Source organism: Nocardioides sp. NPDC006273 (assembly GCF_040613495.1).
Taxonomy (GTDB): domain Bacteria; phylum Actinomycetota; class Actinomycetes; order Propionibacteriales; family Nocardioidaceae; genus Nocardioides.
The window spans coordinates 1-44622 of record NZ_JBEXSD010000053.1 but is presented as its reverse complement, the minus strand read 5'-3'; the positions used below and the strand labels follow the sequence as shown (position 1 = coordinate 44622).

Here is a 44622-nt window from a genome sequence, read left to right as displayed (position 1 = left end):
CCGGCGAAGCCGGCGCCCGAAGGGCGTCCTTGAGGCGGCGGCTGATCGAGAAACACTCGAGGAAGGGTCGGCGGCGAACCCTGAAACGAAGAAACCGTCGCTTAGCGAGGTTTCCCCGACGAGAACCGTGTTGGTCTCGACACGCCTCCGCCTAGCGGCTCCAGCGGCTCGACCAGCAGGGAACCAGCCCACCGAACAAGAAGTTGAGCCGAACTCGTTGTGACCCGCGCCACGTTGGGTCACGATGTGCAACATGCAAGGACTGATCCAGGACGCACCGCTGACCATCGAGACGATCATCCGGCGCGCCGAGCGCGTCTTCCCGACGCGGGAGATCGTCACCAAGACCGCCACAGGTCTGGAGCGCAACACGTTCAAGGACCTCGCCGTGGAGGTACGCAAGCAGGCCGGAGTGCTCGACCGGCTGGGCGTCTCCGAGGGCGGCCGGGTGGCGAGCTTCGCGTGGAACACCCTGCGCCACCTGGCGCTCTACTACTCCGTCCCGTGCACCGGCCGGGTGCTGCACACCGGCAACATCCGCTACTTCCCCGAGCAGCTCGTCTACACGTTCAACCACGCAGAGGACGAGGCTGTCTTCGTGGACCGGTCGCTGCTCGGGCTGCTGGCCCCGCTCCTCCCCCAGCTGACCACGCTCAAGCACGTGATCGTGATGGACGACGGCGCGCCGACGCCGTTCCCCGACGACCCGCGGGTCGTCTCCTACGAGGAGCTGATGGCCGACACCGACGAGGCGGTGATCGAGGGCCGGGTGACCGACGAGCGCGCCGCCGCCGGGATCTGCTACACCTCCGGCACCACCGGCAACCCGAAGGGTGTCGTCTACTCCCACCGCTCCCAGTACCTGCACGCCCTGGCCTCCCTGGCCGGCAGCCTCTTCGGCACCAACGACCGTGACCGCGTGCTGCCGGTCGTACCGTTCTTCCACGCCAACGGCTGGGGCTTCGCCCACTCCTCGCTGCTGGCCGGCGCCAACCTGATTCTGCCCGGGCCCGACCTCTCGCCCGCCGGGATCATCAAGCTCCTCGAGGCCGAGAAGGTGACGGTCGCCGCTGGCGTACCCACGATCTGGATGGGCATGGTCCCGCTCCTGAAGGATGCCGACCTCTCCTCGCTGCGCGTGGTCGTCTGCGGCGGGTCCGCGGTGCCGAAGTCGCTCTCGGAAGCCTGGCGCGAGGCGATCGGCCTGCCGATCACCCAGGCGTGGGGAATGACCGAGATGTCGCCGCTCGGCAGCGTCTTCAACGAGCGGGCCGAGATCGCCGACCTGTCCGAGGAGGAGAAGGCGGACTACCGTACGTCGCCGGGCATCCCGGCCGTCGGCGTCGAGCTCCGCATCGTGGAGCCCGGGACCACCGACGAGCTCCCCTGGGACGGCGAGACGACCGGCGAGCTCGAGTGCCGTGGCCCGTGGATCGCGTCGGGCTACTACAAGGTCGACGCGCCGAGCTCCTTCTCCCCTGACGGCTGGCTGCGCACCGGTGACATCGCCGCGATCGACCCGCTCGGCTACGTACGCATCGTCGACCGCACCAAGGACCTGGTGAAGTCGGGTGGCGAGTGGATCTCGACCGTCGCGATCGAAAACCTGATCATGGGTCACCCGAGCGTCGCCGAGGCCGCGGTCGTCGCGGTGCCGCACCCCAAGTGGGGTGAGCGGCCGCTGGCGTTCGCGGTGGTCAAGGACGGCGAGTCGATCACCAAGGAGGAGCTGCTCGGCTACCTCGCCGAGAACCTCGGCAAGTGGCAGGTGCCGGACGACGTGGTCTTCATCGACGAGGTGCCCAAGACCTCGGTCGGCAAGTTCTCCAAGAAGACGCTGCGCGAGGAGTACGCCGACTACAAGCTGCCCACGGCCTAGCTCGAGGCACGCTCAGCCCAGCTGCGCGAGGATCGAGAAGCTCTCTTCCCTCGCGCAGCGGGCATCCTCGTGCTTGCCCAGCGCGGCACGGGTCTCGGCCAGGTGGCCGAGCGCGTCGGCGAGCCCGGGCAGGTCACCGGCGGCACGCAGCTTGGTGACCGCCTCCTCGAAGTGCCCGGCCGCCTCGTCGACCGCGCCGAGCCGCTGGTGGATCCAACCGATGGTCGCGATGACGTTGCCCTCGCTGCGATAGCCAGGCGCGACCCGGCGCAGCTCCGCGAGAGCGGTCTCGCAGTGGCTGAGCCCGGCCTCGTACGCGCCGTCGAGGGCTTCGTAGAGACCCAGCCTGCCGGTGGTCCAGGCCGCCCGGATCGGATCGCCGGCGCGAGCGAAGACCTCCGCCGCCCGAGCCGCGTACGCCGCAGCCCCAGCATGATCGCCGGAAGCCGTGGCCACGGTGGCCAGCCGGTGCAGGGTCTTGCCCTCTGCCGCCAGGTCGGTGGACCCCGTCGCCAGATCGAGGGCCCGACCGAGGTGGTCGAGGGCGTCGGCGACGCGCCCCAAGCGCCCGCAGGCCGCGCCCGCGGCGCGGTGCACGACGCCGAGTCCGGCCGGGTCGCCGCCCTGCGAGACGCTGTGGCGCACACCTGGGAGCGCGGCCTCGGCCAGCGAGGCGAGCTCGATCCAGCGCCCCTGGAGGTCGAGCAGACGCTCGAGGGCACCGATGAGCAAGACGATCCGGTCGGAGGCGATGCCTCGGGCGACGGCGCCGTCGATCACGCGCGCCAGCACGGGCAGCTGCGTGGTGATCCATGCCAGCGCCTCGCCGCTGTCGCCGACGACCTCGATCGTGACCCCGGCATGCATCGGCTCGGCGGCGACGAGATGGTTCTGATGAGGATCATAGGCGCTGTGCACGGACCGAGCGCTGAACACATAGTGGTCGATCATCCGGAGCTCGGCCTCCTCACGCAGGGAGTCCGGCTCGCCCGCGGCGAGGTCGGCGGCGTACTCCCGAAGCAGGTCGTGCAGCACGAACCGGCCGGGAGTGACCTCGATCACCAGGTTGGCCTCGGCGAGCTCGTCAAGCAGGCGCCGAGCCGGCGCTCGGGAGATCCCGGCCAGGCTGGCGGCGGCCAGGACGGTGAGCGTCGGCCCGGGATGCAGGCCGATCAGCCGGAACAGGCGGGCAGCCGGCTCGGACAGGTGCCGGACCGACCACGAGAAGGTCGCCCGGAGGTCACCGTGGCCGCCGCCGAACCCGTCCAGTCGAGACTCACCGAGCTCGTCGGCCAGGTCGGCGAGAGCGTAGGCCGGGCGAGTCGCCGCCCGCGCGGCCACGACGGACAGCGCCAGCGGCAACGAGGCGCACAGCGAGATGATCCGGTCCACGGCCTCCGACTCGGCCAGGAGCCGCTCCTTGCCGAGCCTCCCGGCCAGCAGCTCATAGGCCTCCTCGTGATCGAGCAGGCCCAGCTCGATCGGACGCGCGCCGGCCTCGGCGACCAGCCCGGAGAGCCTGTTCCGGCTGGTCACCAGGGTCATACACCCTTGACTGCCGGGGATGAGCGAGCGGACCTGCTCGCTGTCACGGGCGTTGTCGAGCACCAGCAGCACGCGCTTGCCGGCCAGCCTGCTACGCAGCAGCCCGGCGCGGCCGTCGACGCCCTGGGGCTGGCGGGACCGCTCCACACCGAACGCCTCGAGCACCACCCCGAGCGCGTCCAAGGGGTCCAGCGCGTCGTGCGGGTCGAAGCCGCGCAGGTTCACGAACACCTGTCCGTCCGGGAAGCGCGGAGCGGCCCGGTGCGCCCAGTACAGCGCCAACGTGGTCTTGCCGATCCCCGCCGTGCCCGCGATCGCAGAGATCACCACGGCGCGTCCGCCCGCGTCGATCCGCTCCGCGACCAGCTGGTCCAGCGCGGTCAGATGGTCCTCGCGCCCAGCGAAGGTCGCGACGACCGGCGGCAGCTGCCGCGGGACGACCTCCTCGTGGATCCGTGCCGGCTCGGGCTCGGGATCGTCTCCGTCGAGGATCCGCAGGTGCAGGTCGCGTACGTCCTTGGACGGCTCGACCCCGAGCTCGTCCCGGAGGACCCGGAAGAGCCACTGGTAGGCGGACAGGGCCTCGGCCGTGCGGCCCGACTGCCACAGCGCCGTCATCAGCAGCAGCCACAGGCGCTCCCGGAGCGGATTGGCCCGGACGAATGGACCCAGGTCACCCACCACCGCGGCCTGCCGACCGAGCGCCAGGTCGGCGGCGGCCCTGGACTCGACGGCGACCAGGCGCAGCTCCTCGAGCCGGGCGGCCTCGGTCGCGATCATCGGCGACTCGCCGACCGCTCCGTACGCTCCCCCGGCCCAGAGTCCCAGGGCGTCATCGAAGAGCATGCTGGCCCGCTCGTGGTCCCCGGCCTCTGCGGAGACACGGCCCTGCTCGACCAGGTCCTCGAAGCGGGCCTGGTCGATGTCCGCTCCGGCCAGCGCGTAGCCGTTCGCCCGGCGCTGCAGCCGGCGGCGATCCTCGCCGAGCGCCCGACGCAGATCACGGACACGCTGGTGGAGAAGGTTCACCCCCGTCGCCGGGGGCGAACCTCTCCACAGCTCATCGACCAGCAGGTCGGAGGAGACCGGTGCTCCACGCGCGGCGGCCAGAAGCGCAAGCAGCGTACGCCGCGTGCGCGACAGCCTCTGCGCGGTGCCGTCGTCATCGATCAGCTCGACGGCACCAAGGACCCGGACCCGCACCACACCTCCTGTTGAATGCGCAGCATTACGCCCGAGACGCACTCATCGTCTCATCACCGCACAGATGGTGACGCGTGATGCCGCCAGAAGGTTGCCTGGAGGTTGGTATTCGACCCAGATTCAGGGTCTCTGGCCTACGGGACCCGCCACAGACCGGTCTCGCCGCCCTTGTCGACCTGGAACTCGACCTCTTTGATGTTCACCCCTTCGGGGACGACGAACGGCACCAGGGCCGTTCGCTGATCCTGCGGCTGCAGCCCGAACGGCTTCGGGAACACCTCGCCGCCGTCCACCGACGCAGTGCCGGGCAGGCTCTTGTACTTCTTGCCCGCGGCATCGATGACCGTCGTACCCGCGGCCGGCGAGTCGTCGAAGACCCGCGGCCCCTCGTTGGCGATCTGGACCTCGACGGCCATCACGCGCATTCCCGCCGGGGCCGTGGTGCCGTCGGTGAACGACGTCTCGAAGACGTCCTGCACGATCACCCGCAGCAGGATTCCCGGCGCCTTGCCCTTGATCGTTCCCTCAGCCGTCAACCCGAGCTGCTGGTTCTCCTCGATTCTCTCGGTGCTGTCGACGGTGATCACCTTCTTCTCCATCGCGGGGTTCTCACCGTGATTGTTGCTGTAGAACCCGTAGTCGATGGAACTGTCCGAACCGCAGCCGACCCCGGCCGCCGCGACGGCTCCCCCGAGGACCAGCATGGCCAAGCGTCGCACACGCACTCCTTATGAAATTTGTTGCCATGGATAGGAAATTGTTCCCCCTGATTTACCATGGCAACATGCCGGAGCGCGAGCGGCCGGCCCAGAGCCCAAGGTCCTAATCTCGATTCAACTCTTCCGGCGAGCGCGCGCAAGGCCTACTCCGAGCCGACGGTCGGACGCTCGACGAGATCAGCCAGCTTCGCCGGGGCCTGGATGCAGTAGGAGTCGGTGAGGAGCTCGGCGACCTCGGCCCAGTCGGTCTCGTCGTCGAGGATCATCCCGACGACGTTGCCGCCCCAGCCGGCCTTGAAATACGGATGACCCAGGTGCTCGAAGGCCACCACCTCGTCGGGCTCACCACGGAACATGATCCGGAAGAGCTGGTCCTCACCGCCGAAGACGTGCGCGACCGTCGCCTTGCCGACCTGCCAGCGCACTCCCACCCAGGCGTCCTCCTCGATGCACTTCGGGAACGCGGTGAGGATCTCCCTCAACCGCGCCACCATCGCTCGGGGGACCTCCGGACGCTCAGCCATGCGCCTGATCCTGCCAGGGACCACCGACAGCGATAATTGATATACATGGTTATGATCAACATGTATGGTTTCGACCATGAGCAAGCACACGATCGGATACGTCGCGTGGCGCCTGGCCATGCGTCTGCGGGTGTCGATGGACAGGGCCCTCGCGCCCCTTGGCCTCACCCACGCTCAGTACTCCCTCATCGCCTCCCTCCACGGTCTCCGTGCCTCGGAGGCCCCGACCCAGAAGCAGTTGGCCGACATCACCGGACTCGAGCCGATGTACGTCTCCAAGCTCGCCCGCCAGCTCGAGACGAAGGGCTGGGTCGAGCGCGTCCGCGACACCAAGGACACCCGGGCCGTACGCCTCGCCATCACCACCGAGGGCACCGAGGTCACCCGCGAGGCCATCGCGGTGACCAGCCGGCTGCTCGACCAGCTCACCGCACCGCTCGGCGGCCGCAACAGCAGTCGCGCCACCGAGACGCAAGCAGCGCTCGAAGCGATGCTCGCCGCACCCGTCGACACCGACCCCACACCTGGAGACCGACCATGACCGCTGCCACTCCCCCTCTCACCGGCGCCAACCTGGGCGTCGCCTACTTCGCCATCCGCAAGAACCTTCTCGACGTGCTCGACGACTTCGATCTGACCTTCGAGCAGTCGCTCCTGCTCAACTACCTGCGTCAGGGCGACGCCTCACGTGCCGATCTGGTCGCGTCGACGGCCGACAACATCAAGATCTCAGCGGCCGAGGTCGAGTCACACCTCGATGCCGCGATCGCCCGCGGCCTGATCGCCGACGGACTCACCCTGACCGAGGAGGGGGACCGTCTCCAGCAGCAGATCACCGAGCGCGTCCAGCCGCTGACCAGGACGTTCTTCGCCGACATCCCGGCCGAGGACATGGTCGTGACCGCCCGCGTCCTGGCCACCCTCACCGAACGCGCCAACGCCGCCTTGTCCGCCTCTTAAGGGTCCGGCCAAGAATTTCCGCCAGACCCTAGGATCGGGGCCATGGCCCACGAGAAGTACGACGTAGTAGTAGCCGGCGGCGGACACAACGGCCTCACCGCCGCGGCCTACCTGAGCCGGGCGGGCCTCTCGGTCCTGGTGCTGGAGCGGCTCGACCACGTCGGTGGCGCGGCGATCTCAGCGCAGGCGTTCGAGGGCTTCCCGACCCGGCTCTCGCGCTATTCCTATCTGGTCTCGCTGCTCCCCGAGCAGATCCATCAGGATCTCGGCCTCGACATCGAGTTCGCGTCACGGCAGACCGCGTCGTACTCGCCCTTCCTCGACGGCTCGCGGGCCACCGGCCTGCTCGTGGAGACGCCCGAGGGCGAAGCCACCGCCGCGAGCTTCCGCGCGGCGACCGGGTCGGACGAGGAGTACGCCGCGTGGCAGTCGTTCTACGACGAGGTGGGCGAGCTCGCCCAGGTCGTCGCGCCCACCCTGACCTCGCCGCTGCCCACGGGAGATGCGATCAGGTCGCAGGTGGGTGCGCCGATCTGGCGCGACCTCGTCGAGCGTCCTCTGGGTGAGGCCATCGAGCGCCGGTTCAGCGACGACCTGGTCCGCGGCGTGGTCGCCACCGACGCCCTGATCGGCACCTTCGCCGGGCTCGGCGAGCCCAGCCTGATCCAGAACCGCTGCTTCCTCTACCACCTGATCGGCAACGGGACCGGCGAGTGGCGGGTCCCGGTCGGCGGCATGGGCGCGGTCACCGGGGCGATCGCCAAGGCGGCGTACGCAGGTGGGGCGGAGGTCCTCACAGGCGCGACCGTCACCTCGATCCGCGGCGGTGCGGTCGGCGAGAGCGCGGAGGTCACCTGGACCGACGCCTCCGGCTCTCACACGGTAGCCGCCGACTTCGTGCTCTCCGGCCTGGCCCCGTACGTCCTCGACGGCCTCCTCGGCCGCACCCCCTCTCCCACGACCAAGCCAGTGGGTGCCCAGCTCAAGATCAACATGCTCCTCGAGCGCCTCCCCCGGCTGCGCTCCGGCGAGGACTCGAAGGTCGCCTTCGCCGGCACCCTCCACCTCGGCGAGTCCTACTCGGAGCTCGAGAAGGCGTACGCCGAGGCCGCCGCCGGGTCGGTGCCGACCGAGATGCCGGGCGAGGTCTACTGCCACTCGCTGACCGACCCGTCCATTCTCGGCGACGTGCCGCCCGACACCCAGACCCTCACCTACTTCGGCCTGCACGCCCCGGCCACCCTCTTCGAGGATCCGGCCACGCGTGAGAAGCGCAAGGCCCAGGCGGTCGAGCGCGCCATCGCCTCCCTGGACCGCCACCTCCTCGACCCGATCGCCTCCGTCGTCGCGCGGACCGAGGACGGCAAGCCGTGCATCGAGGCCAAGATCCCCCAGGAGATCGAGGCCGACCTGGCCATGCCCGGCGGCCACATCTTCCACGGCGACCTCGCCTGGCCCTGGGCCCCCGATGACGCCGACCTGACCACCCCCGCCGCCCGCTGGGGCGTCGCCACCGACCTCGGCACCGTCCTCGTGTGCGGCTCGGGTGCCGTACGCGGCGGCGCCGTCTCCGGCCTCGGCGGCCACAACGCCGCCCAGGCGGTTCTCGAGCTCCGCTGACCACACCGCTGATCCGGCGCACCCTCGATTTGGGGCGCATCCGAGCCCGCTGCTAGTGTTCTTCTCGTCGCCGAGCGCGCAAGCAGCTCGCGGGACGTGCGCCATTAGCTCAATTGGTAGAGCAGCTGACTCTTAATCAGCGGGTTGTAGGTTCAAGTCCTACATGGCGTACATCGAAATCGGCCCTCACCTGGACTTTCAGGCGAGGGCCGGTTCTTTGCTATCTAACCGGCGCACACAATTGGGCACACAAAGTCCCGATTAGCTCGCTTGCTGGTCGGGGTTGCCGTCCTCCTCGCCTGCGTTTTTCGGGTCCTCGAATCAGCCTCTCGAGCATCGCCGAAACCCGGCTCAGTCGTCGAGTCTCACTGTCCCGAACTTGTCGGGAAGGTCCTGCGGGGTGACCCCCGGCGCGAGGTACAGGACGTAGGCGCCGATCGGAGAAGCCACCGCGACGTCCGGATCGAGGCCGGGGGTCCGGTTCAGCATGATCGTGCGTGCGTACGACCCACAGCGCAGGGTTCCGTCCCCGAGTTCGTTCCCGCTGACGACCTCTTCGGTTGTTGTTGCCTCCGCGTAGGCGACGCCGCCGAAGTCGACCGTCCTGAGGCACGAATCGGGTGCCTGGCGCTGATGCCAGACGACCAGCGCTACGGCAACGACGCCCAACATGACCAGTCCACTCACCCATCGCCGCACGCGGCGAGGGTAGCGGGCAACGTTGGGCATTCGCTGCCGATCCCTGTCAACCGTCAGGTCACCAGCATCGGCACATCCGCTGGTCCCATGGAGCCACGCCCGGCGACGTAGCTCCGCGCGGATCGGGAAGCCCCCCGCTCAACCAGTCCGGGGTGAGGACGAATGCGGGGATGAATGCGCCACGATCCCCTACGAACAACCATGAACACCAATATGCCCAAGACGGCCCGTTGAGCGCACGGCCGAATGACAGCCATGCAGCCCTGATCTATCAGCCAACCCGAACGAACCGCGTTCCCGCACGCCTCCTCCCACGACTCGTAGTCCAAGTCCGCACGATTCGACACCCGACCCGCCCGCTCCGGTCGGTGTCCTCGCCGCCGATACGCTGCCCTCGACCGCGCCGACACCTAGCCCCGTGGACACGATGGAGGACGAAGTTGACTCCCGCGCATCTAGCTGTCGAGCACGAGGACCTACCGGCGTTACGGGATCTGCTCGACCACGGTACTGACCTCGAGGAGGTCGACGAAGGTATGACCCTTCTCCAACACACGGTCGAGGTGGAGATCGACGGGCACATCCAATCAGGAGATCCGTTGCGTGTTGATGTGACGGCCTACCTTCTAGCAAGGGGTGCTGATCCGCTCGCCTCGGCGCTGCCCGGCATCGGGTCGGCCTTGCACATGGCTCAGGTAAACGGTCATTGGCTCGCGGTTGCTTTGATTGAGGCGCAGCTGCGGCGGACAACTAACGATCAACCCGAGTTCAGGCCGAGTGCGAGCTGCGGTCATCGCTGACTCCGCCACTCATCCGCGAACGCCCGGACCCCTCGAACGATCGCCCGGCCCCACACGAGCACGACCAACACGTAGAGCGGCACCACCAGCGGCAACAGCCACGGTTCGCGCACGCCTAGCCCCGTGACGCAGGCAATCATCAGCACCACGACCCACCACCAACGAGTCCAACGCGGCCAGACCCGATCGAGCACCGAATTCACCTTGTCAAGCACCGCGCAATAGTGGCATCCGGACTCGTCGTCCGCCGCCAGATCAGACGATCGCTCACCAAATGCCGAACCTCACCTCCGGCCTCCGCCCCGATCCCCAGCGGTCCTTCTCGACCCGACCAAGAAGCCCGTCATCGCGATCGGCGCCTGAGAGGCTCACTGCTAAAGAAGCGGATCGGATTCCTCGCTTCGCAGGAGACCACCGACCGCGCGGAGGACGAACTCCTCGACCCGCTCGGCGGGGACATGGCGCGCGCCGAGCACGACGTGGATCAGGGAGAGGGTGGCGCCGACGTCGGTGATGGCGAAGATGCCCTGCTCGACGCCCCGCTCGAGGATCTCGGCGAGGACCTGCTCGACGGCGACGACGTGCTCGCGGATCTCCTGGCGGGCCTCCGCGGGGAGCGCGCCGTAGACCTGGGGGCCGAAGCCCATGTAACCACGCTGTTTGTGGAGCGGGGTCTCGCCGAGGCTGAGATGGCTGCGTACGTAGATCCGCAGCCGCTCCGCCGGCTGATCGCTCGCGGCGAGCTGATCCTGCAGGGCCGCGACGTACTCCGAGGTCTCGTGGGTGGCGAACGCGACCATCACGGCGTCGCGGTCCTTGAAGTGGTGGTAGATCGCGGTGCGTCCGATCCCGGCGCGCTCGGCCAGCTTCGACATGCTGATGGCGTCATAGCTGCCTTCGAGCATCAGCTCCGCGAACGCGGCGAAGATCCGCTCGCGCACCAGCCTGCGGTGCTCGAGGACGTTGTCCGCTGCGATACGGGGCACGGGGCGGACCTCAGCTCACTTGCGATAGACGTCGAGGCGAGCGCCGAGCTCCTCGAAGAGGGCCTGGTTGAGACTGAAGGCGACCTGGACCTCCTCGACGATCCGGATCTTCTCCGCGGGGTCGAGATCCAGCGCGTCCAGACGCGCGCGGTAGCCGTCCTTGTAGGGCTTCGGCTTGGGGATCTCGGCGAACTCGTAGAACGCCACCCCTTCCCCGTCGAGCTCGAAGAACCGGTCGAGCAGCCGGCCGATCGCCTGGCCGCCGGAGAGGTCACCGAGGTAGCGCGTGTAGTGGTGAGCGGCGTAGAGCCCACCCCAGCTACGAGTCGCCTCGATCCGAGCCACGTACGCATCGGCGGCCGCCGACTCCACGGAGCCGTCGTCGACTCCCGGCGCCCACACGGCCAGGTCGGCATCGATCGCGACCAGGCGCTCCAGCGCCACGTCGTGGACGGCTGCGGCGACGGCGTCGGTGGCGGCCAGGTCGCGACCCACCGCCTCGAGCGCGGCATAGACCTTGCGCAGGCGCAGCAGATAGTCGGCGTACCCCTGCTCGTTGACCCTCCCGGCCAACAGCTCCTCCATGAACGAGGAGCTCTCGGCTGCGGTGTGCTGGGCTCGGGAGCCCTCACGCATCAGTGCGGAGAGCGGGGCGCTGGAGATCTCGTCGACGAGTTGGGCAGACATAGGTGCTCCAGTGAGGTCGGGGCGTCAAGTGAACGGCGTTCCGAGAAAGATACTGACACATTGTCAGAAAGCCCTCAAGCCTCTACTTAGGTCAGCCTAACTGGTGGCTCACCATGATTGAGGCCGAATTTTTGACATCTGGCCCCAGTGGAACATTCCAGGCACAGGATCCATACGACAGATCCATATCGAGGACCACGCCATGGACCCAGGGGCATTTCCTCGTCGAGGTCGACCTCCAGCACGACGTGTTACCAGCGAAGTTACGGGCAGATTGTGCGACCTCACGCATGTGGTCGACGGTGAATCGCCGTGACTAGACTCCCCGCTTCGTCACGGCGAGTCACAGCAACCGGGGGGCTGCAGATGCTGGCTTCTACTCGTCGTGCCCTGTCATCGACAGTTATCAACACCATTGGAGAAGTCACTTGCGCTCCCCACTCTCGGTCCGCGGAGCCGCCGTTGTCGCGGCGACCGCGATGATCGGTCTTTCCGTGACCGCGGCCCCGGCGACTGCGGCGGAGAAGCCTCAGGCCAAGGCCTCGTCGGTCGCTCTGACCGTCAACGTGTCCGACAAGGTCAAGGTCGACACCGGCCGCTACACCGCCACCTACAACGGCAAGAAGACCGTCAACTCGGGCACCAACAAGCCGGCCATGCCGGTCCTCGCGGGCGACCAGCAGCTGCTCTCGGTCGGCGTCTTCGCCCAGGACGCGGCCGCTGCCCTTCAGAACGGCACCGCGTACTCCGGCGCCTGCTCGGCCCTCGCCGGCAAGGGCGCGACCCTCGTCTCGATCGGCGACGGCTCGAGCTGCGTCAAGCCGGGCAAGGCCGTCACCGTGAACCTCGCCGAGCTCGACCTCAACAAGCTCGGCGCGACCACCGACTACCTGCTCAACGACGAGAGCAAGGACTTCCACGTCAAGCTCGGCCCGGTCAACGACCTGGTCCAGACCGTCGTCTCCGGCGTGCTCACCAAGGTCGGGGGCCTCGCGGTCGGCGTTGACCTCGACGCCGCGGAGAGCACCTGCATGGCGCAGGGCACCAAGTTCAAGGGCAAGACCCAGCTCAAGAACGCCGCCGTCACCGTCAACGTCCCCGGCAAGGGCGACATCAAGGTCGCCGACCTGCCGGCGAACCCGAAGAAGAACACGACGGTCGTCCCCGACCTCTCCCCGGTGACCGACGCCGTCCTCGGTCGCGTCGACACGCTGCTCCAGTCTGGCCTGAAGACCAGGGACGGGCTCGCCGGCCTGGACATCTCCATCCGCGTCGACCTGATCGAGCACATCAAGGAGCAGCTCGCCGTGCTCCTGAAGGGCCTCGAGACCGACCTGGTCAAGCTCACCATGAACAAGCAGACTCTGAACAAGCAGGCCGGGACCGCGAAGTCGCTCGAGGTCTCTGCCCTGGACATCAAGGTCCTCGACGCGGTGAAGAAGGTCGGCGCTCCGACCGCTGCCAACGTCGCCATCGGCACCAGCACCTGCGGCACCAACGGCCTCACCCTCGCCGAGGAGAAGGCCGCGGCCACCGGTGACAAGAAGAACGTCGACCTCGTCGTCTCCGGCGACAAGTCCGACCCGGACACGAGCCTAGCTGTGAAGCCCGACAACGCCCCGGCCAACGCCGAGCTGAACCTGCTCTCGTCCCCGGCCGCCAAGGGCGGGTTCGCCGCCGGCGCGCTCGCGCTGCTCGTCGCCGCTGCCGCCGCCACCCGGTGGTTCCTGCTGCGCCGCGCACAGGCCTGATCAGGCTGATCAGTACGCACCTGTAGGACCGCCGTAGAACCTGCGGCACCCGGAGTCCCGGGCCAGGCATCGAGCCTCGGCCCGGGATTCCCATTTCTCCTGGAAGCAGGAAGTTTCTGGGCGGCGCGCCTGCGTGCCACCCGCCACGGGATCCGCCAAGGTTGAGCCGCCCCGACGCTCCCCAAGGGCACCCTTCCCCCTCGCTCTGGAGTCACTTCATGCTGCGCCCGTTGGCGACCCTGTTCGCCGTCGCAATCCTCTGTTCCGGCTGCGCCGAGATCTCCGAGCCCGACGCCGCCGTCCAAGCCGGATACGGCGCCGGCAGCGGCGAGGAGGTCAGCCTTCCGCTGGCTGAAGCCATCGCGAAGCTCCCTGTCGCCGAGGAGGTCAGCTCCGGCTACGAGCGGGAGAAGTTCAAGCACTGGGTCGACGCAGACGGCGACTGCCAGGACGCGCGCGACGAGGTGCTCGTGGAAGAGTCGACGAAGAAGGCCCGCGGCAGGTGCGATGTGACCAAGGGCGAGTGGTTCTCGGAGTACGACGGCGTCACGCTCAAGCGCCCCGGCGGTCTCGACATCGACCACATGGTCGCGCTCAAGGAGAGCTGGGAATCCGGCGCCCACGCGTGGAGCGACGAGGAGCGGGAGGCGTACGCCAACGATCTCGGCGACCCGCGCGCGCTCATCGCCGTCACCGCCGCGACCAACCGCAGCAAGGGCGACCAGGACCCGGCTGACTGGATGCCCGACGCCCCGGCCTACCACTGCACGTACGCCGCGGACTGGGTCGCCGTGAAGATCCGCTGGAGCCTCTCGGCGGACCGGGCGGAGAAGGCTGCGCTCGAGGACATCGCCGCGGGTTGCGACAATCCCGAGATCACCGTGCGGCTGGCCCAGGTGAACCCGCCGGCGGGCGGCGAACCGACCGCGAAACCGGGCGGCGGCGACCCTCGCTTCGACACCTGCGCCAAGGCGATCTCGGAGGGGTACGGACCGTACTGGAAGGGTCGTGACCCGGAGTACGACTGGTACCGCGACGGCGACAAGGACGGATCTGTCTGCGACAGTTGACCCAGACACCGGGATTCCGCATGTCAGAAGGGATACCCCAGGCCGTAACGTACGGGGCTACTCGGCCGTTGGGTGTGACGAAGGTCAAAGGGAGGGATTTACGTGCGCACAAAACTCATCGCGCGAGGGACTGCGGTAGCGGCCGCAGCCGCCATGGTCGCCTTGTCGGCCGCACCTGCGAGCGCCGCCACGGTGTCGCAGGCGTCCGCGACCGCGCTGAGCCTCGAGCTCGCCAACGCCCGGGCGACGGACTCAGGCACCTATGCCGTGACCAACGACGGCTCCACCGAGTCCTCAGAGGGCACCAACAAGCCACTCATCACCGCACTGGGCGGCCAGGACGCGATCCACGTGGGCACGTTGGCCCAAGATGCGGTCGCCAAGAGCAACGCCACCTCGGCGGCCTGTTCCGGCGTCGCCGGTGACGGTGCGACCCTGGTCGCTGCGGGCTCCGGCAACTGCCTCAGCGGCGGCGACAACATCAAGCTCGACGCGGCCAGCCTCGACTTCAGCGACCTGGAGGTGATCCAGTCCGACCTGTTCCAAGGCATGGACAAACAGGTCCAGGACGCGCTGAAGCCGTTCCAGACCGAGATCACCGGCGCGCTCGACCAGCTCCTTGCCCCCGTGGTTGACGGGTTGGACGGCGCAGGTCTCTACGTGGACCTCGGCGCCGTGCAGAGTCACTGCACCGCCAACGACGACACCGCGCGCGGCGACAGCACGATCGCCAACTCGTCCGCCTACGTGGTCCTGCCCGGTGGCAAACGGGAGACCATCGTCGAACTGCCGGTCGACCCCGCGGTGAACCAGAAGGTCGTCACCGACCTCTCCGGCGTGGTCGACGTCGTCATCAAGGGCCTGCGCACCCAGCTGGCCAACGGCCTCGGCGGCGCGCTCCAGCCGATCGACCCCATCGTCGTCGAGCTGCAGAAGCAGGTGCTCAACACCCTGCTGACCTCGATCGAGGGCCAGCTTGCACCGTTGGAGGACAACCTCCTCGACATCACCCTCAACGCCCAAAACACCTCGCCGGGCGCGATCACCGTGACCGCACTCGACGCGAAGATCCTGCCCGCGGCCGAGCCGTTCGTCGGTGGCCCGCTGACGCACCTGACCATCGGCACCAGCAGCTGCGGCCCGAACAGCCCGGCTCCGAAGACGGTTGTCAACAACCCGCCGCCCAAGGCAGCCAACCCGCCGGCCACGGTCCCGACCGTGGTGACGGCCGGGATGGAGAGCTACGACGACGGCAGCGCCGGACGCACCGCCCTCGTCGCCCTGCTGCTCCTCGCGGCCGCAGGCGCCGGTGCGGCGACGTACCTCCGCATGCTGCGACGTGGCTGACACTGCCAATGACTCGCCGCCGCGGCTTGCCGCGGCGGCGAGCGGACTCTGGACCGCGTTGGTCGTGCTCGCCGTCGCGATGGTGCTGGCCGGCCTGATGTGGCCGAGCGGCAGCGCCGCGGTCGAGGTGCCGCCCGGCGCTCCGAAACGACTGGAGCTGCCCGGGCTGAACACCAAGGCCAAGGTCGTCCCGATCCGGCTCGACGGCGAGGTGCTCGATCCCCCGCGCAACCCGCGCGAGATCGGCTGGTGGGTCGGCAGCGCCAAGCCCGGCTCGGCGCAGGGCCAGACGGTCGTCACCGGCCACACGGTGCACACAGGTGGCGGCAGCCTCAACAAGCTCGACCACATCGAGGAGGGGCAGGAGGTCGACATCGTCACCAAGGACGGGACCTTCCAGCACCAGGTCGACTCCGTCGAGGTGCTCAGCCGCAAGGAGCTGGCCAAGCAGGCCCGACGCATCTTCGGTCAGGACCACGGCGACGGCCGGCTGGTGGTCATCACCTGCACCGACTGGAACGGCTCGAGCTACGACAGCAACATCGTCGTTTTTGCGCACCGCTTCAACGCCCTACCCAAGAAGTAATGCCGAGTCGGCGCATCCGACCCCTCTCGCTCGCTTCGCTTCGCGAGACACGGGGTCAGATCCGCCGACTCGGCAGGGTTACAGGTACAACCCAGTAGATTCGTCAGCGATCCGCTCCGCCGCAACAGCGTGCACATCCCGCTCGCGCATCAGCACGTAGACCTCTCCGGCGACCTCGACCTCAGGCTTGTCGTCGGCGTCGAAGAGCACCCGGTCACCGATCTCGACGGCACGGGCGTGCGGGCCGACAGCGACCACGCGTGACCAGGTGAGCCGCCTGGCCGCCCCCATGGCGGCCGTCGCCGGGATGACGATGCCGCCCGACGAACGGCGCTCACCGGCGTCGGCCCCGACCTCGACCAGCACCCGGTCGTGGAGCATCTTGATGGGGGTCTTGTCGGTCACGTCGGTCATTGCCTTGCTGGTGTGGGGGTCAGTTGACCTTGGTGATCTTACGCAGCGCCGCCATGAGCACGACGGTGCCCACCACCCCGCCGACGGTCTTTGCGATGTTGCCCATCCTGGGCTCTCCGGAGACGGGGTCGACGTAGACCGCCTTGACGGCCGCCACCTGGCGCTGGACGATCGTCTTCGGGCTGCCCCGGTAGATCAGCTCATCGATGGTGCCTGCGAGTCGCTCACGGATCTCTTCGATCTCGGACTCGAGCGAGGAAGTCTGGTCCTTGGACATGCGCAGACCTTAGCAACCGGCGTACGTCCACTGCGTGCTCCACCGCTGCGGTTCGCTCGATCTCTTGGGTAGGTTGTCGACATGACACGTCTCGAGCCGGGCGATGTGGCCCCCGACTTCATCCTCCCCGACGACACCGGCGCGGAGGTCTCGCTCAGCAGCCTCCGCGGTCGCAAGGTGATCGTCTACTTCTACCCCGCCGCGATGACCCCCGGCTGCACCAAGCAGGCCTGCGACTTCACCGACTCGATCGACTCGCTGAAGGCAGCCGGCTACGAGGTCATCGGCGTTTCGAAGGACAAGCCCGCCAAGCTCGCGAAGTTCCGCGAGCGTGACGGGCTCACCATCACCTTGGCCTCCGACGAAGACCTCTCGGTGCACAAGGCGTACGCCACGTACGGCGAGAAGAAGCTCTACGGCAAGGTCGTCGAGGGTGTGATCCGCTCGACGTTCGTCGTCGATGAGGAAGGCAAGATCGAGGTCGCGCAGTACAACGTCAAGGCGACCGGTCACGTGGCCAAGCTCCGCCGCGACCTCGGCCTGGCTTCCTAGGGCTCGGTCCTACTGCTGGTCGCCGGGCTTCTGGAAGTCCGGCGGCGGCGGTACGTCCCCCGGGATCTCCTTGGGCGGCTCGACCACCACGGGGCCGGCGCCCCACTTGGCGCCGGTCTCCTTCAGCCACTCGCCCGCGTGGGCGGCGGCGTCGGTCGCGGCGACGCCGACCTGGAGCAGACCCGACAGCGCCTGGTTGCGCGGCGAGTCGGCGTCAGGGGCGGACCCGATCTCGACCCGCTTGGCCTCGATCTGCGCCTTGAACTCGCCAGCCTTCACGACCGTCTTCTCGCCGCCGGTGACAAGGTGGGGTGCCGACTTCACCTTGGCGTCCTCAACAGCGGGCTTGGCGCCTTCGACGCCCTTCTGGACGCCATCGCGCCAGTTGGACGCGTTGTCCTTGAACGACATGAGTTCATCCCTCTCCATGGATGGGGTGTTGTGCTTCCATCCTTGGGGGTCAGGGGCCTGATGTCCATCAGGATCGTCCCTGGGACTCCCCGGGTCGGACCCGGACTCTGTGTGCCGAAGGCGGGACTTGAACCCGCACGCCCTAGAGCACAGCATCCTAAGTGCTGCGTGTCTGCCAATTCCACCACTTCGGCCGAGCGGCGATCAGTCTAGAGACTGATCGCCGCTCGTGGTTAGCCGCCGGTCAGGCGACGTTGTACTTGTCGCCCTCGGCCTTCTCCGGGAGAGCCCAGAAGACGATCAGCACGATGATGCCGATGCAGGTCAGGTAGAGCAGCTGCCACCAGCCGGAGCGGCCGGTGTCGTGCAGACGGCGGGCGCCGACGGCGAGCTGCGGGACCAGGATGGCGAGCGCGAAGAGGCCGCCGATGATGGAGCCGGCGGTCGAGTCGGCGCCGAGGATCACGTTGATCGCCATGTTGACGACCACGGCGAACAGCCACGGCCACCAGAACTCGGACCGGCTGGCGCGGCCCTCGAAGGTGGCGTACTTCTTGAAGAAGCGCACGATGGCGTCGCGGGGCGACGCGCCGCGGAGCGGCTGGCTGAGCGAAACTTCGCCCACGGGGCCAGCACCGTACGGCTGCTGGGGCGGGGGCGGCGGGTAATCCGTCACTTCGGATTTCTCCTCATTGAGATGGGTTGGATGTGCGAAACCTAGTCGGGACGGGCAGCGGGGTAAAGGACCAGGGGCCCTAGGGTTGACTCATGACCAAGCTCGTCCTCGCCTCCCAGTCCCCCGCTCGGCTGCAGACGCTGCGCAGCGCAGGCATCGAGCCGGTCGTCATCGTCTCCGGAGTCGACGAGAGCAAGCTCGACGGACTGCCGCCGACCGAGCTCGCGCTCGGGCTGGCCGAGCTCAAGAGGGACGCGGTCGCCGGCCGGCCGGAGGTCCCTGCCGGAGCGCTCGTGCTGGGCTGCGACAGCGTCCTCGAGCTGGACGGGAAGCCGCTGGGGAAGCCCAGCGACCCCGAGGAGGCGACCCAGCGCTGGCAGGAGATGCGGGGCCGCAGCGGCGTGCTCGTCTCAGGCCATGCGCTGATCGACACCGCGACCGGTCGACAGGTGTCGCAGACCGCGGCCACGACGGTGCACTTCGCCGAGTTGAGCGACGAGGAGATCGCGGCGTACGTCGCGACGGGTGAGCCGCTCCACGTCGCCGGGGCGTTCACGATCGACGGGCTCGGTGGAGCGTTCGTGACCCGGATCGAGGGCGACCATCACAACGTGGTCGGACTGAGCCTGCCGCTGCTGCGCGATCTGCTCAGCCGGCTCGGTCATGCGTGGCCGGATCTGTGGAACCGCTGACTCGTTCGCGACGCTCCTGGGTGACGAGGAACTTCCCACCATCTGCGGCGCCGAGCGCGGCGGCCTCCTCCTCGACGCTGCCGTAGACCTGCGTGTAGCGGATCGGCCGGCCGAAGACGAACTTCCGGAACAGGAAGAACCGGGCGATCTGGCCCAGGATCACCCCGACCACGTTGGCCGAGACGTTGTCGGCGATCGCGCTGTCCCAGCCGAGCACGCTGCGGGTGACGTACAAGCACCCGATCGGCAGCAGCATGGTGACCGCGTTGATGACGACGTAGGCGGTGAAACCACCGTCAGCATGGTCTGAGATGCGGTGGCGGAAGGTCCAGCGGCGGCTCAGCTCATAGCTGATCAGCATGCCGACGGTGTTGGCGATGATGTAGGCCGGGATCGGCTGCCCGTTCATCGGTCCGGCACCCGTGAAGAAGCCGTGGACCAGCCCGTTGAACAGCACGAAAGCGACTGCTGTCGCGATTCCGCCGACCATCATGAAGCGGACCGCCTCTCCAAAGAGGCGGGTGCGACGCAGCCGTCCCAGCAGCTGTCCCCCGAACACCATGAGGTCACAGTAAACGGTCAGTGGTGAGATGGCCCTTGATTACTTTGTGGGTTTCGTTCAGCCCACAGGAAGAATCAAGCTCATTCGACCGGCAGGCCGAGACCTCTTGCGATCAGCATCCGCTGGACCTCGGAGGTGCCTTCGCCGATCTCCAGGATCTTCGCGTCGCGGTAGAAACGAGCCACCGGATACTCCTCCATGAACCCGTAGCCACCGAAGACCTGGGTGGCGATACGGGTCGCGGTGACGGCCGACTCGGTGGCGTACAGCTTCGCAGCGGCGGCTGCCTGCTTGAACTCCTTCATCGTGACGGCACCCGACTCGAGCCCGGACTTCATCGCGGCGGCCTCGTACGTCATCAGGCGCGAGGCCCGCAGCATGACCTCGAGGTCGGCGATCTGGAAGGCGACGCCCTGCTTGCGGCCGATCGGGCCACCGAAGGTCTGCCGCTCCCCGGCGTACTCCAGGGCCATGTCGAGGCACGCCTGGATGCAGCCGACCGCGAGAGCGGCGATCGCCACGCGGCCGTCGTCGAGGGTGGCCAGGAACTGGGCGTAGCCGCGGCCGCGCTCACCGAGGAGGTGGTCGGCCGGCACCCGGGCGCCGTCGAAGGAGAGCGGGTGGGTGTCGGAGGCGTGCCAGCCGAGCTTGTCGTAGCCCTTCTCGGCGGTGAACCCGGGCGTGCCCGAGGGGATCATGATGGTGCTGATCTCGGGCTTGTCACGACCCCCGGTGGTCGAGCCTGTCGAGACCCCCGTGCGCGCAGTGACGGTGACGACCGAGGTGATCGAGGAGCCGGAGTTGGTGATGAACTGCTTGGCGCCGTCGACGACCCACTCCTCGCCGTCCAGTACGGCCTTGGTGGCGGTCGCGCCGGCGTCGGAGCCGGCGCCCGGCTCGGTCAGCCCGAAGCCGGCCAGCTTCTTGCCCGCGACGAGGTCGGGGAGCCACCGCTCCTTCTGCTCGTCGGTGCCGTAGGTGAGGATCGGGTTGATCCCGAGACCGACGGCGGCCTCGAGCGTGATCCCGATCGACTGGTCGACACGGCCGAGCTCCTCGATCGCGACACAGAGCGCGACGAGGTCACCCTCGCCCCCTCCGTACGCCTCGGGGGCGGTCAGGCCGAACAGGCCCAGCTCACCCATCTTGTGGACCACATCGACGGGGAAGTGGTGGTCGCGGTCCCATTGCGAGGCATGGGGCGCGATCTCCTTCTGGGCGAAGTCACGGACGACAGCACGCAACTCTTCGTGCTCGGGCTGGAGAAAGGAGGTCACGCCTCCCAGGTTAGCGCTTATTAACCTGGGAGGCGAGACCCCGATCACATCTCTACCGGAATGTCCCTGTCGAGACCGTCCCGGCGATCCGCCGCTGGAAGATCAGGTAGACCACCAGCACCGGCAGCACGGTCAGCACCACGCCGGCGAAGAGCGCGCCGAAGTCCACGTTGTAACCCGCCTGCGACGAGAACGAGGCCATGCCCTGGGTGAGCACGTAGTTCTTCCGGTCGGTGTTGAGCGCCACCGGGAGCAGAAACTGGTTCCACAGTCCGAGGAAGTTGAAGATCGCCACGCCGGCCATCCCAGGTGCGGCCATGGGCAGCATGATCCGGAAGAACGTGCGCCACTCCCCCGCACCGTCCATCATCGCGGCCTCATAGACGTCGTCGGGCAACGTCTTGAAGAAGGCGTAGAGGAAGAAGACGGTGAACGGCAGCGCGTAGGCCACGTAGGTCAGGATCAGTCCTGGCAGCGTGTTGAGCAGCCCGAACCCCTGCAGCACGAAGAAGAGCGGCACGATGACCAGGAAGACCGGGAAGGTCAGCCCGCCGAGCATCGAGTAGTAGATGAAGTTGCGTCCGAAGAACTCGAACCGTGCCAGCACGTAGGCGCACATCGCCCCCAGCAGCATCACCAGCACCAGGGCGGTGCCGACGACGATGACGGTGTTGAAGAAGTACGTCCCGATGCCGGCCTTCGTCCAGGCGCTGACGTAGTTGTCGAAGCTCCACTCCGCCGGCAGGGAGAACGGCGAGGACAGGATCTCCTTCGACGTCTTGAACGAGGAGAGCAGCACCCAGCAGAACGGCACGATCACGATGACCGACCAGAGGATCAACATCGTGTGCGACGTGCCCGCCACCAGGGCGTCACTGGGCGTACGCCTGCCGCGGTCGGCGCGCGCTGGGGCGGCCTGCTCGTCGAGAGTCACAGCACTCATGCCCGCACCGCTCCCTTCTTGTCCCGTCCACCGGCGAAGTAGAAGATCGTGAAGATCAGCGCTGCGAAGAGCAGCGTGACCAAGGCGAGCACGACTCCCATCGAGGTGGCGTAGCCGAACTGGCCCTTCTTGAAGGCCGTGTTCATCAGGTGCTGGCTCATCGTCAGCGTCGAGTTCGCGGGTCCACCGCCCGGGTTGAGCGCCGCCATGAAGACGTACGCGTCGAGGGTGAGGATCCCGAGGTAGATGTAGGCCGTCTGGACGTTGTCGCGGATCGACGGGAGCGTGATCGAGATCGCGGTGCGGAACCGACCGGCGCCGTCGATCCGAGCGGCCTCGTAGATCTCCGCGGGGATGCCCTTGATGGCGGCCACGAAGAGCACGGTGTAGAAGCCGATGCTGGCCCAGATCATCACGAACATCGAGGCCGGCATCGCCGCACGCACCTCCCCGAGCCAGGCATAGTTCTCGAAGCCGTCGAGGCCGATGCCGGTGAGGACCCCGTTGAACAGGCCGGCGGCCGGGTCGTAGACCTGTGCCCAGAGCAGACCGATGACGATGGCCGGCACTGCGTAGGGGAAGAACGAGACGACCCGGTAGAAGCCGGAGCCGTTCAGGCCGCGCACCTGGCCGGTGCTGGGTCCTGCGGTGGTCACGACCACCGCGATCGCCAGCGCCGCAGTGAGCGTCACCAACGGCACCACGAGCGTGAGCAGTGCGTTGTTGCGCAGCGCCTTGAGGAAGGTCTCGTCGTTGAGCAGCTTGACGTAGTTGTCCAGGCCGACGACGTTCATGACCGGGGAGAACCCGGACCAGTCGGTCAGCGAGTAGAAGAGGGCCTGGCCGATCGGGATCACGACGAAGATGACGAAGACCGCGACCGGCAGGCCGAGGAAGACGGCCATGAACAGGGCCCGGTCGAAGGTGAGCTTGCGGCGGCGACGGCGCGGTGGGGCTCCCCAGGGGTTTGCCTCGGGGAGCCCGCCCGCCGTCGTCGCATCAGTGGCTGATGCAGACATAGGTGGTTCGCGATCTGTGAGAGGGATCAGGTGATCTTGAGCTTCTCGATCGAGGAGTCGTCAGCGACCTTGTCGAAGATGCCCTGGACGGCCTTCGTCAAGCCCTTGACGTCCAAGTCGCCGGAGAGGAACGAGTTCCAGACCACGAGCTCGTCGGTGTTCGTGCCGTAGTAGTCGTAGAACTGGAAGTTGAAGGTGTTGTCACCGGCGGCGTCGAGCATCGCGCTCTGCGACTTCAGCGCCGCGGAGCCGAAGCCGTCGGCCGGGATGGTGTCCTTGACGATGGTCGGCGCCAGCTTCGTCTTCGAGAAGTTGGTGGCCGCCTCCTTCGACAGCATCGCGCGGAGGACCTCCTTGCCGCCGGCCGGGTTCTTCGCCTTGCTCGGGACGATGTACGCCTCGCCGGCCGCCGCACGGATGGCCTCGATGGGCATCGCCGGGCTGTCGCTGAGCACGAACTCAGGGATGCCGGTCATCTCGAAGCCGTCCTTGGTGGCGTCCTTCATCTCGTTCTCGATCCAGCCACCGCTCGGGTAGAGGAGGGCCTGCTGGTCGTTGGACCACTTGGCCTGAGCGGCAGTGAACTGGGTGCCGGCTCCGCCGGGGACGAACATGTCCTGCTTCACCATCTCGCCGAGCTTCTCGAGGATGCCCTGGATGACCGGGTGGGACCAGGCGCCCTTCTCGAGGTTCTCCAGCGCGAGGCGTACCTCGTCGCCGCCCTCCTTCGCCGCCGAGTCGATCACCATGGTGCGGTAGTAGGTCGCCGCCTCCTTGCCCCAGACCCAGAGGTACTTCTTCTTGGCCTTGGCCTTGGCACCGAGCTCGAGGGCCTCGTCCCAGGTCTTCGGTGCGGTCCAGCCGTTCTCCGCGAAGAGCGAGGCCGAGTACCAGACGCCGTAGAGGGTCATGACGTAGTTGATCGCCACGAACCGGTCGCTGTAGGTGCCGGGAGCCTTGACGTTGGGGTAGAGGGTGTCGGCGATCTTGACGCCCTCGTAGTTCTCGGTCTCGAAGACGTCGTCGAGCTCCTCCAGCTGGGTGGCGATGGTGTTGAAGCCGATCAGGTCGGCGCCGGAGTTGTCGATCAGGTCCGGCGGCGTGCCACCGACGAAGCGCGGCTGGAGCTCGGTGGCGATCTTGGTCGTGGCGCTGACCTTGAAGTCGGCGTCGGCGAACTCCTTGCCGGCCATGCCTGCGGCGAACTCGACGTAGTCGTAGCCGTAGCCACCGTCGAAGATCACCACGTCGACGGTGGAGTCCTCCGCCATGCCGAACGGGTTGGAGTCGGACTTGGTGCCGCCACCGGTGTTGTCGGAGTCGCTACCGGGCGCGCCACAGGCGGCGAGCGCACCGGAGAACGACAGGAGCGCCGCGCCGGCGAGGCTGCCGCGCAGAAGGGTCCGGCGGTCGAGCCGGCCGTGAAGCTGCTGGGACATCGTGCTGCCTTCTTTCGGGTGGGATTCCTCTTTTACTTCTTCTTACGGGTGTTCAGGCCATGCTTCCGATGCGCTCGCCGTAGCGAGCCTTCAGCGCATCGTTGTGCTCATCGCCACCCGGGATATTGGCGGAGAGATACAGGGGTGGGGTCTCACCGGCGGCCTCGAGCGTGGCCGCGGTGCCGATCGTCAGGAGCTGAGCGATGTACGCGGCCGTGATGGACGAGACCGCACCGCCCATCACTCCGGAGCCCTCTTCGCCGCCCAGCTGGACGGTCGCGTCCCCGAAGGGAGCCAGGTTGTCGATCACCACGTCGGCGATCTCGGCCAGGCGCTTGCCGCTGGGGTGCTTGGGGGTGACCGCGTTGGTGTGCTCGAGGCTGGTCACCGCGATCACCTTGTGGCCCTCCTCCTTCGCGCGCAGCGCGATGCCGACGATCGAGCCGTTGACACCTGAGTTGGACGCGATCAGGAAGACGTCCTCGGCGTGGAACTCGTGGAGCTCCCAGAGCTCGTTCGCGATGTTGCTGTCACGCTCGAGGAGACCGCCCGCCAGGTCGCTGGCCGGACGCTCGCCCATGAGGACCGTGTCCCGCAGCGCGATGGCGTGGGTCGGGATGAGGCCACCGGCCCGTCCGGCGATCTCCATCGCGAACGCCTGTGAGTGGCCGGTGCCGAACGCCTGCAGCACTCCGCCGTTGCGGATGCTGCCGACCATCAGCTCGATCGCCTCGTCGAAGCCACCGGACTGCGCAATGGCCTGCAGCTCGGACAGGCGTGTGCGAACCTGCTCGTCGAAGGATCCGAACACGTCAGTGATCAATTAGTCCACCCACTTTGCAAACTCGGGCCGCGACCGTATGACGAGCCCTGCGCACGAAAACTATTTGGAGAGAGTACGCCTGGCAATGGTTTTCTGTTACGAAACGGTGTCAATGACTCATAACTATCTGGGACTCGACGCGGGAGGCACCAGCACTCGCGCCGTCGTCGTCTCCTCTGACGGACGATGCGGAGGCATCGGGAAGGCCGGCAGCGGCAACCCGACCTCCGCCGGAATCGACGCTGCCACCTCGGCGATCAGGGCCGCAGTCACCCAGGCCATGGCCGCCGCGGGGGTCGATCAGGTCTCTGGTGCGGCTCTGGCGGTGGCGGGAGCGGGCGGTGCCGGCCACCGGGCGACCATCGCGGCCACCCTCTCCGACCTGGTCGCGAACGAGCCGGTCTTCGACTTCGATGTGCTGGCTGCGTACTTCTCGGGGACGGCGGCTCCCGACGGATATGTGCTGCTCTCCGGCACAGGAGCGTCGGCGGTGCGGGTCGAGAACGGCAGGCTGGCCGCGATCTCGGACGGCCTGGGCTGGCTGCTCGGCGATGTCGGCTCGGGCTTCTGGCTGGGACGCGAGGCCGTACGTGCCGGGCTGGCGCCGCTCGACGGGCGCGGTGCCACGACCCTGCTGACCAGCCTGTTGCTGGAGCGGCTCGGGACGCCGCCGGTCACTCATCGCGAAGGCGGCCGGACCGGGACGCTCGTCGCGGCCACAGCCGCTCTCTATGCGATGCCGCCGCTGCGCCTGGCCGACTTCGCCGCACTCGTCTTCACCGCGGCGGACGCCGACGACGAGGTCGCGGCGGGGATCCTCGACCGGGCGGCGGCCGGGCTGGCGGAGACACTGGTGGCGGTGCGTACGCCTGATGTCGTCGGCCCGTTGGTCGCAGCCGGAAGCGTCCTGGCCCGGCAACCCGACTTCGCCGCCCGGGTCGCTCCCGGAGCCGTCGTCGCCAACGACGGCCTGGCCGGGGCGGCGGTGCTGGCGCTCCGGCATGCGGGGGTGCTCGTCGACGACGACGTGTACCGTCGAGTAACCTCCTCGCTCGCTCAGCTCACCGAAGTGTGACAATCGTTACTACGCACGCCTGGAGCCAGGGCCGGATGGCCTCCCCTAGCATGTCCTTGCATTCACGATGGAGGAGTTCTCGTTGAGCAAGCCACTGACAAAGGTCCTGATCGCCAACCGCGGTGAGATCGCCGTTCGAGTGATCCGCGCGTGCAAGGACGCCGGAATCGGCTCCGTAGCGATCTACGCGGACCCCGACCGTGACGCGCTCTTCGTGCGTCTCGCCGATGAGTCCTACTCGCTCGGCGGCGCGACACCCGCGGAGTCCTACCTGTCCATCGAGAAGATCCTCGATGTCGCGCGCCAGTCCGGTGCCGACTCGGTCCACCCGGGCTACGGGTTCCTGGCCGAGAACGCCGACTTCGCCAAGGCCGTGATCGACGCCGGTCTGACCTGGATCGGTCCCTCGCCCGAGGCGATCGACGCGCTCGGCGACAAGGCGAAGGCCAAGCAGATCGCGCTGAAGGCCGGCGCGCCGCTGGCTCCAGGCCTCAAGGACCCGGTCGAGGACGCCTCGGAGATCGTCTCCTTCGCCACCGAGCACGGTCTTCCGGTCGCCATCAAGGCGGTCTTCGGTGGTGGCGGTCGCGGCCTGAAGGTCGCGCGTACGCTCGAGGAGATCCCCGAGCTCTACGAGTCGGCGGTCCGCGAGGCGGTCGGCGCCTTCGGTCGTGGCGAGTGCCTGGTCGAGAAGTTCCTCGACAAGCCGCGTCACGTCGAGACCCAGTGCCTGGCCGACAAGCACGGCAACGTGGTCGTCATCTCCACCCGCGACTGCTCGCTGCAGCGTCGTCACCAGAAGCTGGTCGAGGAGGCCCCCGCGCCGTTCCTCACCGAGGAGCAGAACAAGCGCCTCTACGAGTCCTCCAAGGCGATCCTGCGCGAGGCCGGCTACGTCGGCGCGGGCACGTGCGAGTTCCTGGTCGCCGCCGACGGCACCATCTCCTTCCTCGAGGTCAACACCCGCCTCCAGGTCGAGCACTGCGTCTCCGAGGAGGTCACCGGCATCGACCTCGTCCGCGAGATGTTCCGCATCGCCGCCGGTGAGGAGCTGGGCTACGACGACCCCGAGGTCCGTGGCCACTCCATCGAATACCGCATCAACGCCGAGGACGGCGGCAACAACTTCATGCCGGCCCCGGGCACGCTGACCGAGTGGGCGCCCCCGGCCGGCCCCGGCGTACGTCTGGACGGCGGCTACGAGAAGGGCGAGACCATCCCGGGCTCGTTCGACTCGCTGATCGCGAAGCTGATCATCACCGGCCGCGACCGCACCCAGGCACTGGAGCGCTCCCGCCGGGCGCTCGACGAGTTCAAGGTCGACGGCATGCCGACCGCCATCCCGTTCCACCAGGCCGTCGTCAACGACCCGGCCTACACCGCGGAGAACGGCTCCTTCGAGGTCTACACGACCTGGATCGAGACCGACTTCGACAACCAGATCACCCCCTACGCCGGCGCTGCCGGTGAGCCCGCCGAGGACGGCGAGCGGCAGACCGTCGTCGTCGAGGTCGGCGGCAAGCGCCTCTCGGTCTCCCTGCCCGCCGGTCTCGGTGGGCTCGCGGTCGGCGGTGGCGCGGGCGCTGCGAAGAAGCCGAAGCGCGCGGCGAAGAAGGCCGGCGCCGCCGCCTCCGGCGACTCCGTCGCCTCGCCGATGCAGGGCACGATCGTCAAGATCGCCGTCGAGGAGGGCCAGGAGGTCGCCGAGGGCGACGTCGTCGTGGTCATCGAGGCGATGAAGATGGAGCAGCCCCTCAAGGCCCACAAGGCCGGCGTCATCACCGGGCTGAGCGCCACCGTGGGCGAGACGGTCGCCAACGGGGCGGTCATCGCGGAGATCAAGTAGCCGGTCGAGGGCTGGTCCTTCGTCAAGGTATGCCGAGAAGCGCCCACATCCCTAGCGGAGTTCCGCTAGGGATGTGGGCGTTCGGCTGCATCCCTTGGCGAAGGGCCGCTCCGCGCCGCGGCGGATCGCCTGCGCGGACAGACGGGAAACCGACGTCAGTCGCCGAGAAGGTCCTCGGCGATGAACCGCCGGAACCGTGGAACGTCGCGGATCATGTCCTGCCAGATCCGACGGGGGTCGACGCGGTGGTAGTGGTGCGCGAGGAACACCCGCCAGTCGACCCACTCGGACCACGCGTCCAGCCCGAGATGGTCGGTCTGCAGCTTCGTCGGAACCTTGTTTCGGATCGTGTCGCCGATCCGATTCGCCGAGCCCTCGACCGCTCGCTGGAGCAGTACGTCGTCGGCGTAGGCCTCCCAGCCGCGCTGGATCACCAGCTCGATCTCATCAAGAGTACGCAGCAGAAACTCGAGCTCGTCGACGACTCGACTGCCGTAGAGCTCGGCGAGCCGCTCGCGTCCGACCGCCGTCACAGCCCGACCGCGTCGGCAAGGACCATGCGGTCGCGCTGACTGTGCTCAGCGTCGAGCGCATCCCTGTCAACCAGGTCGACCTCGACACCGAGCGCCCGCTCGAGGTCTCGTTGCATCCGCACCAAGTCGAGCATTCCAGCCTCGTCGTCGAGCGTGATGAGGAGGTCGATGTCAGAGTCCCACCGGTCGTCACCGCGAGCCGCTGAGCCGAAGAGCTCTACCGAAACACCGTGGTGTAGCCGAACGATCGACTTGATCTCTTCGACGTTCGCCGCCACGACCTCCGATGGACGGTGCCGACAGGCAGCACGGATCCGTGCCAGGGTCTCCGGCGACGGCGTACGCCTTCCAGACTCATAAGCCGAGAGGTTCGGCCGGGCGATTCCCGTACGCGCGCAGACCTCGGTCTGAGTCAGACCCGCCTCAACTCGTAGCCGCTTGGTCTCAGTCACACGGCCATTGTATACGCGCATACCTTGTCGATCGACAAGTTCTTCGAGCGCAGCGAACCAGACGCATGGCGTCACAACCCGAGCTCGTCGGCCAGCGTGGCCAGATGGAGCTCGAAGAGAGCGACGGGATCACCGAAGGCGTCGGGGCCGAACTGGCCGAAGACCTCGAAGCTGACGCGGCCGAAGAGGCTCGTCCAGACGAGTACGCCGCGGGTGAGGGCCTCGTCGGGCAGGTCGATGCCGAGCTGGTCGCGGATGCCCTGTAGACCCTCCGCGAGCGCAGTCGAGATCTCCTCCGACGCCTCAGGAAGGGTCAGCCGCCCCGCCGCGAGCGCACCGGCGCACAGCCGCAGCATCGCGGTCGGGACACGGGTGCCGGGGACGCTGGTGCGCTCGTCCGGCGCAGCGTAGCCGGGGACGGGCGACCCGAAGAGCAGGGCGTACGTCGCCGGCTCGGCGAGCGCCCAGCCCCTGACCGCACGCCCCAGCGCCAGGAACTGGGCCCGGGGGTCGTCCTCGGGGGCAGCGGCGACGGCGGCGTCGACGGCGTCGCCGACCTCGTCGTACCCCGACACGAGCAGCAGCGTCAGCAGCTCGTCGCGGTTCTTCACGTAGCGATAGACGGCAGAGGAGACCACCCCGAGGTCACGGGCGACCGCGCGCAGCGAGAGCGCGGCTGCGCCGTGGACCGCCAGGTGCTCGCGGCCGATCCGGACGATCTCGTCCATGGTCTGCGCCCGTGCGCGTTCACGTGGAGTGCCTGTCATGGCGTCATCGTGTCCCGCCAGCGAGAGCGATGTCAACAAAAGTGAGCACTGCTCTTGCATTTCAGCCGATCGCCCGTCAGACTAATTCCGAGAGCACTGCTCTCCTAACCCAGGTCTCGACAGGCTCGACCACCGAAGAAAGAGACAGCCATGAACAGCACCTACCTCGTCATCGGCGCCGGCCCCGTCGGCGCGACCATCGCCCAGCAGCTCGCCGACCGCGGAGATCGCGTACGTCTCCTCACCCGCTCCGGCAGCGGCCCGGTGCACGCGAGCATCGAGCGCCTTCGCGGCGACGCCACGGACCGCGACACCATCGCCCAGGCCACCGCGGGCGTACGCGCCGTCTTCCACTGCATGCACGGCAGCGCCTACGCCGCGGATGCCTGGCGCGCCGAGCTCCCGCGAGCGGAGAGGGTCGTGCTCGAGGCGGCCGGTCGCGCCGGCGCCGTGGCCGTCTTCCCCGAGAGCCTCTACGCCTACGGCCACGTCACCGCGCCGATGACCGAGCAGACGCCGCGCACCGCCGACTTCGGCAAGCCTGCGGTGCGCGTCGAGCTGCTTCGCGCCCGCGACGCCTCCCCGACCCCGACGGTCAGCGTCGCGGCCTCGGACTTCTACGGTCCGCTGGTGCGCACGGCCCACGCCGGCGAGCGCATGGTCCCGACGGTCCTCGCCGGCCGCACCATGCGCGTCCTCGGCGACCCGGACGCGCCGCACTCGTGGACGTACGTCCCCGACCTCGGCGCCGCGATGATCAAGGCGGCCGACGAGGACGCGCTGTGGGACTCGTTCCTGCACGCCCCCACCGCACCCCCGATCTCGCAGCGCGCCCTGGTCCAGCTCTACGCCGACGCGGCCGGAGTCCCGGCACCCCGAGTCAGCCGCGTCCCCACCTGGGCGCTCAAGTCGATCGGCGCGGTGCACGCCGGGACCCGAGAGCTGGCCGAGATGGTCTTCCAGTTCGACAAGCCGTTCGTGATGGACTCCTCGGCCAGCGAGAAGCGTCTGGGCCTGTCCCCCACTCCGATCGAGACCGGAGCCAAGGCGACGGTGGACTGGTGGCGTACGCAGGCCTGAGCATGCCTGGAGCTATCGGGCGCTCCAGCCACCGTCCATGGCCCACGAGGCACCGGAGACCATCGAGGCATCGGGGCCGGTGAGCCAGCCGACCAGGGAGCCGACCTCCTCCGGCTCGACCAGCCGCTTCACCGCCACGTCCTGCAGCAGCACCCGCTCGACGACCTCGGCGGACGGGACGCCGTGCACCTTGGCCTGATCGGCGATCTGCTTCTCCACCAGCGGCGTACGCACGTAGCCGGGGTTGATGCAGACGCTGGTCACACCGTGCGGGCCACCCTCCAGCGCGGTGACCTTGGAGAGTCCCTCCAGACCGTGCTTGGCCGATACGTAGGCGCTCTTGAAGGGCGAGCCGACCAGGCCGTGCACGGAGGAGATGTTGACGATACGACCCCAGCCGCTGGCGTACATGTGCGGCAAGGCGGCTCTGACCAGCAGGAACGGCGCGACGAGCATGAGCGAGTGGATCCGGCGGAAGTCGTCGGGGTCGAGCTCCTCGATGGGGCTGACCCGCTGGATCCCGGCGTTGTTGACCAGGACGTCCACCTCCAGAGCGAGGTCGTCGAGCTCCTGCGTGGCGGCCAGGTCGACCACCCAAGCCTCGCCGCCGATCTCGTCGGCCAGGCCATGAGCGGCGTCGCCGGCCAGGTCGGCGACGACGACCCGCGCGCCACGGGCGGCGAGCTCACGGGCCACCGCCGCACCGATCCCCGAGGCCCCTCCGGTCACCAGGGCACGTCGGCCCTGCAGCGTACGTCCGGAGGCATCCACCGAAGCCGAGGCCGTCGTCGCCGACGTCACGCCGGATTCACCTCGCGCTCTGCCTCGCGCTCGGCGTCGGCGCGGTCCAGCGCCCGCAGCGAGGCGCCCCGGGTCTCCTTGAGCGTGAGCACGACGAGCCCGGTGATGATGCCGGCCACGGCGAGGTAGATCGCGGTGTTGGTCCAGGTGCCGGTGTCCCTGAGCCAGGCGATGGCCAGCAGCGGAGCGAGCGAACCAGCGAAGATCGAGGTCACCTGGTAGGAGATCGAGATGCCCGAGTAGCGCATCCGGGTCGGGAACATCTCGGCCATGATCGCGGGCTGGGTGGAGTACATCAGGGCGTGGATCGCCAGACCGGCGATCAGTGCGGCCAGGATCGCGACGTTGTTCTTCGTGTCGAGCATCGGGAACGCCCAGAAGCCCCAAGTCGCACCGAGCACCGCGCCGACGAGGTAGACCGGCTTGCGGCCGATGCCGTCGGCGAGCCGGCCGACCGCGAGGATGAAGAAGAAGTGGCAGGCGTGCGCGATCGCGATCAGGCCGAGCAGCGCGCCCTGGTCCATCTTCTGATCCTCGACCAGGTAGACGATCGAGAACGACACCACGAGGTAATACATGATGTTCTCCGCGAACCGCAGGCCCATCCCCTTGACGACACCCAGCGGGTAGCGGCGGATCACCTCGAAGACGCCGTAGCCGGCCGAGGCGACCTCTCCCTGCTCGGCCTTCGCCTCCTCGAAGATCGGCGAGTCGGTCACCGAGCGGCGGATGTAGTAGCCGACGACGACCACCACGGCGGAGAGCCAGAACGCGACCCGCCAGCCCCATGCCAGGAAGGCGGCGTCGGAGAGCGCGAAGGTCATCACGGTGAGCACCAGCGTGGCGAGCAGGTTGCCCACCGGCACCGCGGCCTGCGGCCACGCGGCCCAGGTGGCCCGCCGCTCGTCCGGCGCGTGCTCGGCGACCAGCAGGACGGCGCCGCCCCACTCACCGCCCAGGGCGAGCCCCTGCACGAACCGCAGGATCACGAGGGCGATCGGTGCGGCGAGGCCGATCTGGTCGTACGTCGGCAGGCAGCCCATCAGCACGGTGGCGACACCGATCATCATGATCGTCACCTGCAGCGTGTACTTGCGGCCGAGGCGGTCGCCGATGTGGCCGAAGACGATGCCGCCCAGCGGCCTGGCGACGAATCCGATGGCGTAGGTGACGAAGGCGGCGATGATCGCGTCGTAGGCGTTGCCGGTCGCCGGCATGATCACCTTGGCGAAGACGAGCGCCGAGGCGGTGGCGTAGAGGAAGAAGTCGTACCACTCCACGACCGTGCCGGCCATGGAGGCCGCCACGGTCCTGCGGAGCAGGCTCTGCCCGTTTTCTGGGGAATCGTTGGGGGCGGCGGTCGCGCCCGGCTGTGTCGTGGACATGGCTGGGAGTGTGACAGCGCTCATAATGTGCCTGCAACGCGCATGTTGGCACACACCGTGAACGAAAATGCACATTCAGCGATACGCTGAGCCGATGCCCACCCCCTCTTCCCCGGCCCCTTCCGCCGACCAGCTGCTGGTGCTCCTCGAGGTGGCGCGCAGCGGCCGCTTCACCACCGCCGCCCGTTCGCTGGGCCTGACGCACACGACGGTCAGCCGCAACATCGCCGCCCTCGAGCGCGCCCTCGGCGGCCGGATCCTGGTGCGCGGCTCCGACGGATGGGCCCTGACCGCTCTGGGCGAGCGGGCAGCGCGGGCCGCCGAGGGGGTCGCCGAGTCGCTGGCCCGGCTGGCCGGTGACGAGCCCGCCGACCCGGTGGCCGGGGTGGTCAGGATGTCGACGACCGACGGGTTCGCTGCGTACGTCGCCTCGCCGGCGGTCGCCGCGCTGCGGCAGAACCATCCCGAGCTCGCCGTCGAGATCGTCACCGTGACCAGGCAGGCCGCGCAGCACCGCTCCGGCGTCGACGTCGAGGTGGTCGTCGGCGAGCCGTCGGTCAACCGAGGACGGGCGCTGCATCTGGGCGGGTACGAGCTCGGCCTCTACGCCTCCCCCGACTATCTGGAGCGTCACGGCACCCCCGGCACGATCGAGGAGGCCGTACGCCACCGCCTGGTCTACTTCGTCGACTCGATGCTCCAGGTCGACGACCTCGACGTCCCTCGACGCCTGCTTCCCGGCATCCGCGACGCCGTCACCTCGACGAACGTCTTCGTGCACGTCGAGGCCACTCGGGCCGGCGCCGGTCTGGGGCTGCTGCCCTGCTTCATGGCCGACCGTCATCCCGACCTCGTCCGGATGCTCCGTGCGGAGATCTACCAGCGGCTTCCGTACTGGGCGGTCGTGCATCCGGAGTCGTGGCGTCGGCCGGCCGTGGCCGCCGTCGTGGGTGGACTGCGGCAGCAGATGGCCGAGCAGCAGGACGCCATGTTCGGCCGGTGACGCCGCGCAGCAGTTCGCGGATTCGTTGGTGTCGGCGGCGCGCAGCGTGCCTGGATCCTGGACCCATGCTCCGCCGCTTCCGCGACCATCAGCGACAATTCGCGGGTGCCACATTCGACTCGGGCTGCCGCTGTCCGTCTGGTGGCCCTCTTCGTCGTCGGGATGCGACTGGCGACCCTCGCCCAGATGACGCCGTCCCTGCTGGCGGCGATGCCCGCGCTGTCCCAGGCGGACCGCCCCTGGCTGACCGGGGCGACCTGGGTCCTCGCGACCGTCATGCTCGTCGTCATCGCCGCGGTCACGATGGTGAAGCAGCGGCCTCCGCCGATGGCGTACGCCGTGCTCGACGTCGCGGTGGCCGTGACGCTGCTGATCGTGGGCCTCTGGACGGTCCCGGTGGAGCTGCGTACGGGCACCTGGGTGGGCTTCCAGCTCGGTTACGCGCTGAGCGTGTCCTGCTCGCTGCCGGCCGTACGCTCGCGGTGGCTGTGGATGTTCCTGCTCGTCTCGCTGGCTGTCGCCGAGGTGGTCTACATCGCGCCGACCGTGGACGGCCTGGCCGATCTCACCGGTGCGGTGAGCACCTGTCTGACCCTGCTCATCCTCGGGCCGCTGGCCTGGTTCGGCTGCCGGACGATCGTGCGGATCGGGACCGAGGCCGATGAGGCGCGGCGCTATGCCGCGGCGGCGGCCAAGGCCGAGGAGGAGCACCGTGCCCGGCTGGCGATCCACAACGGCACCGCGATGATGCGGCTGCTGGTCGAGACCGACGCCGCCGATGGTCACGGCGCACTGCGCTCACAGGCCGAGGTCGAGCTCAACCGGATGCGCGCCTACCTGAGCGGCCAGGCCCCGCCGCCGGCGAGCGATGCGACCAACCTCGCCGCGGTGGTCACCGCCCTCGGCGCGGAGTTCGACGACCTCCCGATCACGGTCGTCGCCGACCTCGCCCAGGAGGTCGCTCTCCCGCGAGCTCTCGCCGACGACCTGGCGGCCGCGCTGCGCAGCCTGCTCCTCAACGTACGTCAGCACGCTCAGGCGACCCGGGTCGTCCTGCACGCCGCCGATGACGAAGCCGGCTCCGGCTGGGAGGTCACCCTGCACGACGACGGCATCGGCTTCGAGCCCTCGACGACGGCGTACGGGGTCGGTCTGCGGGAGGTGGTCGTCGCACAGCTCGCGCGCTCAGGCGTCGACGTCGAGATCAGCAGCATCCCCGACCTGGGCACGACCGTCACGCTCGCCCAGACTGCCGCCGTGGAGGAGACGCGATGACCGCCATGACCTCCGGGCCACGCTTCAGCCATGTGGACGATGCGACCGCGATGCGCGCCTCGCTGAGCCTGCTCCTGCCCGACCTGAGGTTCGTGTCCAGCCACGAGAGCGTCGAGGACCTGTTCACGGCGCGGCCGGAGGCCGACGTGGTGATCCTCGATCTCCACCTCGCCAACACCGGCCAGCCCGACGCCTCCCAGGGCACCACCGCGATCCGGCGTATCGTCGAGGCCGGCTACCGGGTCTGCGTCTACTCCCAGGAGGAGCGCCGCTTCGTACTCGCCGCCTGCCTCGCCGCCGGGGCGACCGGAGTCGTCTCGAAGGCGGCCTCGCTGGCCGAGGCGGAGGCGGCGTTCCGCGCCGTCGCCGCCGGAGAGCCGGTGATCCCCCCGGGCATCACCGGTCTCATCGAAGTCCTCGTACGCCGCCGCAGCATCACCGTCCTCACGCCTCGGCAGCGCGAGGTGCTCGCCCATCGCGCCCGCGGCCTGACGTACGCCGAGATGAGCCGGACCATGTATCTGTCCGAGTCGACCTTGCGCGGCTACTGGATGGAGCTGGCTCAGCTGGTCTCGGAGTATCTGCGCGAGACCTCGCCGGGTGACATCGAGCATGCCCTCGGGCTGCGCCCGGGGGACCTGCTCGACCTCTGGCCAGGGTGAGCCCTAGCTGCTGATCCCGCTCCACTTCCAGCTGCCGTCCGTGCCGACGCGGGTCGCGGGCGAGAAGGTGGTGCTGTGCCCGACGCCGTTGCTCTGGCGGATGCGCACCGCGTTCCCGGTCGTCGGGTTGATCAGCACGATGTCCTTGGCTGCGACCATGCCGTCGGCGTCGTAGCAGTTGTGCACCGACATGTAGCGCCAGCCCGCGCCGAGACTGCGGACGACGTACTTCTTCGCGCCCGCCGGGCGGTCCGAGGGCACGACGATCTGCTCGAGCTTCCTGGTGCTCGGGTTGATCGAGTAGAGCAGGTCGTACTTCACTCCGTTGTGGCTCGTCCAGACGCCCGCGACGGTGGTGGTGCTCGGCAACGAGACCGGCAGGTTCGTGACCGTGCCGAGGCGGGTGCCCGCGGTGGTGAAGGACAGCTTGGTCTGCTGCACGACACCGGAGGTCGTGACGCTGTAGACCTCTCGCGTCGGGCCGTTGACGACCTTCTTGGGGCTCCAGCCGGTCACCTTGGTGCCGTTGGTGCGGTAGAGCGCCGCGACCTTCGTCTCGCTCAGCACGGACTGACCGTTGGTCCCGCCGAGAGTCACGGTGCGGCCGATGCTGTCGGTGCTGGGCACGATGTAGCTGGTCTTCCAGCTGGTCGGGCCGCCCGCCCCGCCGATCTCGATCCACGCCCGCGGCGACCAGGTGGCGGTCGCGGCGCTGCGATAGTTGCTGGTCACCGTGCTGTTCTTGATGCCGCGCTTGCGGATGTAACCGCCGGCCTTGCCGTTGATCGAACCGGAGCAGTTCACGGTCCCGGCCGCGGCGGCCGGTGAGCCCGCCGCTCCGATCGCGGTGAGCGAGCCGGCCAGCAGGGCCGTGCCCGCGATGGCGACCAGGGCCGAACGACGCTGTCGAGTCATGATCTTCATGCCACTGAGCGTATGGACCGCGAGCCGTCAGCGGTCCCAACGAATCCGCACAGTTGCGGCACTCTGGCGTCCATCAACTGGGCGGTAACGTCCCATAACCTGGACGACCCTCCTCGGATGGGTACCGTGGCCGCCATGTTCACGAAGGTGTTGGTTGCCAACCGCGGCGAGATCGCGATCCGAGCTTTCCGTGCGGGCTTCGAGCTCGGGGCCAAGACGGTCGCCGTCTTTCCCTACGAGGACCGGGGCTCAGAGCACCGGCTGAAGGCCGACGAGGCCTACCAGATCGGAGAGCTCGGTCATCCGATCCGGGCCTATCTCGATCCCGATGCGATCGTCGAGGTCGCCAAGCAGAGCGGCGCGGACGCCATCTACCCGGGCTACGGGTTCCTCTCAGAGAACCCGGCGCTGGCCGAGGCCTGTGCCCGGGCGGGGATCACCTTCGTCGGGCCGTCGGCGGAGGTCCTCACGCTGACCGGCAACAAGGCCACCGCCATCGCGGCGGCGAAGGCTGCCGGCGTACCGACTCTGCAGTCGGTCGAGCCGTCCACCGACGTCGACGCGCTCGTCTCTGCCGCTTCCGCCCTGCCCTATCCGCTCTTCGTGAAGGCGGTCGCAGGCGGTGGCGGCCGCGGCATGCGGCGGGTCGACTCGCCCGACAAGCTCCGCGAGGCGGTCGAGACCTGTATGCGCGAGGGCGAGGCTGCTTTCGGCGACCCCACCGTCTTCATCGAGCAGGCCGTGGTCGAGCCCCGGCACATCGAGGTGCAGATCCTCGCCGACGGCGAGGGCAACGTGATCCATCTCTTCGAACGCGACTGCTCGGTGCAGCGCCGCCACCAGAAGGTCGTGGAGATCGCTCCTGCGCCGAATCTCGACCCTGAGCTGCGCGAACGCATGTGCGCGGACGCCGTGCGCTTCGCCAAGGAGATCGGCTACTCCTGCGCCGGCACCGTGGAGTTCCTGCTCGACCAGCACGGCAACTACGTCTTCATCGAGATGAACCCGCGCATCCAGGTCGAGCACACCGTGACCGAGGAGGTCACCGACGTCGACCTGGTTCGATCCCAGATGCGGATCGCCGCCGGCGAGACCCTGGCCGACCTGGGGCTCACCCAGGACTCCGTGCAGCTGCGCGGCGCGGCGATGCAGTGCCGGATCACCACCGAGGACCCCGCCAACAACTTCCGCCCCGACACGGGCATGATCACCACCTACCGCTCCCCCGGCGGCGCCGGGATCCGCGTCGACGGCGGCACGACCTACGCCGGGGCCGAGGTCTCGCCCCACTTCGACTCGATGCTCGCCAAGCTGACCTGCCGCGGGCGTACGTTCCAGGACGCCGTCACCCGGGCGCGCCGGGCGGTGGCGGAGTTCCGGATCCGCGGCGTCGCGACCAACATCCCGTTCCTGCAGGCGCTGCTCGACGACCCGGACTTCATCGCCGGGTCGATCACCACCTCGTTCATCGAGACACATCCGCAGCTGCTGACCGCGCGGGCCTCCGGCGACCGCGGCACCAAGCTGCTCACCTACCTCGCCGACGTCACCGTCAACCAGCCGCACGGCGCAGCGCCGGTCTCGCTCCACCCTGTCGAGAAGCTGCCGAAGCTGGACCTCTCCGAGGCTCCGCCGGCCGGATCTCGCGACCTTCTGCGCGACCTCGGGCCCGAGGGTTTCGCCGCCGCGCTGCGTGCGCAGGAGCCGGTCGCGGTCACCGACACCACCTTCCGCGACGCCCACCAGTCGCTGCTGGCGACCCGGGTCCGCACCACCGACCTGCTCGGCGTCGCCGGCCATGTCGCCCGGCTGACGCCGCAGCTGTGGTCGCTGGAGGCATGGGGCGGGGCGACGTACGACGTGGCTCTCCGCTTCCTCTCCGAGGATCCGTGGGAGCGGCTCGCGCAGCTGCGTGAGGCGGTCCCGAACGTCAACCTGCAGATGCTGCTGCGCGGTCGCAACACGGTCGGCTACACGCCCTACCCGACCGAGGTCACCGACGCGTTCGTCTCCGAGGCCGCCGAGACCGGGATCGACGTCTTCCGGATCTTCGACGCGCTCAACGACGTGTCCCAGATGCGGCCGGCGATCGACGCGGTGCGCGCGACCGGGACGTCCGTCGCGGAGGTGGCGCTCTGCTACACCGGCGACCTCTTCTCGCCCGACGAGAAGCTCTACACGCTCGACTACTACCTGCGGCTGGCCGACGAGATCGTCTCGGCCGGGGCGCACGTGCTCGCGATCAAGGACATGGCCGGACTGCTGCGGGCGCCCGCAGCTCGCACCCTGGTGACCGCGCTCCGGTCGCGGTTCGACGTGCCGGTGCACCTGCACACCCACGACACCGCCGGTGGCCAGCTGGCCACCCTGACTGCCGCGATCGAGGCCGGGGTCGACGCCGTCGACGCGGCTACTGCGTCCATGGCCGGGACCACCTCCCAGCCTCCGCTCTCCTCGCTGGTGGCGGCGACCGACCACACGCCTCGTGCCACGGGCCTCTCGCTGGCGGCGGTGAACTCCCTGGAGCCCTACTGGGAGGCCGTACGCCGCGTCTACGCGCCCTTCGAGTCCGGGCTGCCCGCGCCGACCGGCCGGGTCTACCGCCACGAGATCCCGGGCGGCCAGCTCTCCAACCTGCGCCAGCAGGCGATCGCGCTCGGGCTGGGTGAGAAGTTCGAGCAGATCGAGGACATGTACGCCGCGGCCAACCAGATCCTCGGCCGCGTCCCCAAGGTCACCCCGTCCTCGAAGGTCATCGGCGACCTGGCCCTCTCGCTCGTGGCGGCCGGGGCGGATCCGGCCGCGTTCGAGGCCGACCCGGCCTCGTACGACATCCCGGCCTCGGTCATCGGCTTCCTCAACGGGGAGCTCGGCGACCCGCCGGGAGGCTGGCCCGAGCCGTTCCGTGGCAAGGCGATCGCGGGACGCACCTGGAAGGAGCCGTCGCCCACCCTGTCGACCGAGGACGCCGCCGGGCTGGCCTCCGACCGGCGCGGGACGCTCAACCGGCTGCTCTTCCCGGGCCCGACGAAGGAGTTCACCGAGGCCCGCTCGAAGTGGGGCGACGTGTCGGTGATCTCGACGCTCGACTACCTCTACGGCCTGCGCGAGGGCGAGGAGCACGTCGTCGAGCTCTCCGAGGGTAAGACGGTGATCTTCGGGCTCACCGCCGTCTCCGAGCCCGACGAGCGCGGCATCCGCACCGTCATGGCGACGATCAACGGCCACCTGCGCCCGATCGGGGTGCGTGACCGCTCCGTCGCCGCCGAGGTCGCCGCCGCCGAGAAGGCCGACCCGGCTGTTCCCGGCCAGGTCGCGGCACCGTTCCAGGGTGTTGTCACCATCGCGGTCGAGACCGGCGAGTCGGTCAAGGCCGGCGACACCGTCGCCACCATCGAGGCGATGAAGATGGAGGCCGCCATCACCGCCCCCGTCGACGGCACCGTCTCCCGCCTCGCCTTCTCCGGCACCCAGTCCGTCGACGGCGGCGACCTGGTCCTCGTGCTCGACTGAGGCGGCGCGTTCCTTCGTCAAGGTATGCCGGAAAACGCGCACATCCCGTGCGGAGCTCCACACGGGATGTGCACCTTCGGCTGCATACCTTGATGAAGGGTCAAGGCACCTGGGTGGTCAGCGCGCGGCGTACGCCTCGACCCAGTCCTCCGCACGCAGGTCTCGTGGCAGCACCGGAGCCTGGGTACGTCGGCGCCGCCGGGCGATCTGACCGGCGAGCACACCGGGGACGCCGTTGCGGCGCAGGATCTCGGCGACGCCGCGGCCCCTGCTGCTGAAGACCCTCGCCACCCACGACTGGAAGTCGCGGAGGTCAGCCTCGGGCAGCAACGGCTCTCGGCGGCGGTCGATGAGCAGCAGCCCGCCGTCGACGTTGGGCCGCGGACGGAAGGCGGTCGACGGGACCCGACGGTCGAGGGTGAAGGTGAACCACGGCCACCACTGCGCGGTGAGCTGGGTGGTGCCGCCGACACCCGCGCGCTTGCGGGCGACCTCCCACTGGGTCAGGAGCACGGCATGGCGCCACGTCGTCGACGCGAGCAGGTGGCGCAGGATCGGTGTGGTCAGGTGGAACGGGACGTTGGAGACGACGACGGCGTCCTGCGGTGGCGCGTGGCGCAGGATGTCGCCCTCGGAGATGCACACGTGCGTCCCGATCCGGCGGCGCAGCGCGTCCGCTCGGCGGGAGTCGATCTCGACCCCCTCCAGCGGACGGCCCAGCTCCGCCAGAGCCAGGGTGACGGCACCGTTGCCGGTGCCCCACTCCACCAGCGGACCCTGCCGCTGCGAGACGAGATGGACGATGCGGTCGAGTACCGACCTGTCGGTGAGAAAGTTCTGGCCGAGCTCGTGCCGGCCACGGCGTACGTCGGGCATGGATGCTCCTCGAGACAGAAGGAGCCGGGCGGCATGCGGGTAGCACTCGGAGCCGCCCGGCAGGGTTGCCAGGTGGCGGCGCGAATGCGACGAGTTGTCTGGTGAGATCCGCGCCGGTCAGCGGCGGCGGATCCGAACGAACATCGTCATGCAGCAGTTACCCATGGGGCGCACGATATCGAGGTGCCGGTGCTGCTCGCACACCGTTTTTGGGTGTCGTCTCGGCCGACTCGGGTGACTACTCGACGTGGTGGAGACGGCGGGCGACCTCGGCGGTGGAGCCGGAGATCGACGGGTAGACGGTGAAGGTGTTGGCGATCTGATCGACCGTCAGCCCGGTCGACACGGCGAGCGCGATGGGGTGGATGAGCTCCGAGGCGCGCGGACCGACCACGACGCCGCCGATGACGACGCCGGTGCCGGGGCGGGAGATGAGCTTGACGAAGCCGTCGGCGATGCCCTGCATCTTCGCCCGCGCGTTGCCCTTGAGGTCGAGGCGCAGGGTCTCGGCGACGACCTCGCCGGAGTCGACCTGGGCCTGGGAGTAGCCGACCGTGGCGATCTCGGGCGAGGTGAAGACGTTGGCCGCGACCTCCTTGAGGTCCATCGGGATGACGGCGTCACCGAGGAAGTGGCGCATCGCGATCCGGCCGGCCATGGCGGCCGTCGAGGCGAGCATGAAGCCGCCGGTGCAGTCGCCGGCTGCGTACACGCCATAGGCGGACGTGCGCGACACCTTGTCGGTGCGGATGAAGCCGCCCTCGTCGAGCTCGATGCCGGCATCCTCCAGGCCGAGGCCCTCGGTGTTGGGGATCGAGCCGAGCGCGAGGATGCAGTGGCTGCCGGTGACCTCGCGACCGTCAGTCAGCTTCACGGTGACGACGTCGCCGGAGCGGGTCACCGACTCCATCCGCGACTTGCTGAGGATGTTCATGCCCTGACGCTCGAGTACGTCCTGGAGGACGGTGGCCGCATCCGCGTCCTCCCCCGGGAGGACCCGATCGCGCGAGGAGACCAGGGTGACCTGCGAACCGAGGTTGAGGTAGGCGCTGGCGAACTCGACACCCGTGACACCCGAGCCCACCACGATCATGTGGGAGGGCAGATCGTCGAGGTCGTAGACCTGCTCCCAGGTCAGGATCCGCTCTCCGTCGGGCTGCGCGGTGGGGAGCACCCGCGGCCGGGCGCCGGTGGCGATCAGGACCGCGTCGTTCTCGATGGCCTCCTCGCCGCCGTCCTCGGCCAGGGTCGCGACCACCTGTCGCTTGTCGGCGTCGATGCGCCCGCTGCCCTTGACGATCCGGATCCCGCGACGGGTCAGCCGACCCTCGATGTCGCCCGACTGCGCGAGCGCGAGCGACTTGACGCGCTTGTTGACCAGTTCGAGGTCGGCGTAGAGCTCGGTGGCCGGGTCGCCCTGGTGATCGCGGAAGTGGATGCCCAGGTCGCGGGCGAGCGTCATGTCCGACATCAGCTCGGCGGTGGCGATCAGTGTCTTGCTGGGCACGCAGTCGGTGAGCACCGCACTGCCGCCGAGGCCGTCACGGTCGACGACCGTCACCTCCGCGCCGAGCTGCTGCGCGACCAGCGCCGCCTCGTATCCGCCTGGACCCCCACCAATGATCGTCACCCGCGCCATGGGCCGCATTCTTCCACGCCCCTGGAGCGACAGAGTCAGCCCATCGTCTTCTGACCGTCGATGGTCTCCCGGATGATGTCGGCGTGGCCGGCGTGCTGGGTGGTCTCGGCCAAGATGTGGGTGAGGGCGCGGCGGTTGGACCAGCGCGCGCCGGCCTCGAACCACGGGGCCTCGGGAAGCGGGTGGTCCGCATCCAGGTCGACGGTCCGGACCAGCTCGTCGGTGGCCGCTGCGATCTCCTCGTACGCCTCGAGGACACCCGTCAGCGTCTCGTCCTCGGCGAGGACGAAGTCGGCGGCGAACTCCGCGTACTTCTCGGGGGTGAGCTCCTGCGCCACCGTCCCACGCACGATGAAGTCGGCCCAGCCTCGCTCGATGGCGGCGACATGCTTGATCAGGCCGCCGAGGCTGAGCACGGAGGTGGTCGGGGTGAGCCGGGCCTGCTCGTCGGTGAGGTCGCGGACGGTGTAGCGCAGGAAGCCGCGGTGATCGGCCAACGTCTCGAGCAGATCGGTCCGCTCCCGGCTCAGGGTGTCGGTTGCAGTCGCGGTGGCGGTCGCGGCAGTTGCGGTCATGACTTGGACCTCCTTGGTGGTGTTTCCCTCTGACACCAGCAACGCTATGGCTCATTCAGGACAGAATCTGTCCTCATTGAAATCCGGCATCCGACAAAGGGATCCTCGGCCGATAACCTGCTGGGATGACGAGGCCCGCAAACCAGACCCGAAGCGACGCGGTCCGCAACCGCGACCTGCTGGTCACCGCCGCCCGTGAGATCCTCGCCGAGCAGGGCCTCGACGCCCCGATGTCCGCCGTCGCCAAGCGCGCCGGTGTTGGTCAGGGCACCCTCTACCGGCACTTCCCCGACCGGCTCACCCTGGCCACGGCCGTGCTGGAGGAGAACGTACGCGACATCGAGCAGGTCGCGGCCCGAGCCGATGCGACGCTGGCCGATGTGCTCGGTGTCGTCACCTGGCAGATGATCCGCTCGACCGCCTTCATCGGCATCGTCCGAATCAGCGGCGAGGAGAACTCGCAGGACCTTGCCGACCGAGTACGCGCCACCATAGCCGGACTCCCCACGGAGACGCACGGCACCGACGACATCATGCTGGCCATCGCCATGGTCTCCGGCGCGGTGCACGGACCCACCCCGGAAGCACGCGAGGCCACCGTCCGCCGGGCCTGGGCCCTGCTCGGGCTCGAGATCGGCCCGGTCGCACCCGGCCACTAGCTGTGATGTCCAGGCACGTTGGTCGAAGTCCTGCGACGACACGATCTGACTTGTAGGTGGACGAAGGCCTCCCCGGTGTGGAGTGGAGCTGTCTAG

Annotated in this window: 45 protein-coding genes, 2 tRNA genes and 1 pseudogene; 20 read left to right on the top strand and 28 right to left on the bottom strand. The window is 68.7% G+C overall.

What is annotated here, in order from left to right; all coding sequences use genetic code 11:
* Positions 1 to 253: 253 nt before the first annotated feature.
* On the top strand, positions 254 to 1879 hold the full coding sequence (locus ABZZ22_RS20720; RefSeq protein ID WP_354935157.1) for a long-chain fatty acid--CoA ligase: 1626 nt from the start codon (positions 254 to 256) through the stop codon (positions 1877 to 1879).
* A 12-nt stretch (positions 1880 to 1891) separates the two neighbouring features.
* On the opposite strand, the gene ABZZ22_RS20715 is transcribed toward ABZZ22_RS20720, so the two are convergent.
* The 3 genes from ABZZ22_RS20715 to ABZZ22_RS20705 form a co-directional block, all read right to left on the bottom strand.
* Entirely contained in the window at positions 1892 to 4627 is a 2736-nt protein-coding gene (locus ABZZ22_RS20715; RefSeq protein WP_354935154.1) for a BTAD domain-containing putative transcriptional regulator, read from the bottom strand.
* A gap of 134 nt (positions 4628 to 4761) precedes the next feature.
* Complete coding sequence (locus ABZZ22_RS20710; RefSeq protein WP_354935151.1) at positions 4762 to 5346, bottom strand: hypothetical protein; 585 nt, start codon at positions 5344 to 5346, stop codon at positions 4762 to 4764.
* Between the two features lie 143 nt (positions 5347 to 5489).
* On the bottom strand, positions 5490 to 5870 hold the full coding sequence (locus tag ABZZ22_RS20705) for an MmcQ/YjbR family DNA-binding protein (RefSeq protein ID WP_354935148.1): 381 nt from the start codon (positions 5868 to 5870) through the stop codon (positions 5490 to 5492).
* A 76-nt stretch (positions 5871 to 5946) separates the two neighbouring features.
* Between ABZZ22_RS20705 and ABZZ22_RS20700 the strand changes: the two genes are divergently transcribed.
* The 4 genes from ABZZ22_RS20700 (at position 5947) to ABZZ22_RS20685 (ending at position 8621) form a co-directional block, all read left to right on the top strand.
* Positions 5947 to 6411, top strand: a complete 465-nt coding sequence (locus ABZZ22_RS20700) for a MarR family transcriptional regulator (protein WP_354935145.1) — start codon at positions 5947 to 5949, stop codon at positions 6409 to 6411.
* Positions 6408 to 6830, top strand: coding sequence for a hypothetical protein (locus tag ABZZ22_RS20695; RefSeq protein WP_354935142.1), 423 nt, complete (start codon positions 6408 to 6410; stop codon positions 6828 to 6830). The genes ABZZ22_RS20700 and ABZZ22_RS20695 overlap by 4 nt, the downstream gene beginning before the upstream one ends.
* Positions 6831 to 6872: 42 nt before the next feature.
* Positions 6873 to 8450: an NAD(P)/FAD-dependent oxidoreductase gene (locus ABZZ22_RS20690; protein ID WP_354935139.1), complete on the top strand. Its 1578-nt coding sequence runs from the start codon at positions 6873 to 6875 to the stop codon at positions 8448 to 8450.
* 98 nt (positions 8451 to 8548) lie between these two features.
* Positions 8549 to 8621 (top strand) — tRNA-Lys (locus ABZZ22_RS20685).
* Between the two features lie 180 nt (positions 8622 to 8801).
* Here the strand turns inward: ABZZ22_RS20685 and ABZZ22_RS20680 are convergent.
* A complete protein-coding gene (locus ABZZ22_RS20680) occupies positions 8802 to 9179 on the bottom strand; it encodes a hypothetical protein (RefSeq protein ID WP_354935136.1) in 378 nt (125 codons plus the stop codon).
* A gap of 410 nt (positions 9180 to 9589) precedes the next feature.
* Between ABZZ22_RS20680 and ABZZ22_RS20675 the strand changes: the two genes are divergently transcribed.
* Entirely contained in the window at positions 9590 to 9949 is a 360-nt protein-coding gene (locus ABZZ22_RS20675) for an ankyrin repeat domain-containing protein (RefSeq protein WP_354935133.1), read from the top strand.
* On the opposite strand, the gene ABZZ22_RS20670 is transcribed toward ABZZ22_RS20675, so the two are convergent.
* From ABZZ22_RS20670 to ABZZ22_RS20660, 3 genes are all read right to left on the bottom strand, one after another.
* A complete protein-coding gene (locus tag ABZZ22_RS20670; protein WP_354935130.1) occupies positions 9940 to 10164 on the bottom strand; it encodes a hypothetical protein in 225 nt (74 codons plus the stop codon). The two genes, ABZZ22_RS20675 and ABZZ22_RS20670, sit on opposite strands and share 10 nt — an antisense overlap.
* Positions 10165 to 10323: 159 nt before the next feature.
* Positions 10324 to 10935 (bottom strand): TetR/AcrR family transcriptional regulator, encoded by a 612-nt coding sequence (locus ABZZ22_RS20665; RefSeq protein ID WP_354935127.1) that lies wholly within the window; start codon positions 10933 to 10935, stop codon positions 10324 to 10326.
* A 15-nt stretch (positions 10936 to 10950) separates the two neighbouring features.
* The gene (locus tag ABZZ22_RS20660) at positions 10951 to 11622 is read right to left on the bottom strand and encodes a biliverdin-producing heme oxygenase (RefSeq protein ID WP_354935124.1); all 672 of its coding nucleotides are present in this window, start codon (positions 11620 to 11622) and stop codon (positions 10951 to 10953) included.
* Between the two features lie 428 nt (positions 11623 to 12050).
* On the opposite strand from ABZZ22_RS20660, the gene ABZZ22_RS20655 reads away from it, so the two are divergent.
* From ABZZ22_RS20655 to ABZZ22_RS20640, 4 genes are all read left to right on the top strand, one after another.
* A complete protein-coding gene (locus tag ABZZ22_RS20655) occupies positions 12051 to 13373 on the top strand; it encodes a hypothetical protein (protein WP_354935121.1) in 1323 nt (440 codons plus the stop codon).
* A 218-nt stretch (positions 13374 to 13591) separates the two neighbouring features.
* The gene (locus tag ABZZ22_RS20650) at positions 13592 to 14443 is read left to right on the top strand and encodes a DUF1524 domain-containing protein (RefSeq protein WP_354935118.1); all 852 of its coding nucleotides are present in this window, start codon (positions 13592 to 13594) and stop codon (positions 14441 to 14443) included.
* Between the two features lie 102 nt (positions 14444 to 14545).
* Positions 14546 to 15790, top strand: a complete 1245-nt coding sequence (locus ABZZ22_RS20645; protein WP_354935115.1) for a hypothetical protein — start codon at positions 14546 to 14548, stop codon at positions 15788 to 15790.
* Positions 15783 to 16376 (top strand): class F sortase, encoded by a 594-nt coding sequence (locus ABZZ22_RS20640; protein WP_354935113.1) that lies wholly within the window; start codon positions 15783 to 15785, stop codon positions 16374 to 16376. Before ABZZ22_RS20645 ends, ABZZ22_RS20640 begins: the two co-directional genes overlap by 8 nt.
* A gap of 78 nt (positions 16377 to 16454) precedes the next feature.
* Here ABZZ22_RS20640 and ABZZ22_RS20635 read toward each other — a convergent pair whose 3' ends face one another.
* Together ABZZ22_RS20635 and ABZZ22_RS20630 are read right to left on the bottom strand one after the other, a co-directional pair.
* Positions 16455 to 16790: a co-chaperone GroES gene (locus tag ABZZ22_RS20635; protein ID WP_183541411.1), complete on the bottom strand. Its 336-nt coding sequence runs from the start codon at positions 16788 to 16790 to the stop codon at positions 16455 to 16457.
* A 19-nt stretch (positions 16791 to 16809) separates the two neighbouring features.
* A complete protein-coding gene (locus ABZZ22_RS20630) occupies positions 16810 to 17067 on the bottom strand; it encodes a DUF3618 domain-containing protein (protein WP_354935111.1) in 258 nt (85 codons plus the stop codon).
* 81 nt (positions 17068 to 17148) lie between these two features.
* Between ABZZ22_RS20630 and bcp the strand changes: the two genes are divergently transcribed.
* Entirely contained in the window at positions 17149 to 17619 is a 471-nt protein-coding gene (gene bcp / locus ABZZ22_RS20625; RefSeq protein ID WP_354935108.1) for a thioredoxin-dependent thiol peroxidase, read from the top strand.
* Positions 17620 to 17628: 9 nt separating this feature from the next.
* Here the strand turns inward: bcp and ABZZ22_RS20620 are convergent, their stop codons facing one another.
* The 3 genes from ABZZ22_RS20620 to ABZZ22_RS20610 form a co-directional block, all read right to left on the bottom strand.
* Complete coding sequence (locus tag ABZZ22_RS20620) at positions 17629 to 18030, bottom strand: hypothetical protein (RefSeq protein ID WP_354935105.1); 402 nt, start codon at positions 18028 to 18030, stop codon at positions 17629 to 17631.
* A gap of 112 nt (positions 18031 to 18142) precedes the next feature.
* Positions 18143 to 18224: transfer RNA gene (locus ABZZ22_RS20615), tRNA-Leu, on the bottom strand.
* Between the two features lie 50 nt (positions 18225 to 18274).
* On the bottom strand, positions 18275 to 18655 hold the full coding sequence (locus ABZZ22_RS20610) for a DUF805 domain-containing protein (protein ID WP_354935102.1): 381 nt from the start codon (positions 18653 to 18655) through the stop codon (positions 18275 to 18277).
* A 143-nt stretch (positions 18656 to 18798) separates the two neighbouring features.
* On the opposite strand from ABZZ22_RS20610, the gene ABZZ22_RS20605 reads away from it, so the two are divergent.
* Complete coding sequence (locus ABZZ22_RS20605) at positions 18799 to 19398, top strand: nucleoside triphosphate pyrophosphatase (RefSeq protein WP_354935099.1); 600 nt, start codon at positions 18799 to 18801, stop codon at positions 19396 to 19398.
* Here the strand turns inward: ABZZ22_RS20605 and ABZZ22_RS20600 are convergent.
* From ABZZ22_RS20600 to ABZZ22_RS20575, 6 genes are all read right to left on the bottom strand, one after another.
* Entirely contained in the window at positions 19355 to 19960 is a 606-nt protein-coding gene (locus ABZZ22_RS20600; protein ID WP_354935096.1) for a GtrA family protein, read from the bottom strand. The genes ABZZ22_RS20605 and ABZZ22_RS20600 overlap by 44 nt on opposite strands.
* An 80-nt stretch (positions 19961 to 20040) precedes the next feature.
* Positions 20041 to 21237 (bottom strand): acyl-CoA dehydrogenase family protein, encoded by a 1197-nt coding sequence (locus tag ABZZ22_RS20595; protein WP_354935093.1) that lies wholly within the window; start codon positions 21235 to 21237, stop codon positions 20041 to 20043.
* 52 nt (positions 21238 to 21289) lie between these two features.
* Positions 21290 to 22180 (bottom strand): carbohydrate ABC transporter permease, encoded by an 891-nt coding sequence (locus tag ABZZ22_RS20590; RefSeq protein ID WP_354935090.1) that lies wholly within the window; start codon positions 22178 to 22180, stop codon positions 21290 to 21292.
* Positions 22177 to 23199 (bottom strand): sugar ABC transporter permease, encoded by a 1023-nt coding sequence (locus tag ABZZ22_RS20585; protein WP_354935087.1) that lies wholly within the window; start codon positions 23197 to 23199, stop codon positions 22177 to 22179. Before ABZZ22_RS20585 ends, ABZZ22_RS20590 begins: the two co-directional genes overlap by 4 nt.
* A 26-nt stretch (positions 23200 to 23225) precedes the next feature.
* Positions 23226 to 24638: an N-acetylglucosamine/diacetylchitobiose ABC transporter substrate-binding protein gene (ngcE, locus tag ABZZ22_RS20580; protein ID WP_354935084.1), complete on the bottom strand. Its 1413-nt coding sequence runs from the start codon at positions 24636 to 24638 to the stop codon at positions 23226 to 23228.
* Between the two features lie 52 nt (positions 24639 to 24690).
* A complete protein-coding gene (locus tag ABZZ22_RS20575) occupies positions 24691 to 25461 on the bottom strand; it encodes an SIS domain-containing protein (RefSeq protein WP_354935081.1) in 771 nt (256 codons plus the stop codon).
* Positions 25462 to 25573: 112 nt separating this feature from the next.
* Here ABZZ22_RS20575 and ABZZ22_RS20570 point away from each other — a divergent pair, with 112 nt between their 5' ends.
* Together ABZZ22_RS20570 and ABZZ22_RS20565 are read left to right on the top strand one after the other, a co-directional pair.
* Entirely contained in the window at positions 25574 to 26536 is a 963-nt protein-coding gene (locus ABZZ22_RS20570) for a BadF/BadG/BcrA/BcrD ATPase family protein (protein ID WP_354935078.1), read from the top strand.
* 67 nt (positions 26537 to 26603) lie between these two features.
* Positions 26604 to 28382, top strand: a complete 1779-nt coding sequence (locus tag ABZZ22_RS20565) for a biotin carboxylase N-terminal domain-containing protein (RefSeq protein ID WP_354935075.1) — start codon at positions 26604 to 26606, stop codon at positions 28380 to 28382.
* Positions 28383 to 28537: 155 nt separating this feature from the next.
* Here the strand turns inward: ABZZ22_RS20565 and ABZZ22_RS20560 are convergent, their stop codons facing one another.
* The 4 genes and pseudogenes from ABZZ22_RS20560 to ABZZ22_RS20545 all read right to left on the bottom strand — a co-directional run bounded on the left by ABZZ22_RS20560 (position 28538) and on the right by ABZZ22_RS20545 (position 30134).
* Positions 28538 to 28915 (bottom strand): HepT-like ribonuclease domain-containing protein, encoded by a 378-nt coding sequence (locus tag ABZZ22_RS20560; RefSeq protein ID WP_354935072.1) that lies wholly within the window; start codon positions 28913 to 28915, stop codon positions 28538 to 28540.
* Positions 28912 to 29193 carry a nucleotidyltransferase domain-containing protein gene (locus tag ABZZ22_RS20555; protein ID WP_354935160.1) on the bottom strand — a complete coding sequence of 94 codons (282 nt, stop codon included), beginning with the start codon at positions 29191 to 29193 and terminating at the stop codon, positions 28912 to 28914. The genes ABZZ22_RS20560 and ABZZ22_RS20555 overlap by 4 nt, the downstream gene beginning before the upstream one ends.
* Positions 29194 to 29217: 24 nt before the next feature.
* Positions 29218 to 29388, bottom strand: a pseudogene (locus ABZZ22_RS20550) (helix-turn-helix transcriptional regulator); the annotation flags it as partial.
* A 50-nt stretch (positions 29389 to 29438) separates the two neighbouring features.
* Positions 29439 to 30134, bottom strand: coding sequence for a WHG domain-containing protein (locus tag ABZZ22_RS20545; RefSeq protein ID WP_354935069.1), 696 nt, complete (start codon positions 30132 to 30134; stop codon positions 29439 to 29441).
* A gap of 150 nt (positions 30135 to 30284) precedes the next feature.
* Between ABZZ22_RS20545 and ABZZ22_RS20540 the strand changes: the two genes are divergently transcribed.
* Positions 30285 to 31214: an NAD-dependent epimerase/dehydratase family protein gene (locus ABZZ22_RS20540; RefSeq protein WP_354935066.1), complete on the top strand. Its 930-nt coding sequence runs from the start codon at positions 30285 to 30287 to the stop codon at positions 31212 to 31214.
* 12 nt (positions 31215 to 31226) lie between these two features.
* Here ABZZ22_RS20540 and ABZZ22_RS20535 read toward each other — a convergent pair whose 3' ends face one another.
* On the bottom strand, positions 31227 to 32015 hold the full coding sequence (locus ABZZ22_RS20535; RefSeq protein ID WP_354935063.1) for a 3-hydroxybutyrate dehydrogenase: 789 nt from the start codon (positions 32013 to 32015) through the stop codon (positions 31227 to 31229).
* Entirely contained in the window at positions 32012 to 33400 is a 1389-nt protein-coding gene (locus ABZZ22_RS20530; RefSeq protein ID WP_354935060.1) for an MFS transporter, read from the bottom strand. The genes ABZZ22_RS20535 and ABZZ22_RS20530 overlap by 4 nt, the downstream gene beginning before the upstream one ends.
* A 94-nt stretch (positions 33401 to 33494) precedes the next feature.
* On the opposite strand from ABZZ22_RS20530, the gene ABZZ22_RS20525 reads away from it, so the two are divergent.
* The 3 genes from ABZZ22_RS20525 (at position 33495) to ABZZ22_RS20515 (ending at position 36340) form a co-directional block, all read left to right on the top strand.
* Entirely contained in the window at positions 33495 to 34403 is a 909-nt protein-coding gene (locus ABZZ22_RS20525; protein WP_354935057.1) for a LysR family transcriptional regulator, read from the top strand.
* A 105-nt stretch (positions 34404 to 34508) separates the two neighbouring features.
* Positions 34509 to 35678, top strand: a complete 1170-nt coding sequence (locus ABZZ22_RS20520) for a hypothetical protein (RefSeq protein WP_354935054.1) — start codon at positions 34509 to 34511, stop codon at positions 35676 to 35678.
* Positions 35675 to 36340 carry a hypothetical protein gene (locus ABZZ22_RS20515; RefSeq protein WP_354935052.1) on the top strand — a complete coding sequence of 222 codons (666 nt, stop codon included), beginning with the start codon at positions 35675 to 35677 and terminating at the stop codon, positions 36338 to 36340. The genes ABZZ22_RS20520 and ABZZ22_RS20515 overlap by 4 nt, the downstream gene beginning before the upstream one ends.
* Before the next feature lie 3 nt (positions 36341 to 36343).
* Here ABZZ22_RS20515 and ABZZ22_RS20510 read toward each other — a convergent pair whose 3' ends face one another.
* Complete coding sequence (locus tag ABZZ22_RS20510; protein ID WP_354935049.1) at positions 36344 to 37264, bottom strand: hypothetical protein; 921 nt, start codon at positions 37262 to 37264, stop codon at positions 36344 to 36346.
* A 135-nt stretch (positions 37265 to 37399) separates the two neighbouring features.
* Between ABZZ22_RS20510 and ABZZ22_RS20505 the strand changes: the two genes are divergently transcribed.
* Positions 37400 to 40777 (top strand): pyruvate carboxylase, encoded by a 3378-nt coding sequence (locus ABZZ22_RS20505; protein WP_354935046.1) that lies wholly within the window; start codon positions 37400 to 37402, stop codon positions 40775 to 40777.
* A 117-nt stretch (positions 40778 to 40894) separates the two neighbouring features.
* On the opposite strand, the gene erm is transcribed toward ABZZ22_RS20505, so the two are convergent.
* The 3 genes from erm to ABZZ22_RS20490 all read right to left on the bottom strand — a co-directional run bounded on the left by erm (position 40895) and on the right by ABZZ22_RS20490 (position 43867).
* Complete coding sequence (erm, locus tag ABZZ22_RS20500) at positions 40895 to 41653, bottom strand: 23S ribosomal RNA methyltransferase Erm (protein ID WP_354935043.1); 759 nt, start codon at positions 41651 to 41653, stop codon at positions 40895 to 40897.
* A 238-nt stretch (positions 41654 to 41891) separates the two neighbouring features.
* A complete protein-coding gene (locus tag ABZZ22_RS20495) occupies positions 41892 to 43292 on the bottom strand; it encodes an NAD(P)H-quinone dehydrogenase (RefSeq protein WP_354935040.1) in 1401 nt (466 codons plus the stop codon).
* Positions 43293 to 43327: 35 nt separating this feature from the next.
* Positions 43328 to 43867, bottom strand: coding sequence for a DinB family protein (locus ABZZ22_RS20490; RefSeq protein WP_354935037.1), 540 nt, complete (start codon positions 43865 to 43867; stop codon positions 43328 to 43330).
* 125 nt (positions 43868 to 43992) lie between these two features.
* On the opposite strand from ABZZ22_RS20490, the gene ABZZ22_RS20485 reads away from it, so the two are divergent.
* The gene (locus ABZZ22_RS20485; protein WP_354935034.1) at positions 43993 to 44526 is read left to right on the top strand and encodes a helix-turn-helix domain-containing protein; all 534 of its coding nucleotides are present in this window, start codon (positions 43993 to 43995) and stop codon (positions 44524 to 44526) included.
* Positions 44527 to 44622 lie beyond the last annotated feature (96 nt).

Coding starts and splice junctions, on each gene's coding strand:
- ABZZ22_RS20720 (WP_354935157.1), top strand. CDS start 254: ATGCAAGGACTGATCCAGGACGCACCGCTGACCATCGAGACGATCATC.
- ABZZ22_RS20705 (WP_354935148.1), bottom strand. CDS start 5,870: ATGGCTGAGCGTCCGGAGGTCCCCCGAGCGATGGTGGCGCGGTTGAGG.
- ABZZ22_RS20700 (WP_354935145.1), top strand. CDS start 5,947: ATGAGCAAGCACACGATCGGATACGTCGCGTGGCGCCTGGCCATGCGT.
- ABZZ22_RS20695 (WP_354935142.1), top strand. CDS start 6,408: ATGACCGCTGCCACTCCCCCTCTCACCGGCGCCAACCTGGGCGTCGCC.
- ABZZ22_RS20690 (WP_354935139.1), top strand. CDS start 6,873: ATGGCCCACGAGAAGTACGACGTAGTAGTAGCCGGCGGCGGACACAAC.
- ABZZ22_RS20680 (WP_354935136.1), bottom strand. CDS start 9,179: ATGCCCAACGTTGCCCGCTACCCTCGCCGCGTGCGGCGATGGGTGAGT.
- ABZZ22_RS20660 (WP_354935124.1), bottom strand. CDS start 11,622: ATGTCTGCCCAACTCGTCGACGAGATCTCCAGCGCCCCGCTCTCCGCA.
- ABZZ22_RS20650 (WP_354935118.1), top strand. CDS start 13,592: ATGCTGCGCCCGTTGGCGACCCTGTTCGCCGTCGCAATCCTCTGTTCC.
- ABZZ22_RS20635 (WP_183541411.1), bottom strand. CDS start 16,790: ATGACCGACGTGACCGACAAGACCCCCATCAAGATGCTCCACGACCGG.
- ABZZ22_RS20630 (WP_354935111.1), bottom strand. CDS start 17,067: ATGTCCAAGGACCAGACTTCCTCGCTCGAGTCCGAGATCGAAGAGATC.
- bcp (WP_354935108.1), top strand. CDS start 17,149: ATGACACGTCTCGAGCCGGGCGATGTGGCCCCCGACTTCATCCTCCCC.
- ABZZ22_RS20620 (WP_354935105.1), bottom strand. CDS start 18,030: ATGTCGTTCAAGGACAACGCGTCCAACTGGCGCGATGGCGTCCAGAAG.
- ABZZ22_RS20605 (WP_354935099.1), top strand. CDS start 18,799: ATGACCAAGCTCGTCCTCGCCTCCCAGTCCCCCGCTCGGCTGCAGACG.
- ABZZ22_RS20600 (WP_354935096.1), bottom strand. CDS start 19,960: ATGGTGTTCGGGGGACAGCTGCTGGGACGGCTGCGTCGCACCCGCCTC.
- ABZZ22_RS20590 (WP_354935090.1), bottom strand. CDS start 22,180: ATGAGTGCTGTGACTCTCGACGAGCAGGCCGCCCCAGCGCGCGCCGAC.
- ABZZ22_RS20585 (WP_354935087.1), bottom strand. CDS start 23,199: ATGTCTGCATCAGCCACTGATGCGACGACGGCGGGCGGGCTCCCCGAG.
- ngcE (WP_354935084.1), bottom strand. CDS start 24,638: ATGTCCCAGCAGCTTCACGGCCGGCTCGACCGCCGGACCCTTCTGCGC.
- ABZZ22_RS20570 (WP_354935078.1), top strand. CDS start 25,574: ATGACTCATAACTATCTGGGACTCGACGCGGGAGGCACCAGCACTCGC.
- ABZZ22_RS20565 (WP_354935075.1), top strand. CDS start 26,604: ATGGAGGAGTTCTCGTTGAGCAAGCCACTGACAAAGGTCCTGATCGCC.
- ABZZ22_RS20545 (WP_354935069.1), bottom strand. CDS start 30,134: ATGACAGGCACTCCACGTGAACGCGCACGGGCGCAGACCATGGACGAG.
- ABZZ22_RS20540 (WP_354935066.1), top strand. CDS start 30,285: ATGAACAGCACCTACCTCGTCATCGGCGCCGGCCCCGTCGGCGCGACC.
- ABZZ22_RS20530 (WP_354935060.1), bottom strand. CDS start 33,400: ATGTCCACGACACAGCCGGGCGCGACCGCCGCCCCCAACGATTCCCCA.
- ABZZ22_RS20525 (WP_354935057.1), top strand. CDS start 33,495: ATGCCCACCCCCTCTTCCCCGGCCCCTTCCGCCGACCAGCTGCTGGTG.
- ABZZ22_RS20515 (WP_354935052.1), top strand. CDS start 35,675: ATGACCGCCATGACCTCCGGGCCACGCTTCAGCCATGTGGACGATGCG.
- ABZZ22_RS20510 (WP_354935049.1), bottom strand. CDS start 37,264: ATGAAGATCATGACTCGACAGCGTCGTTCGGCCCTGGTCGCCATCGCG.
- ABZZ22_RS20505 (WP_354935046.1), top strand. CDS start 37,400: ATGTTCACGAAGGTGTTGGTTGCCAACCGCGGCGAGATCGCGATCCGA.
- erm (WP_354935043.1), bottom strand. CDS start 41,653: ATGCCCGACGTACGCCGTGGCCGGCACGAGCTCGGCCAGAACTTTCTC.
- ABZZ22_RS20495 (WP_354935040.1), bottom strand. CDS start 43,292: ATGGCGCGGGTGACGATCATTGGTGGGGGTCCAGGCGGATACGAGGCG.
- ABZZ22_RS20490 (WP_354935037.1), bottom strand. CDS start 43,867: ATGACCGCAACTGCCGCGACCGCCACCGCGACTGCAACCGACACCCTG.
- ABZZ22_RS20485 (WP_354935034.1), top strand. CDS start 43,993: ATGACGAGGCCCGCAAACCAGACCCGAAGCGACGCGGTCCGCAACCGC.